General features: G+C 34.5%; 52 protein-coding genes, 2 tRNA genes and 1 pseudogene (2 of these 55 only partly in view). 27 read left to right on the top strand and 28 right to left on the bottom strand.

Features of this window, described 5'->3' with window-relative positions; genetic code table 11:
• Positions 1-374, top strand: the 3' end of a protein-coding gene (gene porW, locus NBX25_RS01595) for a type IX secretion system periplasmic lipoprotein PorW/SprE (RefSeq protein ID WP_250252539.1). Its footprint begins 2,215 nt before the window's first position; only the last 374 of its 2,589 coding nucleotides appear in the window; the start codon falls outside the window, past its left edge; the stop codon is at positions 372-374.
• 57 nt (positions 375-431) lie between these two features.
• Here porW and tsaB read toward each other — a convergent pair whose 3' ends face one another.
• The 3 genes from tsaB to NBX25_RS01580 all read right to left on the bottom strand — a co-directional run bounded on the left by tsaB (position 432) and on the right by NBX25_RS01580 (position 2,437).
• The gene (gene tsaB / locus NBX25_RS01590; RefSeq protein ID WP_250252537.1) at positions 432-1,106 is read right to left on the bottom strand and encodes a tRNA (adenosine(37)-N6)-threonylcarbamoyltransferase complex dimerization subunit type 1 TsaB; all 675 of its coding nucleotides are present in this window, start codon (positions 1,104-1,106) and stop codon (positions 432-434) included.
• Between the two features lie 87 nt (positions 1,107-1,193).
• Positions 1,194-1,943, bottom strand: a complete 750-nt coding sequence (locus tag NBX25_RS01585; RefSeq protein ID WP_250252535.1) for an SDR family NAD(P)-dependent oxidoreductase — start codon at positions 1,941-1,943, stop codon at positions 1,194-1,196.
• A 122-nt stretch (positions 1,944-2,065) separates the two neighbouring features.
• A complete protein-coding gene (locus NBX25_RS01580) occupies positions 2,066-2,437 on the bottom strand; it encodes a YraN family protein (RefSeq protein WP_250252534.1) in 372 nt (123 codons plus the stop codon).
• An 83-nt stretch (positions 2,438-2,520) separates the two neighbouring features.
• Between NBX25_RS01580 and NBX25_RS01575 the strand changes: the two genes are divergently transcribed.
• Positions 2,521-3,588, top strand: coding sequence for an outer membrane protein assembly factor BamB family protein (locus tag NBX25_RS01575; RefSeq protein ID WP_250252531.1), 1,068 nt, complete (start codon positions 2,521-2,523; stop codon positions 3,586-3,588).
• A gap of 6 nt (positions 3,589-3,594) precedes the next feature.
• Here the strand turns inward: NBX25_RS01575 and NBX25_RS01570 are convergent, their stop codons facing one another.
• From NBX25_RS01570 to rpiB, 5 genes and pseudogenes are all read right to left on the bottom strand, one after another.
• The gene (locus tag NBX25_RS01570) at positions 3,595-4,524 is read right to left on the bottom strand and encodes a S66 peptidase family protein (protein WP_250252529.1); all 930 of its coding nucleotides are present in this window, start codon (positions 4,522-4,524) and stop codon (positions 3,595-3,597) included.
• The gene (locus tag NBX25_RS01565) at positions 4,521-5,207 is read right to left on the bottom strand and encodes a LysE family translocator (protein ID WP_123909534.1); all 687 of its coding nucleotides are present in this window, start codon (positions 5,205-5,207) and stop codon (positions 4,521-4,523) included. Before NBX25_RS01565 ends, NBX25_RS01570 begins: the two co-directional genes overlap by 4 nt.
• Positions 5,208-5,486: 279 nt before the next feature.
• Complete coding sequence (gene rnr, locus NBX25_RS01560; RefSeq protein WP_250252527.1) at positions 5,487-7,640, bottom strand: ribonuclease R; 2,154 nt, start codon at positions 7,638-7,640, stop codon at positions 5,487-5,489.
• A gap of 530 nt (positions 7,641-8,170) precedes the next feature.
• Positions 8,171-8,500, bottom strand: a pseudogene (locus tag NBX25_RS01555) (thrombospondin type 3 repeat-containing protein); the annotation flags it as partial.
• A 359-nt stretch (positions 8,501-8,859) separates the two neighbouring features.
• Positions 8,860-9,294 (bottom strand): ribose 5-phosphate isomerase B, encoded by a 435-nt coding sequence (rpiB, locus tag NBX25_RS01550; RefSeq protein ID WP_065395543.1) that lies wholly within the window; start codon positions 9,292-9,294, stop codon positions 8,860-8,862.
• A gap of 649 nt (positions 9,295-9,943) precedes the next feature.
• Between rpiB and NBX25_RS01545 the strand changes: the two genes are divergently transcribed.
• Positions 9,944-11,134, top strand: coding sequence for a phosphoglycerate kinase (locus NBX25_RS01545; RefSeq protein WP_123911807.1), 1,191 nt, complete (start codon positions 9,944-9,946; stop codon positions 11,132-11,134).
• Positions 11,135-11,525: 391 nt separating this feature from the next.
• Complete coding sequence (locus tag NBX25_RS01540; RefSeq protein ID WP_250252525.1) at positions 11,526-13,424, top strand: glycoside hydrolase family protein; 1,899 nt, start codon at positions 11,526-11,528, stop codon at positions 13,422-13,424.
• Positions 13,425-14,420: 996 nt separating this feature from the next.
• Here the strand turns inward: NBX25_RS01540 and NBX25_RS01535 are convergent.
• From NBX25_RS01535 to NBX25_RS01510, 6 genes are all read right to left on the bottom strand, one after another.
• Positions 14,421-15,242 carry a class I SAM-dependent methyltransferase gene (locus NBX25_RS01535; protein WP_250252523.1) on the bottom strand — a complete coding sequence of 274 codons (822 nt, stop codon included), beginning with the start codon at positions 15,240-15,242 and terminating at the stop codon, positions 14,421-14,423.
• A 114-nt stretch (positions 15,243-15,356) separates the two neighbouring features.
• Positions 15,357-17,219, bottom strand: a complete 1,863-nt coding sequence (gene mnmG / locus NBX25_RS01530; RefSeq protein ID WP_123909529.1) for a tRNA uridine-5-carboxymethylaminomethyl(34) synthesis enzyme MnmG — start codon at positions 17,217-17,219, stop codon at positions 15,357-15,359.
• Positions 17,220-17,365: 146 nt separating this feature from the next.
• Positions 17,366-17,785, bottom strand: coding sequence for an rRNA maturation RNase YbeY (gene ybeY, locus NBX25_RS01525; RefSeq protein ID WP_250252522.1), 420 nt, complete (start codon positions 17,783-17,785; stop codon positions 17,366-17,368).
• 4 nt (positions 17,786-17,789) lie between these two features.
• The gene (locus tag NBX25_RS01520; protein ID WP_250252520.1) at positions 17,790-19,946 is read right to left on the bottom strand and encodes a patatin-like phospholipase family protein; all 2,157 of its coding nucleotides are present in this window, start codon (positions 19,944-19,946) and stop codon (positions 17,790-17,792) included.
• A gap of 2 nt (positions 19,947-19,948) precedes the next feature.
• The gene (locus NBX25_RS01515) at positions 19,949-22,393 is read right to left on the bottom strand and encodes a bifunctional UDP-N-acetylmuramoyl-tripeptide:D-alanyl-D-alanine ligase/alanine racemase (protein ID WP_250252518.1); all 2,445 of its coding nucleotides are present in this window, start codon (positions 22,391-22,393) and stop codon (positions 19,949-19,951) included.
• Positions 22,394-22,575: 182 nt separating this feature from the next.
• Positions 22,576-23,163 (bottom strand): thymidine kinase, encoded by a 588-nt coding sequence (locus NBX25_RS01510; RefSeq protein WP_123909525.1) that lies wholly within the window; start codon positions 23,161-23,163, stop codon positions 22,576-22,578.
• A gap of 61 nt (positions 23,164-23,224) precedes the next feature.
• Here NBX25_RS01510 and NBX25_RS01505 point away from each other — a divergent pair, with 61 nt between their 5' ends.
• The 4 genes from NBX25_RS01505 to fabG all read left to right on the top strand — a co-directional run bounded on the left by NBX25_RS01505 (position 23,225) and on the right by fabG (position 27,822).
• Positions 23,225-24,712: a DUF8457 domain-containing protein gene (locus NBX25_RS01505; RefSeq protein ID WP_250252516.1), complete on the top strand. Its 1,488-nt coding sequence runs from the start codon at positions 23,225-23,227 to the stop codon at positions 24,710-24,712.
• A gap of 2 nt (positions 24,713-24,714) precedes the next feature.
• Entirely contained in the window at positions 24,715-25,389 is a 675-nt protein-coding gene (rsmI, locus tag NBX25_RS01500; protein WP_123909523.1) for a 16S rRNA (cytidine(1402)-2'-O)-methyltransferase, read from the top strand.
• Positions 25,390-25,435: 46 nt separating this feature from the next.
• A complete protein-coding gene (locus NBX25_RS01495) occupies positions 25,436-26,908 on the top strand; it encodes a WG repeat-containing protein (protein ID WP_250252514.1) in 1,473 nt (490 codons plus the stop codon).
• 170 nt (positions 26,909-27,078) lie between these two features.
• Positions 27,079-27,822 (top strand): 3-oxoacyl-[acyl-carrier-protein] reductase, encoded by a 744-nt coding sequence (gene fabG / locus NBX25_RS01490; protein ID WP_045492138.1) that lies wholly within the window; start codon positions 27,079-27,081, stop codon positions 27,820-27,822.
• Between the two features lie 108 nt (positions 27,823-27,930).
• On the opposite strand, the gene NBX25_RS01485 is transcribed toward fabG, so the two are convergent.
• The 3 genes from NBX25_RS01485 to NBX25_RS01475 all read right to left on the bottom strand — a co-directional run bounded on the left by NBX25_RS01485 (position 27,931) and on the right by NBX25_RS01475 (position 30,537).
• A complete protein-coding gene (locus tag NBX25_RS01485; protein WP_250252512.1) occupies positions 27,931-28,968 on the bottom strand; it encodes a GMP reductase in 1,038 nt (345 codons plus the stop codon).
• Between the two features lie 297 nt (positions 28,969-29,265).
• The gene (gene surE / locus NBX25_RS01480; RefSeq protein ID WP_250252510.1) at positions 29,266-30,054 is read right to left on the bottom strand and encodes a 5'/3'-nucleotidase SurE; all 789 of its coding nucleotides are present in this window, start codon (positions 30,052-30,054) and stop codon (positions 29,266-29,268) included.
• Positions 30,055-30,366: 312 nt separating this feature from the next.
• Positions 30,367-30,537, bottom strand: a complete 171-nt coding sequence (locus NBX25_RS01475) for a lmo0937 family membrane protein (RefSeq protein ID WP_123858417.1) — start codon at positions 30,535-30,537, stop codon at positions 30,367-30,369.
• Positions 30,538-30,873: 336 nt separating this feature from the next.
• Here NBX25_RS01475 and NBX25_RS01470 point away from each other — a divergent pair, with 336 nt between their 5' ends.
• Positions 30,874-33,003, top strand: coding sequence for a carboxy terminal-processing peptidase (locus tag NBX25_RS01470; protein ID WP_123909519.1), 2,130 nt, complete (start codon positions 30,874-30,876; stop codon positions 33,001-33,003).
• 55 nt (positions 33,004-33,058) lie between these two features.
• On the opposite strand, the gene NBX25_RS01465 is transcribed toward NBX25_RS01470, so the two are convergent.
• Positions 33,059-33,562: a superoxide dismutase family protein gene (locus tag NBX25_RS01465; protein WP_123858419.1), complete on the bottom strand. Its 504-nt coding sequence runs from the start codon at positions 33,560-33,562 to the stop codon at positions 33,059-33,061.
• Positions 33,563-33,856: 294 nt separating this feature from the next.
• Here NBX25_RS01465 and NBX25_RS01460 point away from each other — a divergent pair, with 294 nt between their 5' ends.
• From NBX25_RS01460 to NBX25_RS01450, 3 genes are all read left to right on the top strand, one after another.
• Positions 33,857-34,759: an AraC family transcriptional regulator gene (locus NBX25_RS01460; protein WP_250252508.1), complete on the top strand. Its 903-nt coding sequence runs from the start codon at positions 33,857-33,859 to the stop codon at positions 34,757-34,759.
• Positions 34,760-34,874: 115 nt separating this feature from the next.
• Positions 34,875-37,121, top strand: coding sequence for a TonB-dependent receptor (locus NBX25_RS01455; protein ID WP_250252506.1), 2,247 nt, complete (start codon positions 34,875-34,877; stop codon positions 37,119-37,121).
• Positions 37,122-37,169: 48 nt separating this feature from the next.
• Positions 37,170-37,826 carry a hypothetical protein gene (locus NBX25_RS01450; RefSeq protein ID WP_250252503.1) on the top strand — a complete coding sequence of 219 codons (657 nt, stop codon included), beginning with the start codon at positions 37,170-37,172 and terminating at the stop codon, positions 37,824-37,826.
• Positions 37,827-37,915: 89 nt separating this feature from the next.
• Here NBX25_RS01450 and NBX25_RS01445 read toward each other — a convergent pair whose 3' ends face one another.
• Complete coding sequence (locus tag NBX25_RS01445) at positions 37,916-38,089, bottom strand: hypothetical protein (RefSeq protein WP_164464423.1); 174 nt, start codon at positions 38,087-38,089, stop codon at positions 37,916-37,918.
• 97 nt (positions 38,090-38,186) lie between these two features.
• Entirely contained in the window at positions 38,187-38,348 is a 162-nt protein-coding gene (locus NBX25_RS01440) for a hypothetical protein (protein ID WP_164464422.1), read from the bottom strand.
• Between the two features lie 306 nt (positions 38,349-38,654).
• On the opposite strand from NBX25_RS01440, the gene NBX25_RS01435 reads away from it, so the two are divergent.
• From NBX25_RS01435 to NBX25_RS01410, 6 genes are all read left to right on the top strand, one after another.
• On the top strand, positions 38,655-39,986 hold the full coding sequence (locus tag NBX25_RS01435) for a 2TM domain-containing protein (protein WP_123858423.1): 1,332 nt from the start codon (positions 38,655-38,657) through the stop codon (positions 39,984-39,986).
• Positions 39,970-40,281 carry a 2TM domain-containing protein gene (locus NBX25_RS01430; RefSeq protein WP_250252501.1) on the top strand — a complete coding sequence of 104 codons (312 nt, stop codon included), beginning with the start codon at positions 39,970-39,972 and terminating at the stop codon, positions 40,279-40,281. The genes NBX25_RS01435 and NBX25_RS01430 overlap by 17 nt, the downstream gene beginning before the upstream one ends.
• A 90-nt stretch (positions 40,282-40,371) precedes the next feature.
• Positions 40,372-40,941, top strand: coding sequence for a methyltransferase family protein (locus NBX25_RS01425; RefSeq protein ID WP_123909515.1), 570 nt, complete (start codon positions 40,372-40,374; stop codon positions 40,939-40,941).
• Positions 40,942-41,272: 331 nt separating this feature from the next.
• The gene (locus tag NBX25_RS01420) at positions 41,273-41,563 is read left to right on the top strand and encodes a 2TM domain-containing protein (RefSeq protein ID WP_123909514.1); all 291 of its coding nucleotides are present in this window, start codon (positions 41,273-41,275) and stop codon (positions 41,561-41,563) included.
• Between the two features lie 22 nt (positions 41,564-41,585).
• Positions 41,586-41,858 (top strand): 2TM domain-containing protein, encoded by a 273-nt coding sequence (locus NBX25_RS01415; protein ID WP_123909513.1) that lies wholly within the window; start codon positions 41,586-41,588, stop codon positions 41,856-41,858.
• 57 nt (positions 41,859-41,915) lie between these two features.
• Positions 41,916-42,659, top strand: a complete 744-nt coding sequence (locus NBX25_RS01410) for a LytR/AlgR family response regulator transcription factor (RefSeq protein WP_250252499.1) — start codon at positions 41,916-41,918, stop codon at positions 42,657-42,659.
• A gap of 138 nt (positions 42,660-42,797) precedes the next feature.
• Here NBX25_RS01410 and NBX25_RS01405 read toward each other — a convergent pair whose 3' ends face one another.
• Positions 42,798-44,033 carry a DUF6051 family protein gene (locus NBX25_RS01405; RefSeq protein ID WP_250252787.1) on the bottom strand — a complete coding sequence of 412 codons (1,236 nt, stop codon included), beginning with the start codon at positions 44,031-44,033 and terminating at the stop codon, positions 42,798-42,800.
• 240 nt (positions 44,034-44,273) lie between these two features.
• Entirely contained in the window at positions 44,274-45,170 is an 897-nt protein-coding gene (locus tag NBX25_RS01400) for a hypothetical protein (protein WP_250252497.1), read from the bottom strand.
• Positions 45,171-45,284: 114 nt separating this feature from the next.
• Between NBX25_RS01400 and NBX25_RS01395 the strand changes: the two genes are divergently transcribed.
• Positions 45,285-46,007: a glycine-rich domain-containing protein gene (locus NBX25_RS01395; protein ID WP_250252495.1), complete on the top strand. Its 723-nt coding sequence runs from the start codon at positions 45,285-45,287 to the stop codon at positions 46,005-46,007.
• 26 nt (positions 46,008-46,033) lie between these two features.
• The gene (locus NBX25_RS01390; RefSeq protein ID WP_250252493.1) at positions 46,034-46,387 is read left to right on the top strand and encodes a hypothetical protein; all 354 of its coding nucleotides are present in this window, start codon (positions 46,034-46,036) and stop codon (positions 46,385-46,387) included.
• Positions 46,388-46,434: 47 nt separating this feature from the next.
• Here NBX25_RS01390 and NBX25_RS01385 read toward each other — a convergent pair whose 3' ends face one another.
• Together NBX25_RS01385 and mnmA are read right to left on the bottom strand one after the other, a co-directional pair.
• Positions 46,435-46,644 carry a hypothetical protein gene (locus NBX25_RS01385; RefSeq protein ID WP_123909507.1) on the bottom strand — a complete coding sequence of 70 codons (210 nt, stop codon included), beginning with the start codon at positions 46,642-46,644 and terminating at the stop codon, positions 46,435-46,437.
• Between the two features lie 149 nt (positions 46,645-46,793).
• Complete coding sequence (gene mnmA / locus NBX25_RS01380) at positions 46,794-47,981, bottom strand: tRNA 2-thiouridine(34) synthase MnmA (protein ID WP_123909506.1); 1,188 nt, start codon at positions 47,979-47,981, stop codon at positions 46,794-46,796.
• A 212-nt stretch (positions 47,982-48,193) separates the two neighbouring features.
• Here mnmA and NBX25_RS01375 point away from each other — a divergent pair, with 212 nt between their 5' ends.
• On the top strand, positions 48,194-48,721 hold the full coding sequence (locus tag NBX25_RS01375; RefSeq protein WP_123858434.1) for a transporter: 528 nt from the start codon (positions 48,194-48,196) through the stop codon (positions 48,719-48,721).
• A gap of 286 nt (positions 48,722-49,007) precedes the next feature.
• Here the strand turns inward: NBX25_RS01375 and NBX25_RS01370 are convergent, their stop codons facing one another.
• The gene (locus NBX25_RS01370) at positions 49,008-51,548 is read right to left on the bottom strand and encodes an ATP-dependent Clp protease ATP-binding subunit (RefSeq protein WP_123909504.1); all 2,541 of its coding nucleotides are present in this window, start codon (positions 51,546-51,548) and stop codon (positions 49,008-49,010) included.
• Between the two features lie 152 nt (positions 51,549-51,700).
• Here NBX25_RS01370 and NBX25_RS01365 point away from each other — a divergent pair, with 152 nt between their 5' ends.
• The 6 genes from NBX25_RS01365 (at position 51,701) to NBX25_RS01340 (ending at position 56,183) form a co-directional block, all read left to right on the top strand.
• Complete coding sequence (locus NBX25_RS01365; protein WP_123909503.1) at positions 51,701-51,925, top strand: uroporphyrinogen decarboxylase; 225 nt, start codon at positions 51,701-51,703, stop codon at positions 51,923-51,925.
• Complete coding sequence (locus tag NBX25_RS01360) at positions 51,925-53,037, top strand: glycosyltransferase (protein ID WP_250252491.1); 1,113 nt, start codon at positions 51,925-51,927, stop codon at positions 53,035-53,037. The genes NBX25_RS01365 and NBX25_RS01360 overlap by 1 nt, the downstream gene beginning before the upstream one ends.
• 100 nt (positions 53,038-53,137) lie before the next feature.
• Positions 53,138-53,557 carry a SufE family protein gene (locus NBX25_RS01355; protein WP_123909501.1) on the top strand — a complete coding sequence of 140 codons (420 nt, stop codon included), beginning with the start codon at positions 53,138-53,140 and terminating at the stop codon, positions 53,555-53,557.
• Positions 53,558-53,559: 2 nt separating this feature from the next.
• A complete protein-coding gene (locus tag NBX25_RS01350) occupies positions 53,560-54,525 on the top strand; it encodes a glycosyltransferase family 9 protein (protein WP_228412913.1) in 966 nt (321 codons plus the stop codon).
• A gap of 4 nt (positions 54,526-54,529) precedes the next feature.
• Entirely contained in the window at positions 54,530-55,429 is a 900-nt protein-coding gene (locus NBX25_RS01345) for a glycosyltransferase family 2 protein (RefSeq protein ID WP_123909500.1), read from the top strand.
• Between the two features lie 112 nt (positions 55,430-55,541).
• A complete protein-coding gene (locus tag NBX25_RS01340) occupies positions 55,542-56,183 on the top strand; it encodes a 4'-phosphopantetheinyl transferase family protein (protein ID WP_250252489.1) in 642 nt (213 codons plus the stop codon).
• Positions 56,184-56,437: 254 nt separating this feature from the next.
• On the opposite strand, the gene NBX25_RS01335 is transcribed toward NBX25_RS01340, so the two are convergent.
• The 3 genes from NBX25_RS01335 to NBX25_RS01325 all read right to left on the bottom strand — a co-directional run.
• A tRNA-Val gene (locus NBX25_RS01335) sits at positions 56,438-56,512 on the bottom strand.
• 33 nt (positions 56,513-56,545) lie between these two features.
• Positions 56,546-56,620 (bottom strand) — tRNA-Val (locus NBX25_RS01330).
• Between the two features lie 49 nt (positions 56,621-56,669).
• On the bottom strand, positions 56,670-57,671 hold the 3' portion of the coding sequence (locus NBX25_RS01325) for a bifunctional folylpolyglutamate synthase/dihydrofolate synthase (protein WP_250252487.1). 243 nt of this gene lie beyond the right edge of the window; only the last 1,002 of its 1,245 coding nucleotides appear in the window; its start codon lies beyond the right edge, outside the window; it ends in the stop codon at positions 56,670-56,672.

Genomic DNA, 57,671 nt, shown 5'->3' with positions numbered 1-57,671 from the left:
ATACAGGAAAAGCCAGTGGGAAGGAAGTAATGATCTTACAGCTTGAACAGATTGCCTTAAACTACTCCAAAACTCCTGAAGGCATAAGAGCTAAAGAGATGCTGAATTATCTGAAAAGTGATCTCAGCTTCCTGGCAACTGATAATAAAGGGAATTCTATTCCCCAACAACCGGGGGCTCCTACTCCACCTGTAAACAACAATATTCAGCCAATGGCCAGTGAGAACCTCAATGGAAACTCAAATGGAGCGCCGAAGGATCTTAAACAGGCACAACCAAAGCCTTCAGTGAATATGAACAACACACCTCAACAAAAAACTGATAAGCCAAAATTTAGAAATAAGAGTATTCCTGATAGGCCACAAAATCAATAAAATAAAAAAGCGAAGATGTACTCTTCGCTTTTTTTATTTTTCTGAGGGTATAGAATTCTATGAACCCTTTTTCTTTACCCCGTGGAAGTCTTTAAGATAAAAAGGCTCAAAGTAAGCCATATCTTCAAACTCCTTCTTTTCTATTTTCTCCAATGTCTTTTTGATCAGATATTGGGCAGATGGATAAATATCTTCTCTAAAGTCTGCATCAGGCAGGTTTAAAATATCTTTAGCCTTCTTAGCACCATCTCCTACAAAGACTACTTTCTTATCTCTAAACTCCTCAAAGGAAGTTTCATCTAAAATCTTTGCTTCCGTTGCAGAAATTTCTCTCCCTGTAGAACCGTCATAAACACCTGTATAAACCTCCATTCTTCTTGCATCGATCAATGGCACTATAAAATCATAGTTCTGCCCTAAAAACGGCTCTATCATGCTTTCAAGAGAATTGATTGCGATAAACGGAACCTTCAGCCCATAACAAAACCCTTTTGCAGAGGCTGCTCCAATTCTTAATCCGGTATAAGAACCCGGTCCTTTTCCTAAGGAAACTGCTTCAATGTCTTTCAGTGATATTCCTGCGCCTTCCAGCGCCCATTCAACATAGGTATGAAGACTTTCAGATTGTTTATAGTTTTCAGAAACCTCTTCACATACACACAGCAGCTTTTCGTTATCTGATACGGCTACCGAACAGTTTTTAGAGGATGTTTCAAGATATAGAATTTTCATTTTCTTGTTTTAAGCTAAATGGTAACCTTTGCGGAAAAGCAAAATTACTTTTAAAATTTTCTACAAATTTAGTCCTTTATTTTGAGACTATTTTCTGTAGATTGTTCTTGGTTCTGCCTGAGCACTTGGATAAATACACATATCGGCAATGGTAACATGTTTGGGAGCATTTACACAGTAAGCAATAGCATCTGCAATATCTTCAGCTTTTAATGCTTCGTATCCTGTATATACAGTTGCTGCCTTTTCGCTATCTCCTTTGAATCTTACCAATGAAAAATCTGTTTCCACAGCTCCGGGTTGGATATTGGTTACTTTGATCCCGAATTCAGTAAGCTCTAATCTCATTCCTTCAGAAATAACGTCTACTGCTTTTTTGGTAGCGCAGTACACTACTCCATTGGCGTATGTCTGCCTTGCTGCCACAGAACTGATATTTACAATATGACCTAAATTTTTAGTTTTCATACCTGGGATAATCATTTTGGAAACATAAAGAAGTCCTTTCACATTCCCATCGATCATAGAATCCCAGTCATCTGTCTTTCCCGATGAAAGTGGATCAAGACCATGGGCATTCCCAGCATTATTAATCAGAACATCAATATCTTTCCATTCTTCGGGAAGCGAATTTATTGCGGTTTCTACCTCTTCTAGATTCCTTACATCGAACATTAGACTAAAAATTTCGGTAAAATGAGATAATTCTTCCTTTAAAGATTCCAGTACTTCATGTCTTCTTCCACAAATGATGATTCTGTTTCCCTGTTTTGCCAGAAGCTCAGCTGTAGATTTACCGATACCGGAAGTAGCTCCGGTGATGAATATTGTTTTCATAAAACTGATTATTATTGAATGTAATATTGAATCAGGTTAACAATTTATCAATGCATGTTCTTTATTGTTACACTGATATCTTCTTAAACTGATACACCATTTATTATTATTTTTTAAGATGATTAATTGGCATCAAATGCCTGAAAAGCATCAACTATATGGTCAATCGTTAGATTTTTGTTGTGATCAGGCAAAACAGAAATGATATCAAATCTCACCTCATTCTGCTTATTGAATTCTTCCAGATAATGATTTGCTGCAGATACAATGGATCTGATCTTGGTTTTAGTCACCGCTTCCTGAGGCAATATAAAAGCATCGGTGGATCTAGCTTTTACCTCAACAATGATAATGAACTCATCCTTTTCAGCAATAATATCAATCTCTGCTTTCTGAAATCGGAAGTTTCTGTCCAGAATTTTATATCCGTTTTTTTCCAAATAATCAGCTGCTAATTCTTCTGCTAAGATACCGAAGTCATTGTGATTTGCCATATTAATTTTTGTATTTTCGCCTTGACTATATCAAACCTATGAAAATTAAATTACTTTTTGGCTGCATTATATTAACATGCGCAATGAGCTGCTCTTCATCTGAAGATACTACCGAAAATCCAACTAATTATACGAAGAACGTCATGTTCATTGGCGGACAAAATAAATATTATGCACTTGACTCTCAAAGTGGTCAGCTAAAATGGTCTTTTCCTGTGACTAAAGGAACGTTTCAATATAGTACTGCTTTTTATAATAATAACGTATTATATGTGGGTTGTACAGATGAATACTTGTATGCTCTTGACGCAACTAATGGAACACTCATATGGAAATTCAAAGCAGGGGAGGCGATTGAATCAAGTGTGTATGTTTCTAACAATACCGTTTTCTTTGGCAGTGATGATGATAACTTTTATGCCTTAAATGCTGCAACAGGAGAATTAAAATGGAAATATAAAACTGATTTTAACGTTAGTTCAAGTCCAACAGTCTCCGGAGAAATCGTTTATTTTGGGAGTGATGATGGTTATCTTTATGCATTGGATCAAAGTAATGGAGTATTGAAATGGAAATATTATGCAGGTAGTTTTTTTAATTCCTCTTCGCCTTCAATAGTACAAAATAGCCTCTATATCGGGAATAGAAATGGATATATTTATAACATTAATAAAGTAACAGGTGAATTAAATTGGAAAAAGCAGCTTGGAAGCTCTCTTGAATCTTCTTCTCCTACAATTTTAGATGGATATTTATATACAACCGATCAAAATTATTTATACAAATTAAATGCTTTAACAGGAGATATCATTTGGCAATCTTATAATTCAGGTAAATATTCGAGCAGCCCATTTGTCAATGAAAACTATGTTTCTGCAAATTCCAGTTCGGGAAATATTACTGTTATGGATAAGCAGACAGGAAACATAAAATGGCAAAAAACAATTTATTCTAATAGTGCAGAATCTGTTTCAACAGATGCCACAGTATTTGTTGGTGGTGGCGGTTCAAACTTTGTATATGCTTTCTTAGAAAGCAATGGCGCAGAAAAATGGAAATTTCCAATAAACTCAACCACCACTTCAGCTCCTGTCATCATTAATAAAGATGGAAAAGTAGTTTACCCAAGTAAATCCGGGGGTAGGGATTAATTCTTACTAAAACTCAATCTTTGTCTTATCACCAATCTTTATTGTAACCGTCCCGCCAATTAAAAGAGGGCGGTTATCTTTGATATGTCCATTTGGAAAACCGAATACTACAGGGAATTTATATTTTGAAATTCTTTCAGAGATCAGTTTGTAGGCAAATTCATCAAAGCTGGATTCATAATCTTTGTTGTCTTTTTCATCACCCATATTGGTCATTCCTCCTACGATAAGTCCTTTGATTTTATTAAAAACACCTGCAAGCTCAAGACTCATCATCATACGATCTAGAGCATAAAAGTTTTCACCGATATCTTCAATGAATAAGATTTTATCTTTAAAGTCAAAAGAATATTTGGTCCCCAGAAGAGCATAGATAAGGGCTAAATTCCCTCCAACTAATTCTCCTTCAATATTACCCTGTTTATTTAATGGGTGAGATTTTAGGCTGTATTTAGGCGTTTTTCCTTTTAAAATATCGAAGATTAAATCATAACTATCATCGGTAACCCCAAAACTGGAGGTTTTGATGGTTTGTCCGTGGATGGAAGCAAAGCCTTTTTTCAACAGATAGCTTTGTATAACCGTATTATCGGAATAGCCAATATACCATTTTGGATTTTCTGTAAAATTTTTCAGTTTCAGGTGCTGGATCAGGTGCTGACATCCGTAACCGCCTCTTGAAGCCCAGATGGCACCAATCTCTTTATCATTTAAAGCCCAATTGATATCTTTTATTCTTTCCTTTTCTGTTCCTGCGTAATTGTATCCGTTTGAAAATTTGGTGTAAAGGTGTTCCCCTAAAACAGGTTCAAATCCTTTACTTTTAATTAATTCTATTCCCTTTTTGAGTTGGGAAGCATCTACAGCTCCTGCAGGGGAAATAACAGCTATTTTAGCTCCTTTTTTAAGAGCTTTTGGAAAGATAATTTTTTTCATTTTGTTTGTTGATATTTTACTTCTTTTTTCTCAGCTTCTTCCAGTTGCCTGTCAAACTGATTGAACTTCTTAAAGCTCTGCAGGAAGATAAAGAAACTGAAAACGATAAGAATCACTCCTACAACTCTTCTGATCCTGTTGGCCAGTTTTTGGGTAAGTTTATCGTGAAACTGTTTAGCCAAAAATATCTTGGCAAGGTCAATGCCCAGATAAGTTCCTATTACAATGCTTATATATAAAATAAAACTGCTGGTATCCGGATATTGATTTCTAACAGAAATTACTGTTACCAGCCAAAAAAGGATGACCCCAACATTTAAAAGATTAAAGAAAAAACCATTGAAAAAGGTCTTAATATAGTTTTGGCTAATGATTTTCTCTTCACCAGGCATGTGCATTTTGGTCTTCGTTACCAGCATTACAATTCCATATATAAAAATCAGAATAGAAGTGATCCTATAAAAGCCCGGATGTTTATCTATTAAGGTAACAATATCTGCACTGGCATAATATGCTGCTACAATACACAGTAAATCTGCAGTGATGACTCCAAGATCCAATGATAAGGCATGTTTTGGCCCTCTTGAGAAACTGGTCTCTATTAACAGGAAAAATATAGGTCCTATAAAAACCAGACTCAACATGAATCCTAAAATAATGGCAGATAGTACAAGTTCAAGCATTTAATAAATTTTAAAATGAAAAAAATTCATTCCGTTTTATACAAAGTTATACTTTATGATTTAATTATTCAATAAAGATGTGATATATCAACTTTTATTTTATCTGGTATTTGAGACATGATTTTTAGAAATGAAGCGGGAATCGGGGAGGAGGGAAGTTTTGATAGTATGAGAAAACGGATCTGGTTTAAAGAACATTTTTTTTAATTTTCTAAAAAATAAAAAGGTCATTCCAGCTTAGGAACAACCTCTTTTATTATGAATTTTTGCTGTTTGATTTTACTCAACAATCTTAAAGTCTAATTGTTTTTGGATCAGATTCGCTTTTACTACTTTGATCTGAACCTGGTCTCCCAATTGATATTTATTTCCGTGTCTTATTCCGTATACTGCATGTGTTTTGGCATCATACATGTAAGAATCATCTACTAAATCTCTTAATTTGATAAGACCTTCAGCTCCGTTTTCAGGAATTTCTACCCAGAATCCAAATTCTGCCACTCCGGAAATTACTCCTGTGAAAGTTTCACCAAGGTGTTTTTCCATAAATTTCACCTGCATAAACTTGATGGAATCTCTTTCTGCATCAGCAGCTAATCTTTCCATGGAACTGCAGTGTTTTGCTTTTTCTTCCAATTCTTGTCTGCTTGGAGATTTTCCTCCATCCAGATAGTGCTGAAGAAGACGGTGAGCAAGCAAATCAGGATAACGACGGATAGGAGAGGTAAAGTGACTATAATAGGCAAAACCAAGACCGTAGTGTCCGATAGGTTCTGTAGAATATACCGCTTTGCTCATACTTCTCATCGCAAGGGTTTCGATCATATTTTCTTCTCCTTTTCCTTTGACGTCATGAAGAAGTTTATTTAAAGACTCTGCAACCTTTTTGGTATTGGCAAGGTTCATTTTATATCCGAACGTAGAGACAAAATCTCTTAACGATTCTAACTTAGCAGGATCCGGATCATCATGGACCCTGTAAATGAAAGTATTATTAGTGATTTCTCCTTTTCTTGTTAAAGAAATAAATTCAGATACTTTTTTGTTGGCTAAAAGCATGAATTCCTCAATCAGGTGATTGGAGTCTTTACTGATTTTAAAGTACACCCCAATTGGTTCATTATTTTCATCCAGGTTGAATCTTACTTCACTTCTGTCAAATGTAATGGCTCCGTTTCTGATACGTTCGTTACGCATGATCTTCGCTAATTTGTCAAGAGTATTAATCTCTTCAGCCAAATCTCCCTGACCGCTTTCAATACGTTCCTGAGCTTCTTCATAAGTAAATCTTCTGTCAGAATGAATAACCGTTCTTCCAAACCACTGCTTTTGGATTTCTGCCTGATCATTCAGTTCAAAAACTGCTGAAAAGGTATATTTATCTTCATGTGGACGAAGAGAACATACATCATTACTTAACACTTCCGGTAACATCGGTACAACTCTGTCTACCAAATAAACCGAAGTTGCTCTCTGATACGCTTCATCATCCAGAATTGTTCCCGGAACTACATAATGAGATACATCAGCAATATGAACCCCGATTTCCCAGTTTCCATTTTCCAGTTTTCTAATTGATAGGGCATCATCAAAATCTTTCGCATCCTTAGGGTCAATAGTAAACGTACAAATAGAACGCATATCCCAACGTTTTGCTACTTCTTCATCTGTAATGCTTCTGTCTATTTTATCTGCATCCAATTCTACTTCCTGAGGAAATTCATAAGGTAAACCATATTCAGCAAGAATAGAGTGGATCTCTGTTTCGTGTTCTCCCGGAGCACCCAATACCTGTGTGATTTTTCCTTCAGGATTTTTATCTCCGGGTTTCCATTCAGTCATCTTCACAATTACCTTATCACCATCCTGAGCATCATTGAAGTTTGCTTTCGAAATAAAGATATCTGTATTGATTGATTTTTTATCACAAACTACAAATCCAAAATCCTTGTGCGCTACTTTCTGAAAAGTCCCTACAAACTCTGTTCTGTTTCTTTCCAAAACTTCCAAAACAGACCCTTCCATTTTCTTTCCTTTATAATGATAAGTTATAATAAGAACCTTATCTCCCTGAAGGGCATCCTTTACATTTTTGGCATGAACGAAAACATCAGTCTCTAATCCTTCTACATTTACATAAGCATTTCCGCTTTGGTTGAAATCGATAATTCCTGTTAACGTCCCTTCTATTTTCAGATTGACGATATACTTTCCTTTTTCTACTTCTTTAATCTTTTCAGAACCCTGAAGTTTATGCAGTGCCTGAATGACAAGCTCCCTTTGTCTTGGGTTTTTGTAATCTATTCCGTCAGCGATCTGCTTATAATTATAAATTTTTGATGCATTTGCATTCATGAAACGAAGGATCAATCTTCCGATCTCCATCATTTTCAAATCATTTTTATGACTTATATATTTTCTTTTTTTTGGCATTTTAATTTTTTTTAATTGTTATATTCCGACTCTGTGATCTCTACTATTTTTGAACTTTTACATTTAAAATAAAAATCTTTTTTATTCAGAGAAATGGCAACCTTATTGTCTTGAACATATACAAAAAGATCCATTTTGTCACTGTCTGGAATCATTTTCTCATTAGAATTCGGTATTCCTGCAAATTTTCCTTTTGCATTATAAACCGTTCCATATTTCGTTTCTAGTTTAGGTACTCCTTTGAGACCTTTTATATTTTCTATACTTTCATAATCAAAAATACGGGGTCTTCCTATTGGAAGAATCATTTTATCAGGAAAAAGATTGGCAAATTTCTTAAAATTTCTCTCATCCCAGAATGATTGAAATATCAATTGCTGTACCATATTCCCTGCAGAATTATCAGATCTGTCCATCCCACAACCCGCTTCAAATTTTCTATACATGGAAAGATAAAGCACTTTATTCTTTAGATCCTTTCCCTCTATTTTTTTGAAAATAAAATCTGCTAATGCATGATAATTAATATGCTTATTATTAGCTAAAAAATCACTCTTTATTTTTTGCAACTCTTCTTCAGTAAACCTTTTTGGAGTAGGAATCGTCTTACAGCCTTTGCTTTCCGCATCCCCGGGTATCGTAGGGCAGTCATCATCTTTATCTAAAATTCCATCACCATCTGTATCCGGCCATGGGCATCCATTATTTTCCGTGGGTCCTGCTACAGTAGGACAGGCATCATCTTTATCTATAATTCCATCATCGTCTGTATCCGGCCAGGGACAACCATTATTCAGTTCTGGTCCTGATATCTCAGGGCAGAGATCCATATAAAATGGTACTCTGTCTTCATCCTTATCAGAAAGGCACGTTTTTTTACTGAATTCTTCTCTGCATTTTTTAAAGGCATTACGATCCGTGATCTCTTGGGCATGGAAACAACTGATCGTAAAAAATAATACTGCAGATCCTTTTATTTTCATCAAACCTTAATGTTTAATTTAATCTTAATTTTTCTAAATCTACTTTATAACGGAAGCTTTAGTTTTGTATAAATTTAATACAAATTTGGAGAAGAAAAGAGAAAAACCTTCTATAAAATATCTTTTAAATATTACAAAGGTTCAGGAGAAGTATAGAATGTTATTTCTATTGAACACTGCAAATGTACAAATAAAAAATAAATAAGGCCTGCAATAAATTACAGGCCTCAGTATATTTAGCAAACAGCAATCTTATCAACTCTGTTTTGGTGTCTTCCACCTTCAAATTCTGTTGAAAGAAATTTATCTACAATTTCAATCGCCAGTTCTTTTGATATAAATCTTGCCGGCATAGAAATCATGTTGGCATCATTATGCAGTCTTGCCAGTGTTGCAATCTCAGGCATCCAGCAAAGTGCACATCTTATTTTCTGATGTTTGTTCGCAGTGATCTGAACCCCATTTCCGCTTCCGCAGATCAAAATTCCAAGCTCATTTTCTCCGTTTTCCACAGAGGTTGCAGCAGGGTGGACAAAGTCCGGATAATCCACACTGTTTGTGGAAAACGTTCCAAAATCCTGAACTTCAAACTTTTCTGAAAGGTAGTTCTTAACAATCTCCTTATATTCATAGCCTGCATGGTCCGCTGCAATAGCAATTTTTCTTTTCATAATACTCTTATTAAGCTTTTTTAGATTTTATTTCCTTACAAAGGTAAGAATAATAACAATTCGTGTTAGTAAACCGTGAGTTAATTGTGAAAAGGTATGTTAATAAGTGTGGAAAACTTTTTTCAACTTTCTATTTTCAAAGATAAATTTATTTCGTATTAGAAAATCTATCGTAAAGTTTTCCCCACAACTTTCCAGATCTTTTCTTCAGCTATCCCCAGGTTTTTCCATAATAAAATAACTAATAATGCTTTGTTGGCAAAGTTATCAACAATTGTGAATAAGTGTGTGAATATGCAGGTTTACAGAGATTTATATTGTGAGTTATTTATGAATTATGTACCAGTTGAGTATTATGAACTTTATGCTTAAAACTTATCCCCGTTACTAACAATACATAACAACAACAACCTTATTTTTTTTTTAAAAGAGATAAAGAATGTTGATTAGTGAGTGATTGGGTTCGGGGAAAGTTTTTGAAAACTTTTATTTCGATCAATCTGTTGAAAAAGTTTAAAACCTTACATTTGTGAAACGAAAAATCAAAGAAGTTAACGGAATTGTCCCTGCCGAAATTTGCAGCAATGTAACCTGGCCCGGAGAGGACGATTGTTCGAAACCGAAGAAAAAAATAAATCTAAAGATAAAAATGAAAACAATTAACGACTTCAATTTTAAAGATAAGAAAGCTCTTGTAAGAGTTGACTTCAATGTTCCACAGGATGACCAGTTGAATGTGACTGACAATACCAGAATTGTTGCGGTGAAACCTACCGTTGAAAAAATCCTTCAGGATGGCGGTTCTGTTATTTTAATGACACACCTTGGGAGACCGAAAGGAGAAGTGAAAGATGAGTTTTCCCTAAAACATATTATTGGCGAGGTTTCAAATGTTCTTGGAAAGGAAGTGAAGTTCGTTGATGAATGCATCGGAGAGAAAGCTGAACAGGCTGCTGCTGATTTGAAGCCGGGAGAAATTTTATTATTGGAAAATGTTCGTTTTCATAATGAAGAAGAAAAAGGTGATGAAGGTTTTGCTGAGAAACTTTCTAAATTAGGAGATGCTTATGTAAATGATGCTTTCGGAACTGCACACAGAGCTCATGCTTCTACAGCTGTAATTGCTCAATTCTTTCAATCAACTAAATTTTTCGGTTTACTGATGGCTAAAGAACTTCAGGCTATCGATAAAGTTTTGAAAAGTGGTGAGAAACCAATTACTGCAATTTTGGGTGGATCTAAGGTTTCAACTAAGATTACTATTATAGAAAATATTCTTCCTGCAATAGATAATCTGATCATAGGTGGAGGAATGGCGTTCACATTTATTAAAGCATTAGGAGGGAAAATCGGAAACTCATTGGTAGAAGATGATAAACTTCCTTTGGCATTGGAAATTTTAGCGAAAGCAAAAGAACATAAAGTAAAGGTATATCTTCCGTCTGATGCGATCATCGCTGAAAGTTTTAGTAATGATGTTGAAAGAAAAGAAGTAGATATTTATGCAATTCCTGAAGGATGGATGGGATTGGATGCCGGTCACAAATCAAGAGATCAGTTCAATGATGTGCTATTGAATTCAAGAACGATTCTTTGGAATGGCCCGATAGGTGTTTTTGAAATGTCACATTTTGCCGGAGGAACAATTGCACTTGGAGATAGTATTGCTGAAGCAACAAGATTGGGAGCTTTCTCTTTAGTAGGAGGTGGAGACAGTGTTGCGTTCGTAAAGCAATTTGGATATGCTGATAAAGTAAGTTATGTTTCTACAGGAGGGGGAGCAATGCTTGAAAGCCTTGAAGGATTAGAGCTTCCTGGAGTAGCCGCAATCAACAATTAATAGAGATTAAATTTCAATATTTTGAAGCCTGCTAATAATATTAGCAGGCTTTTTTATGCTTATATTTTCATTGAGAAATCCTGAATTGATCGATGTTTTTATAACTTTTAGATATAACTACAGGTTATATTTAAATAAGGTGTTTTGATTTAGTGTGAGTTACGTTTTTATAGCGATAAATAAAGGAAAAATTGAGATATAGATTCTCTTAAAATAGAGCAATAATCAATAGTTAATTACAAATTTATCTTTAATAATTATATCCTGTTTTGTTTGAATTTTATAATTTTTAGTTGGGTGACTCATTAGAATCTTTTGAATTAAAAATCATTTTATACGTCGACTTTTGACGCTGGTGAGGGATACATTTGCAGTACTAAATTACAATATTATGATGTATACAAATGAATTTTTTGCAGTAGGAAATACAGCTCCCAATGATGATCTTGTTCAGCTCATTGATAGTTTTACTGGAGAGAATGTTAATTTTAAAAAAGTAAGTACGTGGATTGATGAAACCTTACTTGTTGCTAATGATTCTAGAGTATTAAATGATGAAATTATTTATCGCTCCAGGGGAAATGATTACTATGTAAACACAGTAATTTTTTCTACAAAAAGAGTGTATGTAACAATGTTTGGAGCAAAGTCTTCATATACTGTAGATCAAAGAGCTTCTATTCAAAAGGCTTTTGATATTACTTCTCAATTAGGATTGAAACTTGTTTTTCCCAGTGGTCACTTTCTTGTTAATTCTTATACTGATAATGTAGCTACGCGAATACACTCAAATATTTTTGAATTAAGATCTTATTTAGACATAGAATTCGAGGACTACAGTGTTCTAAAAGTGGGAACATATTTTGATGATAAACCTTTTCTATTATTTTCTGGATTTAATGCTAAAGAAGTCATTGATTTTATGCCGATTTACAATATCACACTGAAAGGTAGGGGAGTAATAGATTTCAATGGTCAATTTTCGCAAATGAGAACCTCCTATATGCGTAGAATAGGGTTTGAGGGCGGAAATTGTACCAATGTTGATATCGATGGATTATACTGGACAAATGGTGATTTAAGTAATTGTATAGGAGCCGGTTGGGAAGGAAATGGAAATAAAGTAACCATTCAAAATTGTGTTTTTGAAGATCTGGCTAAAAGTATTGAAACAATCAATTATGATCATTCCACCATTTATGGAAATGCTAATTTTCTATCGGTTCACAACAATATTTTTATAGGAAATGAGCAGATGAGATTAATAGGTTGTGCCTGTGAGATCCATGCTAGTAACAGCTCCTTCTCGAACAATAAGGTTTATAATTACACCAGAATGAATTTTATTGCAGGGATTGGGACTGAAAAAGGAAATATTACCAATATTTCAATTTCAGATAATATTGCGGAAATTGTTAATTCCGGAGTATACATCTGGCCGGATAAAAACTGTACAATCTCAAACTTACTCATTACTTCTAACAACATTAAGCATAGCCATGTACAAGGTAAAAATAACATGTTGTATAATGGAGGTCAGGCTTTATTTGTTATTCAAGGAAAAGGTGGAAACTGCCAAAGGATTACTGTTAAAGGTAATACTTCACATATCCTTTATACGGAAGGAAATTACTCCAGGGTTGCAGCTGGTATTTTTGCAGATACAGAATCTCTTGAAATCTCTGATAATAACTTTATCGGCCATTATTTAGGAATTTTATTTGATTTGGACCAAGATGAGACTATTAAAAAACTTAATAATTATTCTTTTGTAAAAATTTCAGGAAACAATATTACAGCAGCTTCCCAATTAGTAAAGATGGTAGCAGAAAAAGTTAATTATTGCCTAATTGCCAATAATTCAACGGTTCTTGAACATAACGGGATGGCAGATCTTATTACAATTGAAAGTCCTAGTATCCAATCAACAACTGTGAGAGATAATATTTACATCTCTAATCAGCCAAAAATTGAATTTACACCCTCTTCTGTATTTTTGGCAGATCCATCCAATAAGGCTAAATACGTTTTATCACTTGTAAGTACTCCTGTGCCTAGTATCAATGCCGGAGCGTCAGTTTTGATCAGTCCTGTGCTTTCTAGTAACCATAAGAGGGTAGGAGGGATGTATACGATTCAGCCAACATATCCTTTTCCTGAACTTTTCTTCAATGCCCATACTTTTGGTGCTGGCGGAACAATGGATGTTAAGTTTAAAGTTGATAACATGACTTCATCTATTTTCTCAGGTAACCCAAATTTAGTTAGTAATTTGATTATTAACTTATAAAAGATAAGACTGGATTTGTTCCAGTCTTTTTTATTGAGTGTTATTTTTACTTTGTTTTGTGTGTTATATATTTAATTTTAATTGATTGTTTTTCAGGTTTTAAACTATTTTATTGATTGGTATATTATGTGTTTTTTATCAGTTTTTTAGTTGATTTTTAGATGAAATATATTTTCATACAGCTTATAGTAAATATTTATATTCAATTATTTGTAAATCAATATTTAAGCTTTTTATTGGTTAGTTTTTTGCTTCTAGATTTTTTTAGAGCTCTTATTTTTTTAAATTTCACATGCCATGATTTCGTAACAACATCAAAATCTGTTTTATTTCAGATTAATTTTTCTGTGCAAAGATTTTTAGTCTTGAGATTATTTCAAATTTGAATAATTTGATGAAGAGTAAACTCTGAATTTTTTCTAAGCCTTATTTTTTATTAATGATAATTTTTTATAAGAAGGTGATGAGAGATTTTTGATTTTTATTTTTTAAGATTAATTTGAATTTCTTGAAAATTACTATTTACTTCTGATTGACGCCAAAATATTTTGCTGGCATTTTTGGCTAAACGCGGAAAATCGGATTCCAGAAATGGCTCAAAATCGAAAAACTTTAATTTATTGAGTTTATATATGTAAATCAAAAATAAAACCTTAAATAGTGTATTTATGAAAGTATTCATGTTCTGAAATTCATTTTTTTGTCTTTAGCATTAATTTTTCTCTTTTTCTAAATGTAAATTTTTAAGAACTTGAATTTATTATGTTTTTTTATCTCGTACAAAAAAATATGAGTTCATGTAAAAATGGAGTAGGGGAGTTCAAAAAAATTACCCGAAGAAATTTACTTTGAATTTTTGAAATGAAAACGAGAATAAAATATAGCCTAGTATTTTTATAAAAATAAAAAACCCAGAAAGTATTTTCTGAGTTTTTTAAAGTTTTTCGCTCAAAATGCTGAAAAATGGCTTTCAGAAATGGCTTAAAAATCGATTTTCTATCTTTTTTCGATAATATATATCAAACTTGAAAATTCATTCGAAAAAAGGGCTTTTATGTTCGAAATTGTTCCGTAAATGGTTGCTTTCAGCCAGAATAGAGGAGATTTTTTATATTTTTCGCTCAACATAGAGATATAATACGAATCAAGCACCAAAGGTTTGATCTTTCTCATTTTCCAGTTAGGTTTTTTTGATATCAGATTTTCCATTCCATTTTTGGAAAAATGATAAATGTGTCTTGGGACATCATACGCAGCCCAATATTCTTTATAATGTTTTGCATCATAAGAAGTAGGGTTGGGTACGGCAATAATAAGAAGTCCTTTATCTTTTAATTTCGAATGGAAAATATTGAGCATTTCGTCCTGGTTCTCGACATGTTCAAATACATGCCACAAGGTAATAGCATCTAAACTTTTATCTTCAATTTTTTGAACGTCGTCCAGAATTTTTGCTTTTACAATTTTTCCTTGTGCTGCTTTTCTAGCATCGGCATCAGGTTCAAAACCTAAAGTTTCAAAATCATTTTCTATATACTTTACAAATTCTCCAGCGCCACATCCATAGTCTAATACTCTGGATCCTTTTTTAATTCTGTCAACCAGAATATTTTTTTTGTATTGCAAATTAAAAGACTGAAGAAATTTATATAGTTTTTCTTTCAGGCTCCCGGAATCCTGATGATGGGAAATATAATCTTCGCTTTCGTAGTACCTGGAAATATTGGATGGGATAGGGGAAGTTTTATAAACTCCCTTTGTTTCTGTTTCTTTAATTTCAAATATTTCCTGTGAAAGAAAATGATCTTTTATTTTCATTGAAGTCGAAATCTGTTATATTAAAAAATTAAGATATTCATAAACTTTATAAGCTTATAAACACCTTAATTTTCGTTTTTATTGTAAAAAATGTTTCACGTGAAACATTTTATTTTAACGTCCTAAATACACTAGCAAAACGTTAATATCAGCTGGAGAAACCCCACTTATCCTTCCTGCCTGTGCAATAGTCTTTGGACGTACATTAGACATTTTCTGTTTTGCTTCTGCCGAAAGGCTAGAAAGACTCATATAATCAAAGTCTTCCGGTATTTTAATGTTTTCCAGACGGTTTAGCTTGGCTACATTCTCCTTTTCTTTTTCAATATATCCTCTATATTTAATATTGATCTCAGCTTGTTCTCTTACTTCATCATTATATTGAGAAGAAGCTTCCTTAATGAAGTCAATTTCATCAAGTTTTTCTAAAGTAATATTAGGTCTTGTAAGAATCTGAGATGCTCTATAAGCTTGATCTACCGGATTGCTTTCTACTGACTCTAAAATAGGGTTAATGACACCTGGTTTTAAAGAAGTTTCACGTAAAAACTCTTCAAGTTGCTGACTTTCAGATATTTTAGCTTCTACTTTTCTTAATCTGTCTTCTTTTGCTAATCCAAGGTTATAGGCTTTCTCAGTTAATCTGATATCCGCATTATCTTGTCTTAATAAAAGTCTATATTCAGCACGTGAAGTAAACATTCTGTATGGTTCTTCAGTTCCTTTTGTGATCAGGTCGTCAATCAATACTCCGATATAGGCTTCATCTCTGTTTAAGATAAAGTCATCTTTTTCGTGAACTTTATTATGAGCATTGATTCCGGCAATCAGACCTTGTCCTGCTGCTTCTTCATATCCTGTCGTTCCATTGATCTGTCCTGCGAAATATAAATTGTCAATTAATTTTGTTTCCAGAGTATGTTTCAATTGGGTAGGAGGGAAGTAATCATATTCAATAGCGTATCCCGGACGGAAAACTTTTACATTTTCAAATCCTGGAATATGTTTCATCGCTTTGATCTGTACATCTTCAGGAAGTGAAGAACTGAATCCGTTTACATAAATCTCAACAGTTTTCCATCCTTCCGGTTCTACGAAAAGTTGGTGTCTGTTTCTTTCTGCAAAACGATTAATTTTATCTTCAATACTTGGGCAGTATCTTGGACCTAAACTTTGAATGGTACCATTGAACATTGGACTCCTATCAAAACCTTCACGAAGAATATCATGAACCGTTTCATTAGTATATACAATATGGCAACTTAATTGTTTCGTTAATTTTGGTGTATCAAGATAGCTGAACTTTTGAGGATTTTCATCTCCTTTCTGTTCTTCCATTTTTGAATAGTCCAAACTTCTTCCATCTACTCTTGGTGGAGTACCGGTTTTCATCCTTCCGGCTTCAAAACCTAAAGTGACTAATTGTTCTGTGATACCAAATGCTCTTGGTTCACCCATTCTTCCGCCACCTAGTTGTTTGTCTCCAACATGAATCAATCCATTAAGGAAAGTTCCATTCGTTAGAACTACAGATTTTGCTTTAATCTCAATTCCTAAAGAAGTGATGACTCCGGTTACTTTATTATTTTCAACAATCAGTTGTTTCACCATATCCTGAAAGAAATCAAGATTAGGAGTATTCTCTAAAGCTAGTCGCCATTCTTCGGCAAAAAGCATTCTGTCATTTTGGGTTCTTGGGGACCACATGGCAGGACCTTTTGAAAGATTAAGCATTTTGAATTGGATGGCAGATTTATCTGCTACAATTCCGGAGTATCCTCCCATTGCGTCAATCTCTCTTACGATTTGTCCTTTTGCGATTCCACCCATTGCGGGGTTGCAACTCATCTGTCCGATGGTCTGCATATTCATTGTAATCAATAGTGTTTTTGAACCCAGGTTGGCTGCTGCTGCTGCTGCTTCACATCCTGCGTGTCCTGCACCTACTACGATCACATCATATATTTCTGAAATCATTTTTATCTCGCTTATTTAAGCTTAAACTTTATCTTTAATCACTAATGTTTCACGTGAAACATTTTTGAAGAATGCACTCTAGGTAAACTTGTATTGTTGCTATAATAGAGTACTTTAGACATAGGACTTTAAGTGATTGTTTAATTTTAATTCTTTAAATCCCTATACTTAGCCAGGTATAAATCCTCCATTCTTCTCATCTCTTTTTCCTCTTCTTCCGTCTTGTCTTTATAGCCAATAAGGTGTAAAATTCCATGGGCTAAAACCCTTCTTAATTCATCTTCATAATCTCGGGAAAGGGTAGAGGCGTTATCAGAAATGCGTTGCAAAGATACGAAAATCTCAGCGCTTATTGTCTTGCCTTTTACATAATCAAAAGTGATGATATCGGTATAATAATCATGCTGTAAATAATCCTGATTGATCTTCAGAAGATATTCATCATCGCAGAAAATGTAGTTGATTTCTCCTAGTTTTTTTCCTTCTGAAAGAATTAAATCTTCCAGCCATTGTTTGTAATCTGTATCTACCGACTCCGGTAAATTTTCGTAAAAAAATTGTATCATTGTATTAAAACCAGTGTCCTAAAATAACACTGAATATGCCTTTTTGATTGTTTTTAAGTGAATGGCTAAAGTTAACTTTAATCTGCCCGAAAGGAGATTTGTATCCAGCCGTAATGCCAAGCGAACTATAATTTACTTTAACTGCATCTTCAAATTTAATGTCATTGGATAGGTTGGCAAAGCTAAAGTTTCCGCTGATAAAATAGTTTTTATTAAACCTGAATTGAAGATCATTGGATGCCAGTATTACGTTATTCGTATATAATTGGGCAAAATAAAATCCTCCAAAACGTTTAAAGTTGAGAACATTCTGTTCAAAAATTCCTCCCAATCTGTATTGATAATAGGGTGGAAGATGTTCTCCAAGGGTAATCCCTCCAAATAAATTAAGCTTGTAAGTAAACTGTTTTCCCAATGGAATATTGATCTTTAAATCTGCCTTTATCTGAACGATTCTTTTTTCTACTTCAGATTTTAAAAGGTCAATTACTTTTCCCTCAGCAGCAAAATAAATTCCTTTTGTTGCAAATTCTTTGTCATCCTGTGTATCTGTCTTCAGGAATATATATGGATTTAAAAAGCGGCTGTAACGTCTGTTATCACCATTAATTTCAGCTTTAAAGTAGTCATGGCTTATACCACCCCCAATAGCGTATTTATCCTTCCATACAGATTGTATATACGCTTCGTTTCTCATCCATTCCCATTTATCAATAACATTGTTATCTACATTTTTAAGATCAAAGCTCATTCCCGATGAATAAATACCAAATCCGGGAATGTAACCGTTATCAATAAAGTAGTTCAGATAATATCTTAATTTATCACCTACCACTACATCTACCGAAAGGTTCGAATTTTTAAATAAAAGTCTTTTTGCCGAATAGTTCAGAAGCAGACCTGTTTTAAAAATTTCATCATAATGCAATCCGAATTTTACAAAATGTCTTGCATCATCTTCCGTGACATAAAGCTTTAAATAATTGGCATCATTCTCCTGAACAATATCATAGTTAATGAATTTATAATTGTTGGTAGCAACCAATTTATCAACCATTTTATTGATGTTTCCATAGGTTTGTAAAGAAGGGAGACGCAGTCCCATTTTTCCAAGAGTATAGTTTTTACCATAAATCTTGCTTCCTTCTATGGAAATACTGTCTATCTTATAGACGTTGGAATATATTGGATTTACACGCTGTCTGAGACGGTCAAACGGACGTTTAGGCAGTTGATCCAATACCTGAGAATATTTTAAACCTTCCACATAACCACTGTCAAGTATTTTTTTCTTTTCATCATAACTTGTAGCAGACATTCCTTTAAGGTTAGGTTTAATGTTAATATCCGTGTATTTATACTGTTTTCTTGTATCTTTCTTGATTCCGAAATCAATGACCTGGTTCAGAATTGATATAATATTGTTTAAATCCTCTCTTTTGGACAGATCCTGGTTCAGATCTACTCCAATAACGATATCAATTCCTCGATCTTTTAATGGCTTGGAAGGGTAATTGACCGTCATTGCTCCATCAATATAAATGCTATCCCCAATTTTAACGGGATCCATTAGAGATGGAAAAGCAGAACTGGCCATGATAGACTGTACCAAATCTCCTTTTTCGAAGATCTGCATATTTCCACTTTCAAGGTTGGTAGCTACACATAAAAAAGGGATGGGCATTTTAGAAAAGTCTTCAATATTGGAGACATTTTTTAAAAGTTCTTTGAGAAGATAAACGTTTCGCTGTCCCGTACTGATGGAAGAGGGAAGTGTAATTTTTCCGTTTTTTAATGGAATAGATAAAAGATATTTATCAACAGATTTATTGAAAAAGCTGGATTCCTGTCTTGATTTTGGATCCATAATTAAAGAATAGAAATCCGTATCCATCACGATTTTTTCTATTTCTTTACCGGAATATCCGGAAGCGTACAGACCACCAACAATGGCACCCATACTGGTTCCGGCAATATAATCTACTTTTACTCCTAATGAATCTAATACTTTAAGTACTCCTACATGTGAAAAACCTTTGGCACCACCACCGGCAAGCGACAGTCCTATTTTAGGGTTTTTCGGAATCACCAGGTCTTTTTTTACCTGTGATTGGATCCATAGCAATTGGAATAGGAAAAGAAGAATCAGGAGTTTTCTCATAGTTAATCTTTTATATAAATCCGTTTCACCCGAGGCGAAATGGATGTTAATACTTCATAGGTTATCGTTTTGCAGTATCCTGCGAATTCTTTTAAACTTGGTTTTGCATTAAAGACGGTTACCATGTCACCTTCCTTTACATTCGGAACATTTTCTACATTAATCATCATCATATCCATACAGATATTTCCAACAATTGGAACCAATACCTTATTGACTCCCAGACTTCCAACCTGGTTTCCGATCAGTCTTGGAATCCCATCAGCATATCCAACCGGGATCGTAGCGATCTTTGTCAGATGATCTGGTTTAAATCTTCTGCTGTATCCAACAGATTCACCGTTTTCAACCATTGATATCTGTGAAATTACGGTTTTAAAACTTACCACAGACTGTAATTGTTTCTGAATTTCAATATCCGGAGATTCTCCAAGCATGCCAATACCAATTCTTACCATATCATATTGATGATCTGTATAGCTAGTTATTCCAGAAGAATTTAAAATATGTCGCAGGGGAGCATAGCCTAATTTTTCAATCAGATAGCTTGAATTTTTTTCAAAAACTTCCATTTGTCTTAAAGTAAATTCTTTCTCTTCCGGCATGTCTGAGGAAGATAAATGACTGAAGATACTTTGAATTGTAAGATTTTTCTGACTTAAAATTTCACTTAATTGATCCAATTCAAAATCTTTAAATCCAAGACGATGCATTCCTGTTTCCAGTTTAATATGGATAGGATATTTTTTATCATATCCGGATTTCTGTACTGCTTCATAAAATAATTCCAACACCCTGAAACTATAAATTTCAGGTTCCAGATTATATTCAATGATGGTCTGATAGCTATGTTGCTCCGGATTCATTACAATAATAGGAGTGGTAATTCCTTTTTTACGAAGTTCAACCCCTTCATCGGCGAAAGCTACTCCTAAATAATCAATGTGGTGATGTTGCAAAAACTCTGCAATTTCATAACTCCCCAAACCGTAAGCATTGGCTTTTACCATAGCCATCATTTTTGTTTGTGGCTTTAAAAGAGATTTGTGATAATTGATATTATGAAGAATAGCATTTAAATTAATTTCTAAAACCGTATCATGTTTTCTGAGCTCAAGAACATCTTTTAATTTTTCAATTTCAAATTTTCGGGCTCCTTTCAGAAGAATGATCTGGTTTTCGATTTCAGATAGATGTTTGCTTTCGATCAGTTCTTTGGTATCAATGAAAGTATAAGTTTTAGATTTAAATAATTCACTAAACTTTGATATTTCATCACCAATCAGGTATACTGAGTCAAAATTTTGTTCATTAACCAATTCGGAAACTTCTTCGTATAATTCCTGAGAATTGGTATTCACTCCTACAATATCAGTTAAGACCAAAGATTTTTTGGGTTTATTGTATTCCTTCAAAAATTGCAGGGCAGTTTTCAAAGAATCAAGATCCAGATTGAAAGAATCGTTGATGACAATATTGCCTTTAATTCCTTCAATTGCTTCAAGCCTCATTTCAACGGCCTTTAAAAGATTGATTTTTTCAACGATCTTTTTATTTTCGATCTGTAACACCTTAAGGACTGCGATAAGCGCCGTAGCATTAGTTAACGTTGATTCGTCTCTCTGATGAGCCGGAAAACTGATTTCTTCACCAAAATATTCAACAATGATGTTTTCATCCTTAATATTTTTTTTGATGAAGACATTATTTGTTTCTTTAAATCCGTAAGAGATTAATTTTTTATCAGCGTATAATTTTTTTATTTTCTGATCTACCAAAGAATGATCACCATTATAAATAATCACTTCAGAATCTTTGAAAAGTTTAATCTTTTCATCAATCAGTTCCTCTTCGGAAGAAAAGTTGGCAGCATGAGCTGTTCCGATATGCGTTAACAATCCGATCTGAGGATGGAAAATATTTTCAAGCTTTTCCATTTCATTCGGTTGAGAAATTCCTACTTCAAAAATTCCCAGCTGATGAGAATTGTTGATTTGAAGGAGTGAAAGGGGAAGTCCTATCTGAGAATTAAAACTCTTAGGACTTTTTACAGTAGGAAATTCATTCCATAAACATTGGTAAAGCCACTCTTTTAAAATGGTTTTTCCATTACTTCCGGTGATTCCGATGGATCTTAAATGAGAATTTTCGAAGTGATACTTAGCTAATTGCTGCAGAAAACCCACAGAATTTTTAACAATAATCCATGTTATATTTTCAAACTGTGGATATTGATGTTCAGAAATAATAATATTAATTCCTCTGTCTATAGCAGCTTCAATGAACTTTTCACCAGAATTTTTATGGGTGTTGATTGCAATAAACGCAGCATTCTTAATTGAATAAATAATCCTGCTGTCATAGGCTATATTTTTAACCACTAAATTTTTGTCTCCAATAACTTCTGCATTGGTGATCTCTGCAATTTGTTGTACTGTATAGTTCATTGGTACCCTTTCTGCTTTATTTTAAGGCGAAATTGCAAAAAGGTAAAATTGCAAAGAGGTTAGAAGAGCTCATTATGGTAAGCAGATCTCCTTTTAGAATTTTACAATATTGCTTTTTCGTTTTTCATTTATATTATATGAAGTGAATATATTTTATGTTTTCGAGCTTTTATTGATACTCATTACTTTCTTTTTGAAAGCACTTCATCAATAAAAACACGACGGCTTACGGCTTCGTAGCTTTCCGTTTCACCCAGTTCTACCAGATTATCTCCTTGGGAGGTTCTCATAGAGTAGTTGGCAAGGTTACCTGTTCTCTTACAAATAGCATGCACTTTTGTAACGTATTCTGCGGTAGCCATCAAATTGGGCATGGGTCCGAAAGGACGCCCCAGGAAATCCATGTCTAATCCTGCAATAACAACTCTTATGCCGCTGTTGGCCAGTTGGTTTGCTATCTCAACAATGCTTTCATCAAAAAACTGTGCTTCATCTATTCCTACTACATCACAATTGGATGCCAATAGAAGAATCTCATTCGGATTATCTACTGCGGTACTGCGGATTTTATTCTGATTATGAGAAACAACATCCTCTTCAGAATACCGGATATCCAGTTTCGGTTTAAAAATTTCCACATTCTGTCCTGCCATTTCCGCTCTACGTAATCTTCGGATCAACTCCTCGGTTTTACCCGAAAACATAGAGCCACAAATCACTTCCATCCAACCACTTTGTTTGGAATGATTAATTGTATTTTCTAAAAACATTTGTTAAATTAGCCGTATATTTTCAACATCAAAAGTAAGCAATTTTAATAAGAATCTTATCATGCAAAATATCCAAGATTTAAAGGAAAAGATTTTATTTGAGTCCAAGAATATCATCGATAATCTTGACAAAATAAATAACGTAGATGAATTACTTTCCAAGCAAGATCTTGTGGATGAGCTTGCTAACAGAATTTCTTTTTTGAAATTGCTGGAAAAGAACATAGAATATTTCGTGACAGAAGAGCCTGCTTTACACTCAGGCAGTCATCCTATTTCTTTTGTTTCTAGTGAAGGAGATCATCATCATCATGATACTGGAAATGAAGTAACAGAAGAAGAAGCTATTTTTAATAATGAGCTGAACGAAATTGATGAGCACGAAAATGACAACTTTATCATCGGATCTGATGAGGAGGAAGCAGTCTTTAACAATCAATTGAATGAGATTGTTGAAAATGAGTTCCATGAAAATATCATTAGCTTTGTGGCTGAAAATAATGAGGTAAGAACTGTTGGAAATATTCAACAATCAGCCAACTCTGATGAAGTAACGGAAGAGGAAGCTATTTTTAATAACCAGCTGAATGAAATAGATGAAAATGAACATTCAGTTGCTCATGAAGATGTGCTAAACTTTGTAGATGAAGAGAAAATTCTTGCTGATGCAAAACCGGATTCAGATGAAGATATCAATGAAGATATGTTTGAAGATGAAGTAACTGAAGAAGAAGCCATCTTTAATAACCAGCTGAATGAAATGGATGATGATGAAATTGAAAATAAAAAAGAGGTAGATTTTGCAGAAGTAAGCGATACCAAAGAAAATAAAGTCAGAGAGACCATTCCAAGTATTTTTGATACTGAAATGCTTGATGACGAAATGCTGATTGAAGAAAATGAAGAACAATTTGTGGCTTCCACGATCTCTTTAGAACAAGGAGAACTGGCCACCGAAACTTCCAATGTAGAAAATATTGTGAATGACATCAAAAATGATCATTCCGAAGAAAAAACCCAGGAAGAACAGATACTTGCTGAAGTATATGACAGAAGAAAAATTGTTGAAATAGATAAACCTGTTCCCGAAGAAACAGAAATACATCCTTCTGATGAGAGTTTTGAAAATTTAGATGAATATCATCAGGAGAAAAAAATAAAATTAGCCAATATCAAAGGGTTGAAAGCTGTTCAATCTCTGTTTGATGACGATCCGCTGGAAAGAGATTTTCCAAAGGAAATGCAACCTGAATCTTTAAAAGAAGATGTCGGAAGTATCCTGAAATCTAATATTCCTACCAACTTTATGGAAGCTGAAAAACCAAAACCGGAGTTTAAATTGGATTTGAATGACAGGATAGCTTTTTCAAAAATGTTATTTGAAGGAAGCCAGGCAGATCTTAATGATACAGTAGCACAATTGAATCATTTCAGAACACTGGAGGAAGCCAAAGAATACCTAAGCGACCTTTATTACGAAAGAAAATGGAGTAAAGTAGATGAATATGCTCAACGACTTTGGATATTGGTGGAAAATAAATTTTTATAATTTTGAGCGGAATCCTATATTTTGTTCCCACACCCGTTGGGAACCTGGAAGATATGACTTTCAGGGCAGTAAATGTCCTTAAAGATGTTGATTATATTTTATGTGAAGATACCAGAACTTCCGGAATACTTTTAAAACATTTTGAAATCTCTAAGCCTTTAAAATCTTATCATTTACATAATGAACATCAGGCCACAGAGAAAGTAATTACAGACCTTAAAAACGGTCAGAATATTGCTATCATTACTGATGCAGGAACCCCAGGAATTTCAGATCCGGGGTATTTATTGGCAAAAGCAGGAGCAGATAATACCATAGAAATGATCTGTCTTCCCGGTGCAACAGCTTTAATTCCGGCTTTGGTGGTTTCCGGGCTGCCGAACAATGAATTTCTATTTGCAGGATTTTTACCACAAAAAAAAGGAAGACAAACCAAGTTAAAGCAGCTTGCTGAAGAAAAGAAAACCATTGTGCTGTACGAAAGTCCACACAAGATCAACACGACATTAGAACAGATTAAGGAATTCTTTGGTGAAAACACAAAAGCAAGTTTAAGCCGTGAAATTTCCAAGAAGTTTGAAGAAACTAAACGAGGTACAATCAATGAATTAATTGAATTTTCCAAGAGTAAAACTTTAAAGGGGGAGATTGTTCTTATTGTCAATAATTCTATTTAAATTTTAATTGAAAAAACTGATTTTTGTATTGTGTTCTACAGTTTGTATGGCACAGACTAACCAATACACTAAGGTTCTTCTTTCCAAAAAGACAGGGAAGGAGGTAAGTTCATATTCTGATGGATTCGGGGTTGCATTTGATCCTGTTTCCAAAAAGCAGGGCATTATAGATGCTGAAGGCAATATTACTTTTGAATCTTCATATAAAGGAGGTATTTCCCACATTTTCAAAAACAGGTTTATTCTTTATTCTGAAGAAGAAAACAGGAGGAAATCAGCAATTATTGACGAAAAAGGAAATGAATTGCTTCCTTTTGAAGATCAGGATTTCAATACACCCTGGTGGAGCAAAGAACGCATTATTGCTTCCAGACAAGGAAAAGAATCTGTTTATGATTATAACGGAAAACTTATTATTCCGGATTCAGATAAGATCCGTTTTGCCGGAAAGGACACTTTTTTTGTTTTAAAAGATAAAAAATGGTTCCTGTATGATTTCAGTGGAAAACAGCTTAGCGATAGAGAATTTAAGGATGATTACAGCTTTGAAAATGAAAGAGCCCTAATTACTAATGAAGACAACCATAGTGAGATCATAGGGACCAAAGGCCAAACTTTGCATAAGTTTTCAAAGAATGTAGTCGATATAAATGCCTATCCTTATCTGATTACTCAGAATAAAGCCACTGGAAAATATGGGCTGATTGATACTGAAAGCAATATTTTAGCTGATGAAATTTACAGCGATATCACTCCGGAGTACTTTGGTAAAAAAGAATATATTTATCTGAGAAAAAGCAATAAAACAGCAGTTTTTTATAAAAAAGACAGGAGTATTTATCCTAATAGTTTTAAATATTTATATTCATTATCCAACCATTTTTTCAGAGTGTATAGAGACAAGTCAGATCAATCAGGGATAGCAGACCTGCAGGGGAATATCGTGATTCCTCAAGAATATGACTTTATTAAAAACTTTATAGTCTCTGGAAAGGATTTTATTTATCTTAAAAAAAGAAATGAGGAAAAGCTTTTGGATCATGAACTCAAAAATATTCTGAATGAGGGTGATCAGATTGTTGGTTTTTATCCTGAAAATATAATTATTAAAAGGCAGGATCAATATTATCGATTTTCAGTAATGAATCAATCTGCAGTTGAAATTAAAGATATTAAGCAGGTAAAGCACCAAGATGTTGAATACTTTAATATTCTTAATGAATATTCAAAACCCCTTGTCTGTATGAATAATGCTAATCTTTATGGCATTCTGGACGCTAAGGGTACAGAAATTGTTCCGTTTGTTTATGAAGATATTATTGCCTTTGAAAACTTTGAAAATGAAATCGTCGTAAAGAAAGAAGGAAAATATGGAGTTTTAAATTTTCAAAATGAGCCTTTAACAGAGATTATTTATGATAAATATATCTGGATGAAGGAAGCATTAAAATTGAATAAAGACAAAAAAACAGACGTAATTTATTTCACCAGATTTAGAAATGATGTAGCAAAATTATAGCTAAATCATAGAAAATTAACAAAAAAGTTCAGTATTTTGATGTTTTCAATGTGTTGAATAACAATTTATAATATCTTTGCACACCGTTTAATTCTGAAAAGGAATTATGATACTAAGTGAGTCAGCTTTCACTAGCTGAATGAGTTATAAAAAAATAATCGTCAAGAGATATGAAATTATTAGAAGGAAAGGTAGCGCTAATTACCGGAGCTACAAGAGGAATCGGGAAGGGGATTGCTGAAATGTATGCTCAACAAGGAGCAAAAGTAGCATTTACTTATGCCGGTTCTGTAGACAAAGCTAAAGAATTAGAAGCAGCTTTAAGTTCTGTAACCCAAATTAAAGGATATCAGTCTGACGCATCAGATTATGATGCGGCTCAAAAATTAGTAGAAGAAGTAATGGCAGAGTTTGGGCAGATTGATATTTTGGTAAACAATGCAGGGATTACAAAAGATAACTTATTATTGAGAATGTCTAAAGAAGATTGGGATCAGGTAATCAAAGTAAACCTTGATTCAGTTTTCAACCTTACAAAAGCGGTGATCAAACCGATGATGAAGGCAAGATCAGGATCTATTATTAATATGACTTCTGTAGTAGGAATTCAGGGACACGCAGGACAGGCAAATTATGCAGCTTCTAAAGCAGGTGTAATTGGATTTACAAAATCTGTGGCATTAGAATTAGGTTCCAGAAATATCAGATGTAACGCTATTGCTCCAGGATTCATTGAAACAGAAATGACTGCTATTCTGGATGAAAAAATAGTTCAGGAATGGAGAGATGGAATTCCAATGAAAAAAGGAGGACAGCCTGCCGATGTAGCCAATGCTTGTGTTTTCTTAGGAAGCGAAATGGCATCATACATTACCGGACAGACTCTAAACGTTGACGGAGGAATGTTAACTTAAAATATAAAGGCTACACAAAATGTGTAGCCTATTTTTTTGTTTTCTCTTTTACGCAAAATTATATTCAGGGTTTGGGTAATCTGAAAAATCAGCGAGAAAAATTATTTATTAGTTAAAAACCTGATTTTCCTGTTCCTGAACTCTTATAAAAGTGGTTCTTTTGGAAAGTTCTTTAAGCTTGGAAGCTCCTACATAGGTACAGGTAGAACGTACTCCTCCTAAAATATCCTTCACGGTTTCAGCAACCGGGCCTTTATAAGCTACTTTTACAGTTTTCCCTTCTGAAGCACGGTATTCAGCTACTCCTCCTGAATGTTTATCCATTGCTGTTTTCGAACTCATTCCGTAGAATAAACGGTATTTCTTACCATTTTCTTCAATCATTTCACCACCACTTTCATCATGTCCGGCAAACATTCCGCCCAACATCACGAAATCGGCACCGCCACCAAAAGCTTTGGCAACATCTCCCGGAACTTTACAGCCTCCGTCTGCAATAATATGGCCTCCTAAGCCATGTGCGGCATCAGCACATTCTATGATCGCAGATAATTGCGGATAACCAACGCCTGTTTTTACACGAGTGGTACATACTGAACCAGGTCCAATTCCTACTTTAATGATGTCTGCCCCTACTAAAAGAAGCTCTTCTACCATTTCACCAGTTACAACGTTACCGGCTATGATAATCTTATCAGGAAAATTAGCCCTTACCGTCTTCACAAATTGAACGAAATGCTCAGAATAACCATTGGCAACATCTATACATAGAAACTCAATTTTTGGATGCTTATCAAGAATCATTCTGATTTTTTCTTCATCTGCTTTCCCTGTTCCGGTACTTAAAGCGATATATTGATGAATACTTTCAGGCTGGCTTTGCAGAAATTGCGTCCATTCTTCAGGAGTATAATGTTTATGTACAGCGGTGATGATCTTATCTTTAGCCAGTTCTACAGCCATTTCAAAAGTTCCTACGGTGTCCATATTGGCAGCGATAACAGGAACTCCACTCCATTTCTTTCGGGTATGTTTAAAGATAAATTCCCTTTCCAGATTTACTTCTGAGCGGGATTTCAATGTGGAACGCTTAGGGCGGAACATTACATCCTTAAACCCTAATTTTATGTCATATTCTATACGCATTTTGTAATTATTTGTCAGAATAAAGGTAGTAAATAATCTGAAATGGACTGTTTTTGAAGCGATGGATTTTCCTGTAATATTTCATATTTCCGGTAAGAATATTCCTGTCCATCTTCTTTTTGAGGTGGTTAGAAGGTTTCCGGGGAAGCGATATTATTTTTATTTTTTACCACAGGTGATTGGGCATAAGTCACAGTTGCAAAGGGTAAATTTGCATCATCTGCTTAATATGCAGGATCTCAAAAATAAAAAGCGTGAAATCAAATTTCACGCTTTTTCTATCTTTAAATAACAGTATTATTTAGTTTCCTTTACGGTATCAAAAACCATTACTTCTTCCAATGTTTTCATATATTCATACGCGGTAAGGTCAAACTTTACAGGTACAATAGAAATATATCCGTTAGCCAAAGCTGTTTCATCAGCATCTTCGGAATCATCCATATTATTGAAGTACCCTGTTAGCCAGTAATACTTTTTCCCATGTGGATTTATTCTTTCATCAAAGCTTTCTTCCCATTTAGCATGAGCCTGTTTACAGACCTTTACGCCTTTTATTTCTGATGCAGGAAGTTTCGGAATGTTCACATTCAGAACAATTCCTTTCGGCATTGGATTTTCAAGAGTTCTTCTTACAATACTCTGAATATATTCTTTAGCCTGACTAAAATCTGCTTCCCAACTGAAATCCAGTAATGAGAATCCGATCGCAGGAATTCCTTCAACACCTGCTTCAACAGCAGCAGACATTGTTCCGGAATAGATTACATTAATGGATGAATTAGCACCATGATTAATCCCTGAAACTACAATATCAGGTCTTCTTTTCAGAATTTTATCAAGAGCCATTTTTACACAATCCACAGGAGTTCCACTGCAGGAATAATCTGTTTGTGGGCCATCAAGGGTAACTTCTTCGTAACTAAGTGTAGAGTTAATCGTAATAGCGTGGCCTTTGCCACTTTGAGGAGAGTTGGGAGCTACCACAACTACTTCTCCGATTTCATTCATAAAACTGATCAAATTTCTGATACCCGGAGCTGTAATTCCATCATCATTAGTAACCAGAATAAGCGGTCTTTCCATATATTATCTTAATTTTTTATACAAATGCAGTACAATCTGTTCATTTTAGAATGGAACAAAAAGAATTTTCAACACATCAAATGTAGTTAAAAATAAGACGCAATAAAACAACAGGTTATCATTCATTGATTTAATTTCAGGAATATACACACTACATTTTAGTAAGGAAAGGAGCCTGGATAAAGAATGAAAGAAATACCCAATGGGTTAAATTCCTTTTGAAATTTAGCATAAGTTTATCATCTTCCAAAGAAAATTTAACAATGAAATTAAAACAGAATAATACTGTGTAGTATTATGTATGGTTTATCATTAATCCAGTGGTTTTCTCCCTGTAATAATGTTATAAAGAATAACAATAATAGCTATTATAAGCAAAACATGAATTAAATAACCTGTGCTTATTCCCGGAACAATTCCTAGCATTCCTAAAAGCCATACAACGATGCAGATGACTGCAACTAACCATAATAAACTTCTCATAATAATAAATTTTAGTGATTTGTTTAAATCTTAGCATATTTTATGCCTTTATGGGGTAAAAGTATTTTTTGTGGTATATATTTATGAATTTTTAAGAAAGCTTTTTTTAAGTTTAAACTTTTAAAAATGGAAGAAATAGTGTGGCTTCACTTTATATTTTCATCAGAGGAGAAGCCTTTGGAAAATAAAACATAAAGATCTCATTGAATAAAAATTCTTAAAACTGTGCGATATTTGTAAATAAGGTATTAAATTTGATCGTTTGTAACAGTCTGCAAATTATTGCTACTTATTACAATACTTATTTTTCAAAAAATTAATAAATAAAGACAGTTTATGTGGAAAAATTTCAAACTGAATAAATTTTTACTACTTATTCCATTAACCAGTCTAATGTTTTGCTTCAACTCGCCGAAGAACGATGATGAAAAGATGCAGACAATAATGGTGAGCGTAAAAAACACTCTTTCTTACCTGCATTATAGTCCGAAGCCTATCAATGATGCCTACTCAAAAGATGTTTATAAGCACTATTTCGAATTGGTAGACCCTGCCAAAAGATACTTCCTGCAATCTGATATGGATGAATTCAATAAGCATGAAACAAAGCTTGATGATTATATCAACCAGGGGGATTTGAGTTTCTATAAACTCACGATAGACAGACTTTACCAAAGAGTAGACGAAATTGATAAAATTACTCAGGATATTTTCAGCAAGCCTATCAACCTTCAGGAAGATGAAACGCTTACCCTGGAGCCAAAGCTTAAAAAAGTACCGGCAAATAAGCAGGAACAATATAATGAGTGGAAAAAATTCATCAAATACAACATTCTTCAGGAAGTTGAATCGATGAACAGTAAGGAAGAAGCTCAGAAAGAGAAGAAAGACTCTGTTCAGAAGTATAAATTAAACGATACCATTAAGCTTAAAGTTCTCACTCAGGATGAAAAGATCAAAAAAGCTACAGATGAAGTAAAAGATCTTGTAAAAGAGACTTTTACCCGATTTAAAAAGAGAAAGAAAATGGATTGGTTTACGGTGTACATGAATGCCTATACTGAAGTATTCGATCCGCATACCAACTATTATTCTCCAAAAGATAAAGAAGATTTTGATACTCAGTTTACCGGTAAAGTAATTGGTATTGGAGCATTAATTCAGGAGAAAAAAGGAAATCTTTATCTTGGGGCTCTTACCATTGGTGCTCCTGCATGGAAATCCAAGCAGCTTTCAGAAGGAGATAAGATCCTGAAGGTAAAATCAAAACCAAAAGATGATGCTGTAAATGTAGTAGGAATGCTTTCTGATGAAGCTGTAAGATTAATCAGAGGAGAAAAAGGGACACCTGTTACCTTAACCGTTCAGAAAAAAGACGGAACTATTAAAGATGTAACCATGATCCGTGAAGAAGTTGCTATTGAAGATACTTTTGCAAGAAGTATTGTGGTAAATGCTCCGAATGGTAAGAAATATGGATTTATCAACCTTCCAAGCTTTAACGCTGATTTTGAAAATTCAAAAGGAAGAAATGCTTCTGATGATATCAAAAATGAGATTGTTAAACTTAAAGCTCAGAATATTGAAGGAATCATTCTAGATCTTAGAAACAATGGTGGTGGATCACTAACGGAAGTAGGGGATATTATGGGGCTTTTCATGGATGCAGGACCTTACGTACAGGTGAAGGACGGAAATGGAAAAATACAGACTCTAAAGAATAAATACGAAGCTCCAATCTGGACAGGTCCGCTTGTTATCATGCAAAACGAACTTTCAGCATCGGCTTCTGAGATCCTTGCAGGAGTAATGCAGGACTACGGAAGAGCTATGGTAATCGGATCTCCACAGTCTTTCGGAAAAGGAACCGTTCAGACTTTTGTTGACCTGAACAGATTCCTGAATACAGAAGATGATTTCGGATCTTTAAAACTGACGATTCAGAAGTTCTATAGAATCACAGGTGAGTCTACACAGAGAAAAGGAATTGTTTCGGATATTCAGATGAAAGATTTCTTTACCTATGCAGAAGTAGGAGAGCGTTATGACGACTTTGCCCTGGCTTGGGATAAAATTCCGGCTACAAAATTTGAGAAACTTAACTACTTTAATATCCAGGCTCTTGAAAAAGCAAGTTCAGACAGAATGGCCAAGAACAAGAATTACCAGCTTCTGTTAGAATCAGCTCAATGGAGAGAAAAACTGGATAAGGAGGAAAACATTACTTTGAACATCAATAAATTCAATGAAGTGATGAAACACAGAAAATCTCAGATTGAAAAGTTCAAAGTATTGACAAAATTTGAGAACGGATTACAGTTTATTATGTATCCAAGTGAAGTTGAAAGAGAGAAGAAAGATGAAGCTTTCAAAAAGAAATCTGAAATGTGGATCAAGAATCTGAAAAAAGATCTTTACCTGCAGGAAGCAATGAATATTGTATCAGAGATGGGAGTAAAATCATAAACATAAAAAAACCGATAATGAAAATTATCGGTTTTTTTATTGCGTAAATAATAGATTACTTAATTTCTACACATCCTACTCTTCCTCCGGCATTTCCGGTAGGCTGAGTATGGAAATCATCAGCTGCAGCGTGTACAATAAGACCTTTTCCGATGATGTTTTTAGATTCATCTGTACAGCCCAGGCACCATTTATCAGTCTTGAAGGTTAAAACGGCAGTTCCGTTCTGGTCAGCTACCAAATTTCCTATATCTCCCATGTGGAAGTGCTCAGCACCCCATTTTCCGTGATCGTTCTTGGATGGGTTCCAATGTCCGCCTGTAGAGGTTCCGTCTGCTGCAGAGCAGTCACCTTTTTCATGAATGTGTACTGCGTGGATTCCAGGGGTAAGGTTGGTTACATTCAGTTTCATGATAACATCATTTCCCTGCTGGGTAAACTTTGCCGTTCCACCTGTTTGAGTTCCGCTTTTGGCATTTACGGCATACGTTTTTGTAGTTCCGCATGAAGCTGCCAAAAATGCACATCCTGCCAATAATGCTAGTGTTTGTACTTTCATTTTTAAATGATTTATAGTGATATTTATGCTAAAATTAATAAAGATTTTCCAAAACGCTTTATGATTTCAGTCTTTTTTCTGAAGCTCTATTGAGTATTGCGCTTTAATTAGTTTCCTTTAGTCTCAGAATGTGCATGTTTACCATCCTGATAATTCAGGTTGAAAAAACACTTTAAAAATCCTTTTTCATTAAAGCATAGTGTTTATAAAGATTATGAAACAATATTATTTAGCAACAATAGACAACTGAAATATACTTAGGATCAATACCTTTGTGTTTCTACATTTTTTATTTTGGAAGACTATAAAAAACGGATTGTAAAAACCATACAATATATTGATGCAAACTTTGACGCAGATCTCTCTCTGGAAAGAATAGCAGAGATCAGCGCCTATTCACCTTTTCATTTTCACAGGATTTTTAAACTGGTTACAGGAGAAACTCTTCAAAATTATATCATCAGGAAAAAAACCGAGAAAAGTGCTTTTTTTCTGGCGGTAAAGAAAGAAATGGAAATCAAAGATATTTACTTTGATCTTGGCTTTTCAAATCACTCGGTTTTCAGCAAGACATTTAAAAAATATTACGGACTTCCTCCTTCAGAATTTCGAAAGAAAGCTCCTGAAACATTTCACAAGATTTTACAAACAGAGCGCAAGAACGGACAAGTTGATACGGTTTTCAGCCAATACATTTGCACTATCGAAAACCTATTAAATTGGGCAATAATGAACTTAAAAATCGAAGTAAAAGAAATGCCGGAAATGAATCTGGCTGCAGTAATGAGCCTGGGGATTGCAAATGTAGAACCCTCATTCAATGTATTGATAGATTGGGCAAAAAAGAATCATTTGTTTCCCCGGAAAAATATCAAAATGCTTTCTGTTTATCATGACAGTTTCAAAGTAACTCCTCCGGATAAAGTCAGAATTCATGCATGTATGCTTCTGGATCAAAAACTTGAGGACTCAAAAGGAGAGGTTTTTTCAGAAACTATTGAAGCTGGAAAGTTTATAGTCGGGAGTGGTGAAGTGACGCTCAACGACTTTGAACAGTGCTGGGTATCCTTATTTTTATGGATGAATGAACACCATTACTCAATGAGAAGAACGTTTCCTTTTGAAATCTATCATTCTAATTTTAAAGAACATCCGGAAGGAAAAATGATCGTGGATTTTTGTATTCCTATCGGGTAATTCTAACAGGTAAGTCTTGGTATTTACCATTCGGTTACAAAAGAATGCCTTTCAGTAATTATTTTTTTACAGAAAGGCATTTTTCATATTATTTTTGAACCAGATATTAAAAACTATGAAAACTCAAGGACAAAAAATACTACTTCTGCTTTCCTTTTTTGCTTTTATACTGGGATATTCCCAAGTGAAAGTTTCAGGAAAAGTAACGTATAGAAATAAAGGAATAGGAGAAGTAAATGTCACTTTAAAAGATACATATGATGGTGCAACAACTGATGCTCAGGGGAACTTTTCTTTTGAAACGAATGAAAAAGGCAATCACATATTAACTTTTACTCATCCCAAGTATGAAGAAGTGGAAAGAAGCATTGTTATTGACAATCAGGAGATAATGTTGAATATGCAGCTTAAAGAACAAATCAGTGAAATTGATGCCGTAGTAGTTTCTGCGGGTTCCATTGAGGCCAGTGATAAAAAAAGAGCAACCGCGTTGCTTTCTCCTATCGATATCTATACTACAGCCGGTGCGGACGGACAAATTTCTTCAGCTTTAACATATCTTCCGGGAGTACAGAAAGTTGGAGGTACCGAAGGGTTATTCATCAGAGGAGGTACCGGAACTGAAACCAAAATCTTTATGGATGGCAGCCTTATCAACAACTATTTTTCCAATTCTATCCCGGGAATTGCAGGGAGAGATCAGTTCAATACTTCTTTGTTTAAAGGAAATATATTTTCCAGTGGCGGATACTCGGCATTATACGGACAGGCTCTTTCCGGGGCATTATTACTGGAAAGTGTTGACCTGCCGGATCAGAGTTCCTATGATTTTGGAATTTCACCGATCTTTTTAAGCGCAGGTTTCCAGAGGCTTAGTGAAGATAAAAACCATTCCTATGGAGCGACCCTTGGATATTCAATGTTGAATTTGATGCAAAAGGTTTTTAATTTCAATACAAATTTTATTGATGCTCCCAAAGGATTGAACAGTGACTTCAACTTTAGAATTAAAACAAAGTCAGGAGGATTTTTAAAATATTACGGAATGTATAATTCCAACAAAATGGGGGTGAAAACAGAGAGTTTGGAACCCGGATATGATTTTGCCCTGGTAAGATTAAATGGTGCAAATACCTATCATAACCTCTCTTTCAGGCAGAAATTCGGAAAATATCTTCTCAATGTGGGTGGTTCTTACTCATATAACAAATCAGATCTTAATTTCTCTACCGAAACCAATGAAGTAGAATCAGGTAAAACCAGATTGTTAACAGATGGAAATTATATTAATTTCAAGGCTGTTATGGAAAGAAAAATAAATAGGATCAGTGCATTGAGAGGAGGTTTAGAGTTCAATAATACGAATGAAAAGCTAGACTTTGAGCAGGTGAACAAACGATATAAAGATTTGATTTCTTCTGCTTTTGTAGAAACAGATTTAGGCTTCAGTAATGCATTGTCTGCTAAAGTAGGGGTGCGAGCAGAGCATTCATCCTATTTAAATAAAAGTAATATTGCTCCCCGGTTAGCATTGGCTTATCGTTTTGCAAAAGACTGGACAAGCTCTATTGCGTATGGACTTTTCTATCAAAATCCTGAAAGTAAATATATCAACGGCCCGGCTAACCTGGGTTTTCAAAAATCACAACATTATATTTTTCAGATTCAGAGAGCTTCAGAAGGAAGAACCTTACGTTTTGAGGCATTTTATAAAAAATATGATCAGTTAATTAAAACATTTAATGTAACACCGGACAAAGAACAAAATCAACAGGTACAAACTGCAATGAATAATGACGGTTATGGTTATGCCAAAGGACTTGAATTATTCTGGAGAGACAATAAAAAAACATTCAAAAATATAGATTACTGGATTACCTATTCATTCCTGGATTCTAAAAGAGATTTTCTCAATTATCCGGTGAGTCTCAAACCGAGTTTTGCAGCAGAACACACCCTTTCTGCTGTGGTAAAGAGATTCATTCCTGAATGGAAACTTGGGGTAAACCTGTCATACACTTATGCAAAAGGACGACCTTATTATGATATTGCCTCTACATTTGAGAATGGAAAGGCAGTTAATTATACCAGAAATGAAGGAAGACTGAAAGACTATAATGCCCTTAATTTCAGTATCAATTATCTTCCCAATCTTGGAAAAAAGGATGCACGGGCATTTACGGTATTTGTGTTAAGTATTTCCAACGTGCTGGGATCGAAAAATGTGTATGGCTATAATTTTTCAGTAGACGGGGCAAGAAGCTCAGCTGTGGTTCCACCTGTAAACACCTTTGTATTTGTGGGAGCTTTTATAAGCTTCGGAGCAGATAAAACACAAGACGCTATCAATAATAACCTATAAAAAAACTAACTTCGAAGAACCTTATTACTAACTTTTAAAATTAATAGTATGAAAAAATACTTTTTAAGCTTTGCTTTAGCTTTTATGAGTTTAACTGCTTTTGCTCAGACAGATTATGAAAAAATAATGACTGAGAAAATTGCAAAAATTGAAACGTGCAAAACTGCAGAAGACTTTCAGACCCTTGCCAATGACTTTCAAAGAATAGGAAGTAAAGAAAGTTCACAATGGCTTCCTCAATACTATGCTGCTTTCGCTTCTATCCAAAAAGGAAGAATTATGATGCGAGGCGGACAGGTGCAGGATCTCGATGGGGTTGCTGCACAGGCTGAAAAATACCTGGGAATGGCTCAGAATCTCGCAGGAGCAGATAATGCTGAAATTCATTTATTAAGAAAAATGGCCTATTCTATGCGAATGATGGTGAATCCGCAGCAACGCTATATGACCGATGGAGCAAGAGCCGGGGAAGAGCTTAATATTGCAGAGAAATTGGATCCGGGCAATCCGAGAATAGCCTTGATTAAAGCAGAAGATACCTATTTTACGCCTGAACAATATGGTGGGAGTAAAACTAAAGGAATAGAGCAGTTTAAGGCTGCATTGGCAAAATTTAATGCTTATAAGCCGAAAACTTCCTTAGATCCGAACTGGGGCAAATCTGAAGCCGAATACTTTCTAAGCTTACCGGCAGAAAATAAATAATAATCTAATCGAAGGGCCTCAAATATCAGGCTTAAAAAAGAAAAAGTACCACATCACTATGGTACTTTTTCTTTATATAAAAGTGAATTTTACTCACATAGACTCCAGTCTTTGGTACAAAATCCTGCTTTGTTTCTGCACATATTCCATGCGCAACCATCATCATTTCCTGGTTCTCTTGGAATTGTATCTCCGCCTGAAATATTCTTTTGTTCGTTTCTGGAAAGGCTCTTTAAACCTTTTAGTTTAATTTGTTTCTTCATTATTAGTTTGTTTCTTGATGTTCCTATTTTTTAACTTTTTTCGGAAATACAATATTATATTTTCCTAATGTTTAGATTAATTTTACTTGTTCGGGTATTAGCATGCAAATACTGAGCATCTTCCATACTGATTTCTGCACATATTCCATCCGCAGCCATCATCCTCAAAAGGATCTTTTGGAATTAAACCACCACCCACTTTCTTTTGCTCATCTCTAGTCAGTTTTTTTAGCTCTTTGAATTTAATTTGTTTTTTCATTTTTAGTTTGTTTTTTGATATTCCTACTCTTTAAGCTTTTCGGATAACGCTGTTTTTATATTTCTCCAATTTAGGATAAATATTGTTATTCGCAAAATTATTATTATTAAAATATTTGTTTTTCAATGAATATATTGCTGATTTATGTTTTTTTTGTGTGAAATTAATAATACTGTGTATGGGGCCTGATGAGGCACAATTCAATATTATTTATATGTACGGCTCAGCGATAAAAACTAACCTTTCGGTAAAAAATAATTTTTGATACCTTTAATAAAAGCTATTTTTGAATCAAGAAAACTCATCATGAAACGTAAGGATATTATCACCATGTTTTGGATTTCATTCATAGTCTCCATGTTTTTCTTTTTTGCCTTTACAGGAGAGAAAAATCTGGAAAACTTTGTACTGACTATACTCATTTCACTTCTGTATACATTTGTATTAGGAGGTGGAAACGGCTTATTGAACAACTTTCTCAACAAAAAGTTTCCCTGGTCTGAGGAGACATCCAAAAGAGCGGTGATAAGCATTATTTCCGTTATCATTATCAACATTATATTAGTCTATTTTTGTAACTATATCAATTTTGTATTGATCCAGAAAGCGGCTACTACGGAAGAATATTTTTCAGGAAAATATAACCTTGCCAACTGGTTTACCATCAACATTGCATTGCTTATTTCTGCCTTTCTTCACGCCAAAGGTTTTATGCAGGAACTGAAGAAGACTTCCAGAAAAGAAGTGGTAGAGCAGAAGCTCATTGCCAAGTCTGCCAATGCACAGTTTGAGAGTTTAAAAAACCAGCTGGATCCTCACTTTCTTTTTAATTCTTTAAATGTTTTAAGTTCATTGATTGATGAGAACCCTAATCAGGCACAGAAGTTTACCGCTTCAATGTCAAAGATTTACCGTTACGTACTTGAACAGAAAGATAAAGAGCTGGTAACAGTGGAAGATGAAATAGAATTTGCCAGAACCTATTGTGATCTTTTAAAAACTAGGTTTGAAGACAGTGTTGATTTTACTTTTGATGTTAAGAAAGAAGACTACCGGAAATTTGTGGTACCCCTGTCATTACAGCTTCTGTTGGAAAACTGTATTAAACATAATTTTGCCACATCATCAAAGCCATTGGTCATCAGAATTTTTTCAGAAAATGATATTCTTTGCATTGAGAATAACTTACAGGTAAGGGAACAGATCAAAGAAAGCTCGGGCATTGGATTGGCGAATATTGTACAACGGTATTCTCTACTTACTAAAAGAAATGTTTTCATTGAAAAATCTGAAGATTATTTTAAAGTAAAACTTCCGATGCTTATTAATAAGCCTCATATTGTCAGTGAAAAGTCTGATGATGATCTTAAAGCTTATAAGAAAGCTCAGAAGAGAATGAAAGAGATCAAGGATTTCTATATGAACCTGATTTCTTACTGTATTGTGATTCCCTTTTTGATCTTTATTAATCTTTTTACCAAAAGCTCGTTTCACTGGTTTTGGTTTCCGGTATTCGGATGGGGAATTGGAGTAGCTTCTCATGCTTTTCAGGTTTTCGGAGTGGGAGATTCATGGCAGGAAAAGAAGATCCGTGAAATTATGAACAATCAAAAAAATAATAATGATGGAAACATTTAACGAAAATGATATTCAATATCAGAAAGCAAAAAGATATGTTGAGAAACTAAGAGGCTTTTACGCTCATTTATTTGTCTATGTCATTATCAATGTGTTGATTGTCTTTTACAATTATAGCCATCTGAAGCCCGGAGAAAGTTATTTTGAGTTCAAAAATTTCTTTACACTTACATTCTGGGGTATTGGGATATTGGCGCATGCCATGACAGTCTTCCTTTCAAAAAATGGCTACCTGCAGAATTGGGAGGAAAAGAAGATTCGTGAATTGATGGAAAAAGACAAGAAAAACCAATAGGATAGTGAAATAATAAGACAAAATTTTCATTAAGTCTTTTAATCTCCTTTTTACTTTTATCTATAAAAACACCTTAAAACAGTAATCAAAATGAATGCTTTAGAAATTCTGTACATACTATCCATGATGGCTTGGTTTCTTAGTGAGTTTCTTTATAAAAACATGTTGAAATCCGGGAAAGATGATAAAAAAGGAAAGGATAAATCCACCCTTAATATTCTCTGGCTAGCGATCCCTTTTTCAATTGCAGCAGCAATAACGATTTCCAATCTTTCAACGTTACCGATTAGCCAAGGAAACTGGATAATGTATGGGGGAGAGGCCCTTATTCTTATCGGTATTATTTTCAGGTTTATCATTATCAGATCTTTAGGAAAATACTTTACGGTGGATGTTACCATTAAAGAAGATCACAAGATCAAAAGAGAAGGCTTTTATAAGTATTTGAGACATCCATCATATGCTTTTTCTCTGCTTACTTCTTTGGGACTTGGGTTATATCTCAATAATTGGCTGTCACTTGTTTTTGCTTTTTTACCTCCGTTTTTAGCCTTTGCTTATAGAATCAAAATAGAAGAACAGGCTCTCGTAGAACAATTCGGTGACGAATATATTCAATACAGAAAAACGACAAAAAAGCTCATTCCGTTTATCTACTAAATTTCTTAAATATCCAGCTTATAAGACTATGTGGCTCTATGGCTTAATTTAGTGTAACCACGTAAAATATGCTCGCTGCAAATTCTGGATTTTCTTTCGCCTAAATGCAGAATATTACTTAAAAATTTTAGGACTTTACATTCCAACAAACAATATCAAGGAAATTTTGATTTTTGTATCCCTTTCAACTCTATACAATTCATTACTCCTTTATTTTTTACCATTCGGGAAGCATAATCTACCGTTCGGTCATATAAAATTGATTTGAGGATCATTTCCGCCATACATTTGACTCAAGAAAAGAACAAATTAACCTTAAAAAATAAAAAATATGGAAACTTTTAATAAAGACACAACCGCTTATGAAAGAGCATCAAGAAGAGTAAAAGAATTAAAAGAATTCTACGGAAATCTTACCTCATTCTGTATTGTAATTCCGTTTCTGGCTTTTTTAAATCTTATGACGGCTCCTGGCTATTTATGGTTCCTATGGCCAATGCTGGGCTGGGGAATCGGAATCACATTTCACGCTGTAAATGTATTTGGAATTGGAAAAAGCTGGGAAGAGAACAAGATTAAAGAACTGATGGCTGAAGAGAACAAAAAAACTAAAACATTATAATAACTTAAAAAAACAATATATCATGGATTATAACAGAGCATACAACAGAGTTCAGCAATTGAAAAAATTCTATAAAAATCTAATGTGGTTTGGGATTATATCAGTAATTGTTATTGGAGATGATTGGTTTAATGATGAATTGCATTACCAAATGTTTGGTGGGCACTTACTGTTAGGCATTTGGGCGCTGATTCTTATAGTGAAAGCTATTTCATTATTTATTTTTAATGATGAATGGGAGGCAGGAATCATTGAAAAAGAGGTGGGAAAAAATAAGAAAACGTTAGATTTTTAAATTTGATTATTTTGTCTAATTTTATTTCTCAATTTTAAAACTAAAACTATTAGCTCAATGATCAAGACTGTAATAATCGAAGACGAAAAACCCGCTTCAAGGAAATTAGAGAGAATGTTAAGTAATTTTCCTGATATTGAGGTAGTTGCTAAAATAGAATCTGTAGAAGAAGGAGTTGCCTGGTTTTCTGAAAATGAACATCCGCAGTTGATTTTTTCAGATATTGTTCTTGGAGACGGATTGTCATTCGATATCTTTGAAAAAGTTCCAACCAAAGGATTTATCATTTATACGACAGCATTTGATCAATATACCCTAAAAGCCTTTAAATTAAATAGTATAGATTACCTATTGAAACCAATTCTTGAAGAGGATCTTTCAGGCGCTATCGAGAAATTTAAATCTTTTATACCTTCCAATAATGATATTGGATCACAGGACATCAAGCAGCTGATAAAAAAAGAAAAATCTGTTCTTTCAAGAGTTTTAGTGAAAATAGGATACAACCTGAAAATTGTTCAGACTCACGAAATAAGTTGTTTTTTCAGTGAGAATAAGATTGTGTATCTTCAGACTGATGAACGTTCGTATCCTTCAGATTTTACATTGGATGAACTGGCTGAAATTCTGGATGAGAAAAAGTTTTTTCGTGTTAACAGACAGTTTATTATCAATTCTGATTACATTAAGAATATTCACACTTCACCTTATTACAAAGTAGAACTTGAATTTCAGCCTCAGGAAGAAATTACAATAAGCCGGGACCGTGTCAAAGACTTTAAAGACTGGCTCGTAAGCTAAAAAATACAAAACACCCCGAATCCTGTATCCCAATTTACACCTCACTCACCCAGCACCTCCTAATCCGCATTTCGAATCACCAAAAACATAACCATGGATCTCATTCTCTTACTTTTCAGACTTCTCCTTTCCATTTTTTCATCCTGATGACCGGGAATAAAAATCACTGGCAGATTTTGTAAACTGATGAAAGGCTTTTGTTATTTCTGTTTTGTGTTTATGCGTCAGTGGGAAAGGAACCATGTGAGAATAATCAAAAGGAAAATCCTTTATTTCAACATCTACATGGATGTTTCTGTAACCTCCTTGTAATGTATTTAATGCTTCCATTGGCGGAGCTACCGTATCTTTTTCTAAGACATAAGCTTTTATTTGGGACTGGATTTCATGAATTCGGTCCTCTCTTTCTCTTTGGAAATAATTGTACCTGAGCATTTTTTTGAACCAGCTTTCCTGTGGATGAAGTTCATCATCCTGATAATGCTTCAGCCTGCTATCAAACTTAAAATCAGAACTTAATAATTCTGTAAAAACAGACTGCATTTTAATCGTAGCCTGGGAATCCATGATGTATTTTGAAATCGGAAACATCCGGTCAATGGTCATACCGCCGCAAAAACAAAATACTTTGGATTGCGTGAAGAAGCTATGTGGATCAGCCATTTTAATAATCATAGACAGAAATGAACCTATTGAATATCCAAACAGATCCAGACTGGCATCCGAAGCGATGCTTTTAATTTTGTGACCTTTAATTTCCTTCACTACTTCAATGATATCCGAGTAGGTTTGTAATCCTGACCAGAAAATTCGTTGGGGATGAGCTTCCAATCTCGAACTTGTTGCGGCATTTACATAAGAAAAGTGAGTGTTTTCCGGATATTTCTCTTTTCTGAACTTGACGATTTCTGTCATTTGGTGCCGGTCGCTCCACATAGCTTCAGCGCGATCCATGTGAAAAGCAATTGGAAATAATAGGATTGCTTTACGGGTTTTCTGAGCCAATTCATAAGCCCACGGAAGGTATTTATCCCATTTTTTTTCATTCAGCCCGTGGAAAAAGATAATACAGCCGTCAGCCGTTTCTATATCAGCCCTTTTGAGAACATGATACTCAAACTTTTTATTGCATTCAATGTCAAAATCCTTTATATCTATTGAAGATTGTTGATATGCCAGATAAGCATTTTCATTGACTTTTAAAGGATGATGATGTTTAGGACAATCCAGATTATCAGAACCATAAAGCAGGTCCGAAACTTTGGATTCAAAAAGAATAGATTCAATGGTTACATTCAGATCTCTGATTTCCACAATGTCTTTTCTGGAATCAAAATGATTTTTCAATACTTCATACAATTCATAATATTCCATAACAAGATCATTGAGGTTCATATTTAGAACAATTAATTTATGTATTTATTTCAGTAAAGTATTGATTTTTAAAGGGTAAAAGTATTCCAGACATAACATCAATAAGAATAAACCCGACACAGAACTGTTTCGGGTGGGTATGGTGAATAACTATTGATATTTTCTTATCAGTTTTGGTTCCCTATTTCTGAGCCAGCCTTCTATCTAGTTCCAAATTTCCCGTACCCAGCATATCACGTCCTACCTGTAATCGATCCTGTTAGATTCAGTATCCTCAAGCTGTTTAAGTATGGACTCCGGAATCTCATCACTGTCAATTGGAAAACTGATGGAGTCCGAAATAAAGTTTTTACGATCTGCTTTCCGGAAAATTTCAAATAAGGCAATAGGTTCCTGATTGAAACTTATACATGTGCTGATGAAGTGTAATTCATGAAGCTTATAATCTGGATTTTTAAGTTTTTCTTTACTATCCTTTATTCTTGATATAAAATGTCTTTGACGGATAAAAGTATTGCTGTTCATGATGATAAAAACATAATCAGAGTAGGCTGTTACTTTTCCGAAATATTTGTGATGGTCTCCGCCGCTTCTTTCTATGAAATATTCCCCGGTGGTTTCAGACTTATAAATCTCCATGGCAGAGCGCCATATCCGGTCTTCCAGGGCTTGTGTAGGGTTCTCCGGAAGATTTCTGTTATATGAATACCAACAGCCTACAAGACGCTCTAAAAGGGCTGTATTCTGATTCACATTATTCATATCGATCTTAAGATCATTAAAATTGAATGATTCAGTATTGGAATTGATAAAATCAATATAATTGGAATACCCTAAGACTTTGACAATCAGGCTTAATTTGGCAAGGTTAGGTCTGCTTAAAACAGCATTTTCATTCTGTCTGAATCTTTTCAGCTTATTGATAATCAGATGTTCATAAAGATAATGTGTTCCCAGAAGATCAGGACTCTTCTTTATTTCTTTCTCTGAATGCTCATTGGTAATAAGTTCATTAAGCTCAGCACAGATGTATGACCATTCTGTTTTGGTAACATCTTCCCATTGGTTTTTCTTTAAAAAATGCTGACTTAAGAAATTCATCAACTTCTCAAGATGCAGAATATCTTCCTTTTTCATATTTTGATTTTGTAAGACTAATTTAAGATTTTTATCAAACCAAATAAGATTTTTGAAAGACTTTTATATTTTAAAATCCATTGATATTTGAGTAGAAAAACAAAAGAAAAAACAATGGAAACAAAAATGTTATTAAAAGATGAGTCCCTTTGGAATAGAATCCAAGAATTCTCACTGGACGCTTCCGATGCTGATTTCCCTTTTTCAAAAAAACTGGCAAAAGAAGAAAACTGGAGCATGGACTTTACCAGAAAAGCCATCGAAGAATATAAAAAATTTGTCTATCTCTGCTGTATTCTTCCCAAAGGAGCTTCACCAAGTGAAATTGTAGATAAAGTGTGGCATATGCATTTGATCTATACTCAGAATTATTGGGAAGAATTTTGTCCTAATATTTTAAAAAGACCCTTACATCATCATCCTTCAAAAGGAGGATTTAATGAGAAAATAAAGCATTATAATTGGTTTTCAACAACTTTGAAAAACTATAAAGAGGTCTTTCATTCTGAGGCGCCTCAGGATATTTGGCTAAATGGGAATGTGATTAAAGACATAAAAAGGAAGTCACCAATATGGAAATGGATTCCGTTTCTGATTGTAGTATTAACGCTTATTTCCTGCCTTGGAGAAGTGATAACAACTGTTGGTTCTATCTTCTTTTCCTTCGTAGGAATTATCATTTTTGGAGGAATAATATCTGCCATTACAAACACTAAAGATAAAAAAGACGGCAATTCCGACTTAAATGATAGTGGAGGCAGTAGTTGTAGTGGCGGAAGTAGTTGTGGCGGAGGCTGTGGTGGTGGTTGTGGCGGCTGCGGAGGTTGTGGCGGATAAGACAAATAATTAAAATATAATGAATCATGAAAAAGCTGATTATTCATGCTATACCGGTTGCAATAAGTTATATATGGCTTATTAGTGAATGTCAGACATTCAATCCGATTGCAATCAAAGGTCCTGACTTTTTAAAGTTCTATCTGATCCTGGTCATTGGGTTTTACCTCTCTGTCTTTATTCTAAAATCAGTAGGGGAAATGATTTCACAGACAACTTTTTATTTTTTAATGCTTATTGGTGGCTTGGGAATTATCAAACTAATTCGCGGAGTCATGTTGGGAAAACCTATTGGATTCTTAACCATGATTTTGATCCTGGAGTTGATTATAATATTCTTGTTGGCCGCATTTAAGCCAAAGGATGAATTCAGAAAATAAATCCAAAACAAACCCGAAACAAAAATGCTTCGGGCGTTATATTGAGATTAATTGTTTTCTTTTTTATCCCTGACCTGTTTGTATCCATATTTTCTGACCATAATGGATGTAAGAACCACCAAAATAAGGCTTAGAGCAATATTGGATTGGGCTGGATGTACAATCAACTGATAGAGATTATATCCAAAAACAGCTGATACCAAAACGATTAAAATGCTGTTGGCATAAGCATATTGATTTCTTGTAGTTGTTTTCATAATGATATTTTTTATTGTTATTTACTCAGTAAGTATGACAATTTAAAATACGTTACAAAAAAAATCAAAAAATATTTCTTTTAAAAAAACAAACCCGAAACAAAATGCTTCGGGCTTTATGATATCGTTAAGTATTGATAATCCAATTTTTACGAAATTACACCACTTCCAATCAGTTCTTCATCAATATACCATGAAGCGAACTGCCCTTCAGCAATGGCAGATTGTGGTTCTTCAAACTCAACATAAAAATCGTTTTCAAACTGATAGAGAGTCGCTTTTTGTAAAGACTGTCTGTATCTGAATCTGGCCATTACCTCCATAGATTCTCCATTTTGAAGTCTCATATCCTCACGAACCCAATGAAGTTCAGCATTATCTATTTTTAAAGCCTTCTTGTAAAGACCTGGAAAATGACTTCCTTCTCCCACAAAAATAATATTGTTTTCCATGTCTCTTGAAACGATGAAACAACTTTCTTTATGTCCGCCAATTCCTAATCCTCTACTTTGGCCGATCGTGAAAAATTGAGCACCCTGATGCTTTCCGATAACCTTTCCGTCAGCTTTTTTATAATTGATTTTTCTGGATAAGAAGCTAAGTTCTTCTTCTTTATTAGAAAATTCAGGAGTTTCTTCTGCAAATAAAGGGGAATCTTTGAAGATCTCTACAATTTCTCCTTCATTCGGTTTCAATTGCTGTTGCAAAAACTGTGGTAAACTCACTTTTCCGATGAAACATAACCCTTGAGAATCCTTTTTATCAGCGGTAACCAACCCGATTTCTTTGGCGATTTCTCTTACCTGAGGTTTGGTAAGTTCTCCGATAGGGAATAAAGCTTTTGACAACTGATCCTGGCTTAGCTGGCAAAGGAAATAAGACTGGTCCTTATTGTTATCTTTTCCTGCTAAAAGATGAAAGATTTCCTTTCCGTTTTCATCAATAGTAGAATCCACTCTGGCATAATGTCCTGTAGCTACCTTATCAGCACCTAAAGACATGGCCGTTTTCATAAAAACATCGAATTTAACTTCTCTGTTGCATAAAACATCAGGATTCGGAGTTCTTCCTTTTTGATATTCATCGAACATATAATCTACAATACGTTCCTTATAAAGCTCGCTCATATCAATCACCTGGAAAGGAATTCCAAGTTTTTGTGCCACCATAAGGGCATCATTACTGTCCTCAATCCAAGGACATTCATCTTCTAATGTTACAGAAGCATCATTCCAGTTTCTCATAAACAAAGCCACTACTTCATGACCTTGCTGTTGTAGCAAATGTGCTGTAACACTTGAATCTACACCTCCGGAGAGGCCTACTACTACTTTCATTGTATTTCAATTTTACGAAACTCTTAACGGGAGTTCTTAGTTTGACGTGGCAAAAATACAACTAAATAAATTCGTAAAAAAACCATAATTTTAAACATTGATAAAAACGATGTTAAAATAAAAACACCATTAATAAAGTTTTTTAAGTGATAAACATAGATGAAAATGTGATTATTTATCCCTTACTTTAGAACAAAATAAAATATTTACATATGAAAAAGTTTATTATTTCTATGATGCTGATGATCTCAGGACTCTCATTTTCCCAGGTTTCAATAGGTGCTCCGGTGCAGGAAAATAACAAATGGACTTTTGGAGGAGGAATAGGGCTTGGGTTCGGAAGTAACAGTTCATTCTATTTACAGGCCTCTCCAAGAGTAGGATACCGCCTTACTGAAGATCTTGAAGGAGGAGTGGTAGGAAGTGTTTCCTGGCAGACTTCAGATTATTTTAGATCCACCATGTTTGGAGTAGGACCTTTTGTGAATTATTATTTTGCCCGTTCTTTTTATTTAAGCGCTAACTTCCAGCATTATTTCATCAATTACAATGATAAATATTACGATTATAAGTATAACAGAGAAGAAAATGCCTTGTACCTTGGTGGAGGATATATGCAGAGAATCGGAAATAATTCTTTTATGCAGATCGGTTTGATGTATAATGTACTTTGGAAAGAGAAATCAAGTGTATTTGCAAATGGGTTGGTTCCGAATATCGGATTTGTGGTGGGACTTTAAAATCTGACTGAATCTGTTTTCAAATGTAGAGAAAGGACTTTGGGTCTGGTGTTGAGGACGAAGTATTTGAGATTCTTCCTTCGTCAGAAGGACATTAGACGAATTAAGTATCATCTCACAGATTTTCCAGATTATACAGAGGATTTAAGTATTCTAGTATAAATATTCAATTAGCCATTCGATAAAAATTAAAAAAATCAATTGGTTGCAGCCAAAACCTATTGAAGATAAAAGCAAAAAGCACCGGGATTTCCCGGTGCTTTTCTATTGAAATTAAATTATTTATTTAAGATTGAGAAGATTTTTCAGCAGCTGAAGACTTCTTAGGTTTTGAAGTTTTTCCTACTAATCCATCTTTCGCCTCATTAAGGTCAAGAACTACAGTTTCACCTTCGTTCAGTTGTTTATTGACCAGCATTTCAGCCAATAAATCCTCAATGTATTTCTGAATGGCTCTCTTCAATGGTCTTGCACCGAAGTCTTTATCCCATCCTTTTTCAGAAATAAAGTCTTTTGCTTCTTCAGTTAATTCCACTTTATATCCTAATTTTTCAAGTCTGCCATACAGCTTATTCAGTTCAATATCAATGATTTTCTTGATATCATCCTGTACAAGAGAGTTGAAGATCACAATGTCGTCAATTCTGTTTAAGAATTCCGGAGCAAATGCCTTTTTAAGGGCGTTTTCAATTGTACTTCTTGCTCTTGAGTCTGAAGTTGTTTTTTTCGCTGAGGTACCAAATCCTACACCGTCTCCGAAATCTTTAAGATCTCTTGTTCCGATATTGGAAGTAAGGATGATGATCGTATTTCTAAAGTCGATTTTTCTACCTAAACTATCGGTAACATGACCTTCATCAAGAATCTGTAACAGGATATTGAATACGTCCGGGTGGGCTTTTTCAATCTCATCCAGAAGAACCACAGCATAAGGCTTTCTTCTTACAGCTTCGGTTAACTGACCACCTTCTTCGTATCCAACGTATCCCGGAGGCGCACCAACCAATCTTGAAACAGCGAATTTCTCCATGTATTCACTCATGTCAATTCGGATAAGAGACTCATCGGATTCAAAAAGCTCTCTGGCCATTACCTTCGCCAACTCAGTTTTACCAACCCCTGTTGTTCCAAGGAAAATAAATGTACCGATAGGGCGGTTAGGGTCTTTAAGACCAGCTCTGTTTCTTTGAATAGCCTTTACGACTTTCTTCACAGCATCTTCCTGACCGATAACTTTTCCATTCAGTTTCTCATCCATCTGAGCTAATTTATCAAGCTCATTTTTGCCAACTTTTGTTACTGGAACTCCACTCATCATAGAAACCACTTCAGCTACATTTTCTTCACTTACGGTTTCTTTTTTCTCCTTTACATCTTTATCCCATTTTTCCTGAGCGGCATTCAGTTCCATCTGAAGACGTTCCTCCTCATCCTTAAGCTTTCTGGCCTCAAGATAATCCTGAGCTTTTACAGCTTTTTGTTTCATTTCCTTGATCTCTTCAATTTTCTTTTCAAAATCAATGATCTCAGTAGGAACTTTCATGTTCTTGATGTAAACTCTTGACCCTGCTTCATCCATCGCATCAATTGCTTTATCTGGTAAGAAACGGTCTGTAATATATCTTGATGTAAGGTTGACACACGCATTAATTGCTTCAGGTGTATAAATTACATTATGATGTTCTTCATACTTATCCTTAATCTGGTTCAAAATCTGAATGGTTTCCTCAATAGAAGTAGGTTCCACCATTACTTTCTGGAATCTTCTTTCTAAAGCTCCGTCTTTTTCAATATACTGACGGTATTCATCCAGAGTAGTAGCCCCGATGCATTGAATCTCACCTCTTGCTAATGCCGGTTTGAACATATTGGATGCATCTAAGCTTCCTGTAGAACTTCCTGCTCCTACAATCGTGTGTAGCTCATCAATAAATAAGATGACATCTCTGTTTTTTTCCAGTTCAGTCATGATAGCCTTCATTCTTTCTTCAAACTGACCACGGTATTTCGTTCCGGCTACTAAACTTGCCAGATCTAATGTGATGACACGTTTTCCGTAAAGAACTCTTGACACCTTTTTCTGTTGAATTCTTAAAGCTAGCCCTTCCGCAATGGCAGATTTACCAACCCCAGGTTCTCCAATAAGAAGCGGGTTGTTTTTCTTTCTACGGGATAAGATCTGAGAGACTCTCTCAATTTCTTTTTCACGTCCAATTACCGGGTCTAATTTTCCATCTCTGGCCAAAGACGTTAAATCTCTACCAAAGTTGTCTAATGTAGGGGTTTTGCTTTTTGCAGAGCCTAAATTGCCTGTAGGCTTTCTCATTTGCTCGAATTCCTCTCTTTCATCATCATCATCATACGCACTCATTTGTGGTGACTGCCCGGAATTTTTAAGCATAGTCTGGTACTCTCTTGAAACACCTTCATAGTCGATGTCGTAAGCTCCCAAAATATTTGAAGTAGGGTCCTCATATTTATATAGAATACCTAAAAGCAGATGAACGGTATTAATTTCATTGCTTTTGTATTGACGGCATTCTAACTCCGCACGTTTAATAGCATGATCTGCCATTTTGGTGAAAGAAATATTGGTAACCTCCTCAGAAATAGGATTAAGACTTGCTGTATTTAGAGTTTCAATTTTTCTTCTGATTTGTGTTAAATCCGCATTGAGGTTTTGAAGGATTTCTTTAGCAGAGTTTTCCGTTTTTATAATACCTAAAAGTAGATGTTCTGTATTAAGAAATTCACTTTTCAGCCTTTTAGCTTCGCTTTTGCTTTGTTTGAACACCTGGCTCAAACCTTGTGAAAACTTATAATCCATAATATATCTCATTAGAACAAAGGCAACATTACCTTTTATTCATTATCTAAATTACAAATATTTTACCAAAAATCAATTAATGACTTTATGGCAGTAAAAAATTTTATTATCTTCTTGAAAATGATTAAGTTTGTTATCCTTAAAAATCTCTCATGAATCCCGAAATTACTACTTACATCGGATACTCAGCCTCAGTTTTTATCGTATTGAGTTTCATACTGAAAGATGTAAGAAAAATCAGAGTTGTTAACATGATCGGTTGTATCTGTTTTGTCATTTATGGTTTCTTTAGTGGACCGTTATGGCCGGTTATTATTCCGAATGGGCTTATTTGCTTTATCCAAATCTATCATTTGCTGTTTGGAAAAAAAGCATAATGAAGAAAAAAATAATTACATCTGCCTTCAGTAATTTGTATACAGACCAGCGTATTGAAAAGGTATGCCGGACTTTACATGAAAACGGTTATGAAATTGAGCTGATCGGAAATGACTGGAATGGAGCTGAAGAAATGCAGCGTCCTTATCCATTCTCACGGATTCATTTGGATTCAAAAAGTTTGAAAACAGCTTACTTTGAATTTAACTGGAAGCTGTACCATGAGCTTAAAAGAAAGGCAGATCAAAATACAATTCTTCATGCCAATGATATTGATGCACTATACCCAAACTATCTTATTGCTCAGAAATTAAATATTCCACTGGTTTTTGACAGCCATGAAATTTTTTCAGAGATGCCAGCTGTTCAAGGCAAAATGTCACAAAAACTGTGGCGTTATGTCGAAAAGACTGTCATTCCGAAGCTTACCTTGATGATTACAGCAAGCGGAAGTTATGCAAAATGGTTTCAGAAAAAGTATGGCATATATCCGGTGGTGGTTCAAAATGCACCCAGGAAATTAGAGTCTAGTGTTGAAATTCCAGAAAATAATCCTAAAATTCTTCTGTATCAGGGCGCTATTAATCCTTTCAGAGGAATTGATAAAGTGATTCTTTCCATGCATCATATCAACGATGTACAATTGAGAATTGCAGGAGATGGCCCCAGAAAAAAAGAATATGAAGAGCTTGTGAAGAGTGAAAAGCTTCAGCATAAAGTTGAATTTCTTGGAAAATTAAAACCTGAAGATCTAAGAAAAGTAACTGCCACTGCGGATTGTGGAATGAGCATTGAAGAAAATGGGGGAGACAGTTACCTGTATTCCTTACCTAATAAAGTTTTAGACTGTATCCAGGCCAAAGTTCCTTTAATTTTGTCCAATCTTCCAGAACTTCAGAATATTAAAAATCAGTTTGATATTGGTGAGTTAATTAAAGATCATCATCCCGAAAATATTGCAGCGGCGATCAAAAAGGTTTTAGCAAAAGGAAGAATAAACTATCAGCCGGAACTGGAAAAGGCATCTAAAGTCCTTTGCTGGGAAAATGAAGAAATAAAGCTATTACAGGTTTTTCAGAAAGCTTCTAATGCATTAGGTTTTAAGCGATAGACGCTTCTCATAATATAATACTTCCAAAATCAATCTGTGGTTTACCGCTTTAGGCCTAAAGCATAATTTACTATCTTTGCACAAAGAAATTTGTTTTAAAATGACCATTAAAGAAAAACAGCAGGAAATAATTGACGAATTTGCGTTTCTTGACGACTGGGAGCAGAAATATGAATATATCATTGACCTCGGAAAAGAATTGAAAGGGCTTCCTGAAGATAAGAAAATAGAAGAAAATCTGATCAAAGGCTGCCAGAGTAAAGTTTGGATTGATGCTGAATTTAAGGACGGTAAACTTTTCTTTAATGCAGATTCAGACGGAATTTTACCAAAAGGTATTGTTTCTCTTTTGGTGAGCATTTATAGTGGGCATTCTACTCAGGAAATTTTAGATTCTGACTTTGAGTTTATTTCAGAGATTGGATTACAGGAGTTTCTTTCGCCATCCAGAGCTAATGGTTTGATGGCCATGACTAAACAGATCAAATTTTACGCAGTCGCTTATCAGTTGAAATCATAATCGTGACCAGAATTTTAGCATATCGTTTTTCTGCATTTGGAGATGTTGCCATGACGGTTCCTGTTTTTAAGGAATTTTTGGAGCAAAATCCCGGTGTGGAGATTGTCATGGTTTCCAGAAAAAACTTCGAAGCTTTGTTTACAGGGATTCCTAATGTTATATTCAAAGGAATTAATGTAGATGATTATAAAGGGTTCTTTGGACTGAGAAGATTGGGGGATGAATTGATTAAAGAATTTAACCCGGATTATATTGCCAATCTTCATGATGTCATCAGAACCAAAATTTTAGATAGAATCTATAGAAGAAAGGGATTAAAGGTTTTCAAAATAAATAAAGGAAAAGAAGAAAAAGAACATCTTACAGATGTCTGGAATCTGGATAAAATTCAATTGAAAAAAACAGTTGAGCGTTATGCGGATGTCTTCCGGGATATGGGTTTTAAAGTAGAGCTTTCCCAAAAACTCAGACCCGTTTCAGAGCACAAATCCGGAATAGGCTTTGCACCTTTTGCTCAGCATAAAGGAAAAATGCTTCCGTTGGAAAAATCATTTGAGCTGGCCAGGATTTTGGCTCAGAAACATACGGTATACTTCTTTGGGGGTGGGAAAAAGGAGACTGAAACTCTTGAGTCCTGGGAAAGTCAGATCCCTAATACTAAAAGTCTTTCCGGAAAATTAAGTCTTACTGAAGAGCTTCAAAAGATTTCTGAACTGGAAGTAATGATCTCTATGGATTCTGCCAATATGCATTTAGCAAGCCTTATGGGAACCCGATGTGTTTCTATATGGTGTGCAACGCATCCTTATGCGGGATTTTTAGGATTCGGGCAGAGTGAAGATGATGTGGTGCAGGTGAAAGATCTTTCCTGCAGACCTTGTTCTGTTTTTGGAGATAAAGAATGTTATAGGGGAGATTGGGCTTGTCTCGAAGAGTTCAGTATTCAAAAAGTTGTTGAGAAAATCTGACATCATGAAGCTTTCGATCTGTATTCCTATCTATAATTTTGATGTCCGTGAATTGGTTTTTGATTTAAAAAAAGAGATTGATAGCCAGAAAATTGATGCTGAAATTATCTTGATAGATGATGCTTCGAAAGAAGAATGCAAGCAGATCAACAGAGAGCTTCAAAATAGCATTCATCATTTTATATTTCTTGAAAAAAATATCGGACGATCCCGGATTCGGAATCTTTTTCTGCAATATGCAGTGGGAGAATATCTTTTGTTTCTGGACTGCGATGGAAAAATCGTGGGAGAGGACTTCTTAAAAAATTACACACAGTTTTTACAGAAACATTCTAATACTCAAATTATCTATGGCGGGCGAATGGTTTTAGACGCGGCAACAGATTCTAATCATTATTTACGATGGAAGTTTGCTGTTGAGAGAGAAAATCTTCCGCTAGAACTACGTAAAGAAAACCCCTATTTAAGTTTTCAGACCAATAATTTTATAATTCAAAAGGATGTATTGGGAAAAGTTGGCTTTAATCCTGAATTTCAAAAATACGGATATGAAGATCTTCTTTTTGCAATGGATTTAAAAGCAGAAGGTATCAAAATTGATCATATTGATAATCCAATCCTTAATAATGATCTGGAAAGCAATACCGTTTATCTTGGTAAAGTAGAAGAATCTGTGGAAAGTTTATCCAACATGCTTAAAGATGAAACCCTGAGTTCAAAATTATCTGAAGTTAAACTTATTAAGCTGTATAATAAGCTTAAAAACACACCTTTTAAAATCATTTTAGGACCCTTATTCAAAATGGGAGAGGGAAGTATAAAAAGAAAGCTTTCCAAAGGAAATGTAAGCCTCCGTTATCTGGATATATATAAGCTTGGGCTTCTTTTCAGGAAGATGAGATAGATCCCTTTTCTGGTTATAATGAACTTATAATGCTCACTCCCAATATTTCATTTCAAAAAATAGTAATATTTGGAGGTGATCTAATTATTGAAATTGATGATAAGCTTAAATTATGACAGCAATATATTATACCCAATGCAAGCAACTGCCCGATCATGCTTTTGAAGAAGCTGTTTTTTTGTTACCCATAGAGATGCAACAAAAAATACGAAAGTATAGCCGGTGGCAAGATGCCCATGCCTGCTTATATGGGAACCTATTACTAAAAGAAGCAATCTCTCAATTAGGATATGATTACTCTCTTGAGTTAATACAAAAAACTAAATATGGAAAACCTTATTTTAAGGATAGTGATTTTGGATTTAATATTTCTCATTCAGGCGAATATATCGTTTGTGTAATTAGTACGGATGAAAAACAAAACTTAGGAATTGATATTGAAGAAAACAAGCCCATAGCACTGGAGGGTTTTATGAATATATTTACTGAGGAAGAGCAAAAAGAGATTGGTGAACAGGATAACTTTTACACTTTTTGGACTCGTAAAGAAGCGATCGCGAAAGCAGATGGGAGAGGAATGCTTATACCCTTTGATACGATAAATACTTTGAGTTTATCCGTACAATTAGACAATAAAGAATACAATTTGTACGAAGTGGATATCGATCAAAATTATACTATTTATATAGCCGCTTCCGTAAGTCTTGGGAACGACATAAAATACTTTTATAAAGATCCTGGCTCCCTCTATTGATATAAATGTATCTTGGGATGCCAGATAGAGTTATTCCATGTTTATATCCGTAAAAGTTTGTCTGGAATAACAAAGACGTTTTTTATATTATTTATAGACTGAAGAAAACGAACGAGTCAATATTTAAAATGTTAATAACTGTCAGATAAAATATTGACTCGTCCATTTTAAATGATCTTAAAAATTTGAAGATTGCTAAGTGAACCTCTATAGAGGTAAAATAAAAAAACTCTCAGAAATCTGAGAGTTTTTTGTGGGCCCTGAGGGATTCGAACCCCCGACCCTCTGGGTGTAAACCAGATGCTCTGAACCAACTGAGCTAAGAGCCCGAATTTTTTTGAAAGGTTTTGTTTCCTTTTCTGTGGGTCCTGAGGGATTCGAACCCCCGACCCTCTGGGTGTAAACCAGATGCTCTGAACCAACTGAGCTAAGAACCCTCTAGACTTTGTTATTGTTTCCTCGTTTATAGTGGTGCAAATATACAACTTATTCTTTACACTCCAAATTTTTTTCTAAAAAATCTCCAACAACAAAGTTACTTCCGCCAATAAAAATCATTTCTTCATTTGTACACCGTTCTTTTGCAGATAGATATGCTTCCTGCACAGAATTAAAAATTTTATAAAAAATTTTTGCCTCCTGAAGTAAATTTTCATAATCTTCGGGATGTCTTCCCCTGTTGATGGATGGTTTGGCAAAATAAAACTCAGAATTTTCAGGAAGCAAATTCATCACTTCATCTATTTTTTTATCATTTACAAACCCCAAAATAACATGCTTGTGCCTGTCAATAGAATTTAATTGTGAAAAAACATATTCCAAACCTGCCTGATTGTGTCCCGTATCACAAATAGTAAGCGGATCTTTTGAGAATTCAAACCAACGACCAATGAACCCTGTATTCTGATGCACATTCAATAAGCCGTTCTCTATATCTTGAGAGGTAATCTTTACCCCTAGTTTTCTTAATTCTTCAACAATGGCCAGAACCACCCGAATGTTCTTTCGTTGATAATTTCCTTTCAAATCAGAAGACAGGTCAGTATGAAGAAGAGTAGCATCTATGAAAGGAGCATTTTCTTTCGTAGCCTTTTCTCTGATGATTGTTTTTACAGGTTCATTTTCATCTCCTGAAATGATTGGAGTATTCTTTTTAACGATTCCCACTTTTTCCCTCGCAATCTCTTCAATAGTATCCCCTAATATATTCTGATGGTCAAGCTGAACATTCGTAATAGCAGAAACCATTGGATTTATAATATTTGTAGAATCCAGTCTTCCGCCTAACCCTACCTCAATAATGGCAAAATCTACCTGCTGCTGATAGAAATATTCAAAAGCCATAATGGTGGTAAACTCGAAAAACGAAGGGCGGATATCTTCCGGAATATTTTTAAGCTTTTGGATAAAATCAAAGACAAACTCTTTACTGCAGTTTTTACCATTCACCTTAATACGTTCTGTAAAATCAATAAGATGGGGAGAATT

Origin of the sequence: Chryseobacterium sp. Marseille-Q3244 (assembly GCF_940807095.1) — a bacterium.
In the GTDB taxonomy this organism is placed as follows: domain Bacteria; phylum Bacteroidota; class Bacteroidia; order Flavobacteriales; family Weeksellaceae; genus Chryseobacterium.
This window is presented reverse-complemented; position numbering and strand designations above follow the sequence as displayed.

Coding starts and splice junctions, on each gene's coding strand:
- NBX25_RS01545 (WP_123911807.1), top strand. CDS start 9,944: ATGAAAACAATTAACGACTTCAATTTTAAAGATAAGAAAGCTCTTGTA.
- ybeY (WP_250252522.1), bottom strand. CDS start 17,785: ATGATACAATTTTTTTACGAAAATTTACCGGAGTCGGTAGATACAGAT.
- NBX25_RS01430 (WP_250252501.1), top strand. CDS start 39,970: ATGATGGAAACATTTAACGAAAATGATATTCAATATCAGAAAGCAAAA.
- NBX25_RS01390 (WP_250252493.1), top strand. CDS start 46,034: ATGAAAAAGCTGATTATTCATGCTATACCGGTTGCAATAAGTTATATA.
- NBX25_RS01440 (WP_164464422.1), bottom strand. CDS start 38,348: ATGAAAAAACAAATTAAATTCAAAGAGCTAAAAAAACTGACTAGAGAT.
- mnmG (WP_123909529.1), bottom strand. CDS start 17,219: ATGATTTCAGAAATATATGATGTGATCGTAGTAGGTGCAGGACACGCA.
- NBX25_RS01515 (WP_250252518.1), bottom strand. CDS start 22,393: ATGAACTATACAGTACAACAAATTGCAGAGATCACCAATGCAGAAGTT.
- NBX25_RS01420 (WP_123909514.1), top strand. CDS start 41,273: ATGGAAACTTTTAATAAAGACACAACCGCTTATGAAAGAGCATCAAGA.
- NBX25_RS01355 (WP_123909501.1), top strand. CDS start 53,138: ATGACCATTAAAGAAAAACAGCAGGAAATAATTGACGAATTTGCGTTT.
- NBX25_RS01405 (WP_250252787.1), bottom strand. CDS start 44,033: ATGGAATATTATGAATTGTATGAAGTATTGAAAAATCATTTTGATTCC.
- NBX25_RS01455 (WP_250252506.1), top strand. CDS start 34,875: ATGAAAACTCAAGGACAAAAAATACTACTTCTGCTTTCCTTTTTTGCT.
- rnr (WP_250252527.1), bottom strand. CDS start 7,640: ATGCCAAAAAAAAGAAAATATATAAGTCATAAAAATGATTTGAAAATG.
- NBX25_RS01535 (WP_250252523.1), bottom strand. CDS start 15,242: ATGAAAATAAAAGATCATTTTCTTTCACAGGAAATATTTGAAATTAAA.
- NBX25_RS01485 (WP_250252512.1), bottom strand. CDS start 28,968: ATGCGTATAGAATATGACATAAAATTAGGGTTTAAGGATGTAATGTTC.
- NBX25_RS01585 (WP_250252535.1), bottom strand. CDS start 1,943: ATGAAAACAATATTCATCACCGGAGCTACTTCCGGTATCGGTAAATCT.
- NBX25_RS01425 (WP_123909515.1), top strand. CDS start 40,372: ATGAATGCTTTAGAAATTCTGTACATACTATCCATGATGGCTTGGTTT.
- NBX25_RS01475 (WP_123858417.1), bottom strand. CDS start 30,537: ATGAGAAGTTTATTATGGTTAGTTGCAGTCATCTGCATCGTTGTATGG.
- NBX25_RS01340 (WP_250252489.1), top strand. CDS start 55,542: ATGACAGCAATATATTATACCCAATGCAAGCAACTGCCCGATCATGCT.
- NBX25_RS01565 (WP_123909534.1), bottom strand. CDS start 5,207: ATGCTTGAACTTGTACTATCTGCCATTATTTTAGGATTCATGTTGAGT.
- NBX25_RS01575 (WP_250252531.1), top strand. CDS start 2,521: ATGAGCTGCTCTTCATCTGAAGATACTACCGAAAATCCAACTAATTAT.
- NBX25_RS01470 (WP_123909519.1), top strand. CDS start 30,874: ATGTGGAAAAATTTCAAACTGAATAAATTTTTACTACTTATTCCATTA.
- NBX25_RS01375 (WP_123858434.1), top strand. CDS start 48,194: ATGAAAAAGTTTATTATTTCTATGATGCTGATGATCTCAGGACTCTCA.
- NBX25_RS01450 (WP_250252503.1), top strand. CDS start 37,170: ATGAAAAAATACTTTTTAAGCTTTGCTTTAGCTTTTATGAGTTTAACT.
- NBX25_RS01495 (WP_250252514.1), top strand. CDS start 25,436: ATGGCACAGACTAACCAATACACTAAGGTTCTTCTTTCCAAAAAGACA.
- NBX25_RS01505 (WP_250252516.1), top strand. CDS start 23,225: ATGCAAAATATCCAAGATTTAAAGGAAAAGATTTTATTTGAGTCCAAG.
- NBX25_RS01345 (WP_123909500.1), top strand. CDS start 54,530: ATGAAGCTTTCGATCTGTATTCCTATCTATAATTTTGATGTCCGTGAA.
- NBX25_RS01360 (WP_250252491.1), top strand. CDS start 51,925: ATGAAGAAAAAAATAATTACATCTGCCTTCAGTAATTTGTATACAGAC.
- fabG (WP_045492138.1), top strand. CDS start 27,079: ATGAAATTATTAGAAGGAAAGGTAGCGCTAATTACCGGAGCTACAAGA.
- NBX25_RS01510 (WP_123909525.1), bottom strand. CDS start 23,163: ATGTTTTTAGAAAATACAATTAATCATTCCAAACAAAGTGGTTGGATG.
- NBX25_RS01365 (WP_123909503.1), top strand. CDS start 51,701: ATGAATCCCGAAATTACTACTTACATCGGATACTCAGCCTCAGTTTTT.
- surE (WP_250252510.1), bottom strand. CDS start 30,054: ATGGAAAGACCGCTTATTCTGGTTACTAATGATGATGGAATTACAGCT.
- NBX25_RS01570 (WP_250252529.1), bottom strand. CDS start 4,524: ATGAAAAAAATTATCTTTCCAAAAGCTCTTAAAAAAGGAGCTAAAATA.
- NBX25_RS01385 (WP_123909507.1), bottom strand. CDS start 46,644: ATGAAAACAACTACAAGAAATCAATATGCTTATGCCAACAGCATTTTA.
- NBX25_RS01520 (WP_250252520.1), bottom strand. CDS start 19,946: ATGAGAAAACTCCTGATTCTTCTTTTCCTATTCCAATTGCTATGGATC.
- mnmA (WP_123909506.1), bottom strand. CDS start 47,981: ATGAAAGTAGTAGTAGGCCTCTCCGGAGGTGTAGATTCAAGTGTTACA.
- NBX25_RS01370 (WP_123909504.1), bottom strand. CDS start 51,548: ATGGATTATAAGTTTTCACAAGGTTTGAGCCAGGTGTTCAAACAAAGC.
- rpiB (WP_065395543.1), bottom strand. CDS start 9,294: ATGAAAAGAAAAATTGCTATTGCAGCGGACCATGCAGGCTATGAATAT.
- NBX25_RS01435 (WP_123858423.1), top strand. CDS start 38,655: ATGAAACGTAAGGATATTATCACCATGTTTTGGATTTCATTCATAGTC.
- NBX25_RS01540 (WP_250252525.1), top strand. CDS start 11,526: ATGATGTATACAAATGAATTTTTTGCAGTAGGAAATACAGCTCCCAAT.
- NBX25_RS01465 (WP_123858419.1), bottom strand. CDS start 33,562: ATGAAAGTACAAACACTAGCATTATTGGCAGGATGTGCATTTTTGGCA.
- NBX25_RS01415 (WP_123909513.1), top strand. CDS start 41,586: ATGGATTATAACAGAGCATACAACAGAGTTCAGCAATTGAAAAAATTC.
- NBX25_RS01445 (WP_164464423.1), bottom strand. CDS start 38,089: ATGAAGAAACAAATTAAACTAAAAGGTTTAAAGAGCCTTTCCAGAAAC.
- NBX25_RS01410 (WP_250252499.1), top strand. CDS start 41,916: ATGATCAAGACTGTAATAATCGAAGACGAAAAACCCGCTTCAAGGAAA.
- NBX25_RS01400 (WP_250252497.1), bottom strand. CDS start 45,170: ATGAAAAAGGAAGATATTCTGCATCTTGAGAAGTTGATGAATTTCTTA.
- tsaB (WP_250252537.1), bottom strand. CDS start 1,106: ATGAAAATTCTATATCTTGAAACATCCTCTAAAAACTGTTCGGTAGCC.
- NBX25_RS01580 (WP_250252534.1), bottom strand. CDS start 2,437: ATGGCAAATCACAATGACTTCGGTATCTTAGCAGAAGAATTAGCAGCT.
- NBX25_RS01395 (WP_250252495.1), top strand. CDS start 45,285: ATGGAAACAAAAATGTTATTAAAAGATGAGTCCCTTTGGAATAGAATC.